Source organism: Longitalea arenae, assembly GCF_016924755.1.
Classification (GTDB): domain Bacteria; phylum Bacteroidota; class Bacteroidia; order Chitinophagales; family Chitinophagaceae; genus Niastella; species Niastella arenae.
Genome location: NZ_JAFFJX010000014.1, coordinates 1 through 57671, shown reverse-complemented (window position 1 = coordinate 57671; position 57671 = coordinate 1). Strand labels below are relative to the sequence as shown.

The following is a 57671-nucleotide window of genomic DNA, read 5'->3' as shown; positions in this document are numbered from 1 at the left end:
TATGCTGAACCTGCTGGAGCAAAAAGGGTTGAAACCGCAAACCTATGATACCATTTTGTCGAAACATTCTGAATATAATTTTGACGACTCGTCTAAGAAGCCCAAGGTGCCCACCTACATGGGCATGAGCCTGGAAATACGGGAAACGCCCTGGGGTAGATCGTTTGGCCATGGCGGCAATAATGGCGATTTTAAATGCCGCTTTGAAGTATATAAAGACCTGAAAATGGGCTATGCCATATTTACCAATTCAAATACCTCGGATCCGTTGTTGCAAAACCTGAATAAGTTTTTGGTAGAGGGGAAAGACTAAGAATAGCCGCTAAAGTCGTTTTCGATGAAACTGGGTACAGTAAGTAAAATACGGGCAGGATAATTACTTTTCACTCACTGATAACATTATTTTTCCTGTTCATAAATTAAATATCGGGTTCAATAAGCTCGTTTTGCCAGTTTTTAATGTACAAACGGCGCCAAAAACCGTTTTCATTCCGTTAAAAAGGGAAATGATCGCAGCAAAAAGCGGATTGATCATAACAAAAAGGATCTACGCAGGCTTTTTAAACTTGATATTGTAAAAATCAAGTTTAGTATTCTTAATTAATAGTCTACTATCGACAGTAATAAGTTTACTGTTGGCAATAAACGACTTACTATCAGTGATAAATAACCGGGTTTCGACAGTCAGCAGCAGGTCATCGATGGTCAACAGCCTACTATCGGCAATCTAAAGCTTACAATTCCGGTAAAAGGATCAGGAAACGAGAAAAAGTAATCATGTACTGAGCTGTTTAAAGCTGTCAGCAGGTGCGGCTAAGCTATTATTCGCAACTAAACGCCTTGTTTTAAGGATAAGTGAATTGGTTCTGGAAAAAAATTGATCATAACCGGAAAAAGTAAAACTTACTGCCGGGGAAAAAAGGTTTCGCACCAGGGAAAAACGATCATTGTGGGAAATAAGGGATCCTCCGAATGAAAGCGCATGATTATTTTCCGGCAAAACAATCTATTTCCCGCCAGATAAAAACAATCTCCGGCGAAAAAGGGATCATCGCCGAAAAACTTGCGCTAGATCCGGGAAAGAAAGAAATATCTCCACCGGTCAATGGTCAATGGTCAATGGTCAATAGTGAATTGCAATCGGCCAGCGCTTACCGGATGGAAGCAAACTCCTTCAGGGAGTATATCTTCCGGATCTAAGAAGCGCCGATCATCATAAAAGAATAAAAGTGCAGAAAGAGAAATAAAAGATCTTGATTAATATCATGCGGGCTGACCCGGTAGAACGGGTCAGCCCTTTTTTTGAATATAAGTGGCTGGAATTGTGATATCAATGGGCCCAATAATAAACGACATTCTTTAGCGCCTTCGGGCGCCTGTTTAAAATTTTTTTTGAAACCACTTAGTATTCCGGCGCCGGTCGATCGTATTAAGTAGGAGGCCGGTTACGGCGACTGTTCAAAATCAGTTTTGGACCCTTATATAACTGCTGTATGGAAAATTCATATTTATGGAAACAATGCAGGCTGGCGTATAGAACCGCGCAGCTCCACTTGAAGACCGGCGCCTGCCAAACCAATGATGAAGGGAAATGGATCGAGCGTGCATTTCGCATCGCCATGCATGCCTGGTTAAATATCGAAGAACTGGTAAAAAATTACCGCTTTGCCGATCAACAGGAAGAGGACCACTTTTATAAAAGCTTACAACCTCAGTTCCTCGGCCTGATCGATTACCTCACCTTACTGTACAAATCTGTTTTGTTCCAGCCCGATGAAGGAGTAGAAAGATGGGCGTACTGGGAACTTGAATACCAGCGTTGCAGCGAGTTTATGGCAAAGTGCAAAGAACAATGCCGTTATTATGAGCAGGCTGATGGCATTGCAACTGCCGGGATACCGCAAACCACGAACCAGCCGGCGGTGATTTTTGGCGCGAATATAACCTATAACACTATACGGGGTGCTTCTTATAGCCACCTGGCCGGCCGGATCATTGCATTAAAGAAATATATGCAGTACATAAAAGAGAGACGTGCATGACCCGTGACTAAGCCGTTGACATAATAATTTGATAACGATAACATTGATAAGACATGATCTTTTTATTATAACTGTAATCTCGAACGTTAGAAGACGTTACAGGCGCCCGAAACAGCTTGAAGTATATCTGCCGGTAACCAACACACTCCCTGTTTCTGGGCATTTTTTCACTGCATATTGAACAAGTCAAAAATTGTTATTACTTTGTCGTAAATATCATTAACCCCCATCCTCTATGAAAAATTTGTACACGTATCCGCACCATTTCCTGCCAGATCATGCTTTCGCCGAAAGTTATACCATAGCCGCATTGCAATAGTTTGAACAGGTCTTTTTCCATTTGCACTAACTAATCAGATACCCTAAACCTGTCACATGAACTTGCATAAACTGCTATGGCCGTTTATATCATTGTATGTATCGGCTGTAATGATCTGTTCCTGTAAAAGGGAACAGGTGATTCCTGCACATGCTGATTTCAGTTATGAGATCGTGAATAATAATTTTACCGTTCCGGTAAAGATCCGGCTGACCAATCTCTCATCCGGCGGAAATCAATACAAATGGACATTCGAGGGCGGAAGCCCTGCTACCTCCGATAAACGCGATCCGGGCGAAGTGGTCTTTAACCAGGCCGGTTCCTACCATATAAAACTGGAAACATGGAATGCTGACAGCCGCGAAGAAAAAACGGTTCTTCTGGCATGGGACAGTTCGGTAACCATTGATTTTATGCCCGAGGTCCTGGTGAACGAATTTGCGCCTGCCCAGGTGAAAATACATAATAAGACGGTGGGCGCCTCTTCCTGGCGCTGGACTTTCGCCGGCGGTTCACCTGCTACGGCCTCATCACAGGATCCGGGCACCATTAGCTTTGCAGCGGCCGGTGACCATGTGATAACACTCACGGTAAACAATGGCCGCAAAGAATTTACCCTTTCAAAGACCATTACACTGAAACCGGTATTGGCGCCGGCTTTCTCCATTGAGCCCTCTTTTGATGATGAAGATTACCAGGCGCCGCTGACAGCCACCCTGAAGAATACTTCCATCAGCGGCCTCAGCTGGAAATGGACAACAACCGGAGGAACGATCAGTAACCCCACCGACAGTACTCCGCAGATCCGTTTTGACGCACCGGGCACTTATACGGTAACACTTACAGCAGATAATAAAAAGGAAACAAGAACTGTTTCGCATACCATTACTGTATTGCCGAATACCAACCTGCGTACCTTTTCGGGGGTAAAACTAGGCATTAACACTGCCCATGGCAGTATGGGAAGTTTCTTTTCTACCAGCCTGAGAAAAAAGTTTAAAGCAGGCGATGATCTTTCGGCCGATGGTAAGGAAGTGGACATTGTGTTCTTTGGCCTGAACAAGAACTTTGTGTACAACAGATTTACCAGCCCCGATTCCGCCGCTACATATGTATTCGATCCCATTCCGGGTGCAGCCAATGTGACCATCATCAATTCGATTGAAAGCTCACCATACGCCTCCCTCATGACGCCCGCTGTTTTTGATGCAATGACAACCGATGCCGCCCTGAGGGCGATCCCTATAGAGAAAAGTGAAGCAGCATGGCAGCAATTCGATGCTGCCGTAGTGCCCAGGATCGTTTTGTTCAAAAAAAGCAATGGCATCAAAGGCGCGATCAGGATCAATGAATTTGTTGCCGGTGAAACGCAATCCTATATAATCGTGGATATAAAAGTGCAGAAAGAGCCTTAACAATAAATGGCTAACCCATTTGTTGAAAACCCCATCTTATGAAAACATTGTGCCTGATAACCTTATTCCTGTTTCTAGCTGCATTGGCAAATGCACAACAGGTAGATATCGATGGCCTGAAGGATGTATTTAAAGCAAAGCCTGTAAAGTTCAATGGCGGCATTTCGGCCGGTTCCATGTACTATAATGGCAGCGGCAATACAGGCCGCCAGCCATTTACGTGGTACCTGCAGGGCAATGCCAACGCCAATATCCTGGGCAAAGTGAATTTACCTTTCAGCTTCAACTTCACCAATGCGGGCGCTGGTTTTTCCTACCCGGTAATGCCTAACCGCTTAAGCCTGCACCCGACCTATAAATGGATCAGTGCGCATATCGGCGATGTGAACATGAGTTTCTCCCCCTACACATTAAATGGTCATCAGTTCAGGGGCGGCGGGGTAGACCTTTCCTTTAACGGACCGCTGAAACTGAGCGCCATGGCGGGCAGATTGCAAAAAGCCGTAGCATACGACAGCGCCAATAAAAATGCCCTGCCGGCTTACAAGCGCATGGGGTATGGGATCAAAACGGTGTATGAAAAAAAATGGTGGAAAGCAGGCATCAACGCATTTTATGCAAAAGATAATGCGAACAGCCTTGCTTACCAGCCCGACAGTTTGCAGATCTATCCGCAGCAGAACCTGGCCATTGCCTATGAGCTTGGCCTTAAGCCGGTAAAAGGCATGGAGCTCAGTGCCGAACTGGCCAGCTCGGCCATCACCCGCGATACGAGAACTAACAATATTAAAGAAGAAGTTGCCACCGGTGATGGACTCATGAAAAAGCTCATCAATGGTAATTCATCCACCACTGTTTACCAGGCATTCAAAGGCCAGTTAAATTATACGTTTTTAAAAAGTACCATCGGGGTGGGTTACGAACGGGTAAATCCCGGCTACACAACCCTGGGTGCTTATTATTTCAACAGCGACCTCGAAAATATAACCGTCAATCTGGCGCAAAGCCTGTTCAGCAATAAGGCGAATATCGCGGTGAACGTGGGTTCACAGCGCGATAACCTCAATGGCCAGAAAGAAAGCGCCACCAGGCGGCTGGTGGGTTCAGTGAATCTGAACTATATGCCCGTTGAAAGATTGCAGACCAGCGCCAGTTATTCCAGTTTTCAAACCTATATGAATATCAGACCGCAGTTTGATTATATCAATAATGTGTCACCTATTCAGAATTTTGACACGCTCAACTTCACGCAGCTTTCACAAAATGCTTCATTAAACGTCAATTACATTACCCGAAGAGATGAGGTGCAGAATCAATACCTCAATGTGAATGCCACCTTCCAGGATGCATCCGATGAACAGGGTGGGGTAGTAGGCAAGGGCAACAGTTCCCAGTTTTATAACCTCGCAACGGCCTATGGTTTCCTCTTCCTGCAAAAAGGCCTGAGTGTAACCCTCGCCTACAACGTAAGTTATAACACGATCGCCCGCAACGATTTCATTACGCAGGGACCTACGGTCTCTGCCAATGCGAAACTGTTTCAGAAGAAACTGACCACTGGTTTTTCTTCTTCTTACAATACCAGTGCGGCCCAGGGCAACAGGCAGAACAGTGTGCTCAGTGTGCGGTTCAATGCAGCCTACACCCTGCTGAAGAAACATAATATCAATTGCAGCCTTATCAACCAGTACCGAACAGTGGTAAACAAGGAGCATACAAAAGACCTTACCGGCACGCTGGGTTACAGCTTTGCTTTTTAAAACAATTAACGAAGCGCACATGAATCAAAGGATCATATATATCATACTCTTCCTCTTTACCGCATCATCCCTGCTGGCGAATGATACCCTGCATATAGCGCAAAGGCCTTTACTGCCCGATAGTGTGATGGCCGGTCATCTACCATATACGATCGCAGATTCCGTAAAGGTGAAGGAAGTGGCCAATGCCGCTGTGCAAAGAGTAGAAGAAATGGATCACTGGCTCGAATCTTTACAGCCCGATGACCTCAATGAACTTCCTGTTGGTCTGAAGAAGACCATCAGCAACGTCACCTATAAGCTGGCCATCAGCAGCGCCGTTTTTCATGAGACCTTTGCCGAGCTGACGGTATTTGCCAAAGTGGAGATCCCGCAAAACCCGGGTCAACTGTTCTTCGGCATCAGCGGACTAAAGTTATCGTATAAGGGCGGCATCATCGGAGATGCAAGGCTCAGTCTGCTCGGTGATGTACCCATTAATATCAATGGAGGCAATAGCCAGGTGATCCTCAAAGGCGGTTTTAACCTCGGCAACGGGCAGGCAACAGATGGGCTTACCTACCTGAGCATGGATTGTAACGGGTTCAAGGAACTCGGCCTGGCAGCCGATGTGGTCTTCCCCAGGTCACTGCTGATACCTTGCGATGATCATGGCGAAGTTTTGCCCGACGCTAACGCGAAAGTAAAAGGTAGTTTCAAGACCATTGTGGACGACTGGAACGACATGCTGGTGGGCATCACATTGCCGCGATTCCAGATCAGCGGGCTCGACGGTTTCGTATTCACCGTTACCAACGCCGTATTCGACTTCAGTGATATCCGCAACAGCTCCAGCATTATTTTTCCGCAGGGGTATGAGCTCAGGCATATGAATTATCCCAATCCTTCCATGTGGCGCGGCGTTTATGTGCAGCTGGTAGACGTAATGCTGCCGAAGACCTTTAAAAGAAATAACAGCAACGAAAGAATCTCATTTGGCGCCCACGACCTCATTGTTGACAATAACGGCGTGAGCGGACTCTTCTATGGCAAAAATATCTTACCCTACAATAGTGGTTCCGCATCAGGCTGGAAATTTTCGGTAGATGAATTTAATATTGGTATTGAAGCCAACAGGCTGGTGGCCGCCGGCTTTAAAGGCAATATCGGTTTGCCTGTTGCAGACAAGGACTCCCTGAAATATGAAGCGGTAATTACCCAGGATAATAAATACTGGCTCACAGTAAGCCCGAAAGGCCAGATGGATTTCAAACTCTGGCAGGCTACCTGTACCCTCGATTCCAACTCATATGTAAAATTATTGGTAGAAGACGGCAAATTCATGCCGGAGGCAAACCTGTATGGACGGCTTACCATCAATGCCTCCACCAATCCCGATGGTTCAAAAAGCATTGCTAAATTCAACGGTGTTACTTTCCGCGGTTTAAGGCTGCGCACGCGAAGCCCTTACTTTTCGGTTGACTATTTCGGCTATGAGGGCGAAGTGAAAGTGGGAAATTTCCCGGTATCCATTGATAAGATCGCGCTGACGGTGAACAACACCCATGCAGACCTCTCCTTTGGTTTGAAACTCACCTTGCAGGATAATGCTTTTAAAGCGACCACCCGGTTGAACATCGGCTGCGATTTTGAGAATGAAAATGGTTCACATAAATGGAAATTCGATAAGGTAAGGCTGGAAAGCATCCGCATAGATAATGCAAAACTGGGTGGACTTATACTGAACGGCGAAGCCCGGTTCATGCAGGACGATCCCATTTATGGCGATGGTTTTGCCGGCGGTATCAACGCCACATTCACTTCGCTCGACATAGAAGTGCAGGTACGCGCCATCTTTGGTAATACTAGTTTCCGCTACTGGTTTGTAGACGGGATGGTGCGCTGGTCGCCGGGTACACCGGTTGTAGGGCCCGTTATGCTGAATGGCTTTTGCGGTGGCGCTTATTACCGTATGAGCAAAATGAACCCTTTTGCCGGCATCAGCAAAAGCCTTATTCCGGAGTATAAACCTGATAAAGCATTAGGGCTGGGCATCAAAGCAGGTGTATTGTTCTGTGTTACCAGTCCCGAAGTGGTGAATGGCCGGGCAGAGTTTGAAGTTGCCTTTAATAATGGCGGCGGTATCCGCTATGTAGGTTTCTTCGGTAATGCTGATATTATGAAAGGCGTTACCGATCAGTTGGGCGATGAGCTGGAACAGGCCAAACAGATCTTTGCCAATGGCAGCGCCAAGGAAGCAAAAGAAATGGAAGGCATGACCGAAGAACAAAAAAGAAATGCCATTGCCGCCGAACAGGAGCAAAGGGCCAATGATCCGCAGGCAGCTGCCGCTGAGATCCCCTGTTCAATTGGCGGACCCAATTTCAAAGGTCTTTCTGCATTCGTGGGCATGTCTTATGATTTTCAGAACAAGGTCTTCCAGTCGAATTTCGAAATATACCTGAACATTGCAAATGTGCTTACCGGCGTGGGGCAGAACTATTGCGCCGGTTGGTCTGAAATGTATTTCTCGCCCGATGAATGGCATGTATATATGGGCACGCCCACCAATCCCGTAGGTATCAGGTTTGGCCTGGGCGGCTTTAGCCTGGAGACCAATTCCTATTTCATGATGGGTACCAAAATTCCGGGTTCGCCGCCACCGCCCCAGGAAGTGGCCGATATCCTTGGCATGGACATGCAGCAACTGGATTACATGCGTGATCTCAATGCCCTGGGCGATGGCCGCGGCTTTGCAACAGGCGCCCGCTTAAAAGTACAAACAGGTGATCTTACCTTCCTAATCCTCTACGCCAATTTTAAAGCAGGGCTGGGCTTCGACCTCATGCTGAAACAATATAAAGATGCACATTGCGAAGGAAGCAGTGAACCGATCGGTATCAACGGCTGGTATGGCAATGCCCAGGCCTATGTATACCTGCAGGGTGAACTGGGCGTAAAAGTGAATCTCAAATTCCTGAAATTCCGCTTTCCCATTATCCAGGGGGCTGCGGCAACCTTGTTACAGGCCAAACTGCCCAACCCTTCCTGGTTTGCCGGTTACCTGGGGGTGAAGTTCAATATCCTCGGCGGCCTGGTGAAAGGCAATATGCGCTTCAAGCTGCAGGTAGGTAAAGAGTGTAAGATCGTAAGCAGCGATGGGAAGGAAGCTGTAGTAGGAATGGCCGTTATCTCCGATCTAACGCCAAAGGATACAGCCAATGCCGATGTGTTCACCGCCCCACAGGTCGCATTCAATTTTGCCATGGATAAAGACATTCCGATCCAGGATGATGAAGGTGACAAAACATTCCGTACCCAACTCGACCAGTTTGACCTCGTGAGCAATGGTAAGACCATTCCCGGAGTAATAAGGTGGAATGTCAATAAGGATGTCGCTACCTTCTATAGCAATGAAATTCTTCCACCCAATGCTACCGTAAAAGCGATCGTGAAAGTAAGCTTTAAAGAACTGAAGAACGGAAGCTGGCAAACCGTTTATACAGACGGACAAAAAGCAGAAGAAAGCAAGGTGCTTAGTTTTACAACAGGTTCAGCGCCGGAAGCTATTCCTTTAAACAATATTGACTATGCATGGCCGGTAGTGGATCAGCGGAATTTTTACCGCGAAGAAACGCCGATTGGCTATGTGCAGCTGAAACGCGGGCAAACCTACTTGTTCCGGGTTCCGGGATACCGGCAGGAACTCTCCTTTGTTCCGCCTGACGGTGCAGCGCCCATTACAGTACCATTCCAGTATGACTCTCTAAACCGCAAGCTAAGCTTCAATGTGATCAAGCTGAAAGGTGGCGTTCAGTATAAATTCCTGCTCAGCAGTTATCCCATTGGTGCAAATACAAAGGCAGCCACACCGGCTCAAACGACCACGAGCGACGAGAACGGCCTCGAGCTGACCACCAAAAATGCCGCTGAAGTGGGTCGTACTGATCTTGGTAAAGTGATCCTGGACTATTCTTTCTTCAGCAGCCGATTTGGTAAATTCTCCGACAGGATCAACAGTTTTACGCCCACGGCCACGCGGGTACGAAGGCTTGGTTCTGACCTCATCAACTTCACGCAAGGGGTGAGCAATGGCGAGGCTTTTGATCTTCCCGAGCTGGCCGGTACCGAATATACGGCCGGTATGCCCCTGGTGCAGCCTTATGCCATGGTGAACGATGCCTATTTTATGCAGGACATCAACCCATTGTTCTATGCAGACCTGCCTTATGAAGATATTACGATCAGCGGGCGCGATACAGCTGAATTGGGCTTTATACCGCGCAAAGCGCTGCCCATTTCACTGGGATACCAGTCGCTGGTAGAAAATGGCAATTACAGCGATCAGCAGGTTACGCAATGGCTGCCTTATATCTATGATCTGCCATCCATTTACAAAGCCGACTTCCAGGACATCCAGAACCAGTTGGTGAACAGGTATCTTGGAACCCCCAGGCAAAAAGATTTTGAAAAGATCATTAACGGCTACTATCCGTTTATCAGGCAGGGTTTATACGAAGTGAACTACCAGTTCGTACTGCCCGGCGGAACCAAAGGAAGCGCCAGTGTGGTGCGTTATGAAAACGAGATCAGGTAATGACGAACCTATGAAAAACGAAACAGTAACAATGAAGACTTTATATACTTTCACAGGTCTGCTGCTGATGCCGCTGCTGCTGCTGGCCCAGCCTCCGGCTAAGAAAAAGGAGCCGGCGCTTCGTATGATCGGCAGGGCCGACAGCACAAAGAATGCTATTTATCTGCGATGGGCATCCGGAACGCCACTGTCCTGGAAGATCAACAACAAATATGGATTTATCCTGGAACGCTACACCGTGATCCGCAACAAACAAATGTTACCTGTTCCGGAGAAAGTGCTGTTGAGCGCATCGCCGCTAAAGCCCCGCCCCCTGGAAGAGTGGGAAACACTGGCGAAAAAAGATAACAATGCCGCCGTGATCGCACAGGCCCTGTATGGAACCGATTTCGATGTAAGCATCAACGAAAAAGGCGCAGCAAAGATCCTCGCGCAGAGCCAGGAGCAGGAGCAACGTTTTTCTTTCTCCCTGTATGCAGCAGATAATTCATTTGAAGGCGCCCTGATGGCCGGCTGGGCTTTTGTAGATAGAAATGTAAAGCCGGATGAAAAATATTTGTACAGGCTTAAAACAGCTGCCCCCGCCAAATTACTAATCCCCGATTCCATCAGCGTTTTTATCAGTCCCTCAGAATATGAGCCCCTGCCTGCCGTACAGGAAGTGATCGCCCGCTTTGGCAACAAGGGTGTGGTATTGGCCTGGGATGTTCAAATGCTTGCACACTATTTCGCTTCTTATTATGTAGAAAAGTCGGAAGACGGAGGCGCCAGTTTCAAAAAAGTAAATGGATTGCCGGTAAGTAATTTCGACAATGGCGCGGCTAAACAAACCCGGATGTTCTTCATGGATTCTTTAAAGGAGAATGGAAAAGAATACCAGTACCGGGTAGTTGGGTTGAACCCCTTCGGCCAGCCGGGACCACCATCAGCCATCGTAAAAGGCATGGGCAGGGAAATGCTCATGACCGTACCGAATATCCGCAATGCCTATGTAGATAAAAAAGGCGTTTTGCAGGTGAACTGGGTCTTTGATGAAAAAGCAAACAAAGCCATCAGCGGCTTCCAATTAAAGCGGGCCGATAATATCAAAGGGCCTTATGAGAATTTCAGCGATACCCTGTCGGTAGCAAGCAGAACCGCAGCCATCAAAAAAGAATTGGCGGCGTCGAACTACTTTACCATTACAGCACTGGCAAAAGAGGGCGAAAGCAGTACCTCTTTTCCCTTCCTTGTGCAACCCGAAGATTCCATTGCGCCGGCCATTCCATCGGGGCTCAAAGCCCTCATCGACACCAATGGCGTGGTTACCATTAGCTGGAATAAGAACAGCGAGAAAGACCTTATGGGTTATAAAGTCTTCAGGGCGCAGAAAATAGGCGAGGAACTGGTGCCCCTGGTAGACTCTGTATGGTATGGCACCAGCTTCAGGGATACGCTCAGCCTGAAAATGTTGAATAAGAAGTCATACTACGCTATAACAGCGCTGGATACACGTTTTAATCAGTCTGCAAAAAGCGCCCTGGTGGAAGTTAAGAAACCCGAAGTGATCCCGCCATCCCCGGCCGTTATCTCGAAATTCAAAGTAGAAGGAAGCAGCATCACCATTCAATGGATCTCCAGCTCAGATGCCGATGTGGTATCACATACCCTGTACAGAAAACTGGCCGGTGATAGCCTTTCGCCCATCGCCGTGAGAACTTTCCAGGGCCGTGACACTACCAGCTATACCGATAGGGAGCTTTCAGGCGGAAGCACCTATATCTATTATGTGGTGGCCAAAAGCGAAGGCGGCTTAACAACGCCTTCTGAGGAGTTGACCGTAGCCACTGTGCAACAGGCCAGTTCGGCCGATGCACAATTCACCAGGATGTATGCCTACACCCAGCCCGAAAAAAGGCGCATTGAAATAAGCTGGGACCATACCATGCAAGAGGTGGCGGAACTGCGCGTATACCGGGCGGAGCGTGGCAAACAACTGGTATTGTGGAAAGTGCTGCCGGCCGATGGAAAAGGTATCTACGATACAAATGTGCAAACCAATACCGCTTACCAGTACGGAGTGATGGCTGTATTTAAAACAGGGGCTTTCAGTAGTATGAAAACCGTAACAACAAATTATTAAGCCTGGCTAATTCTTTCAATAAGACCAACGTCATGAGAAAATACCTGATTATACTGTGTTTGCTGATCGCAGGGTATGCCGCAAAGGCACAGACCTATACTGTTGATCTCACCGGCCTGACCTTTCTGGTGAAGGAAGGGGTGAAAAACAGCACCAGTTCCCACCTTAATATCGACCTGATCCTGGAAGATGGTAACAGGCGCCGGCTCTATAGCAGGCATTTGGGCGAAGAAGGCGACAGAGAAGATGGCTGGCGCCTGGATGCGCCTATCACGGTGAACAGCCGGCCCGTACAAATGCACACGGAAGGTTTTGTGAACTTCCGGTCGGGTACCGATGCTGATTATGATATTTATACAGACATCGATTTCTGTTCCCGCAATTACCTTGATATTCCTTCCGGTTCACCCCGCATGACGTCCATTACCTATTACGTGCGGGTAACGCCCAATTTAACGATCAGCGCCAATTCAACGATCCTGCCCGACAACGATAAGATCACCCTGCGGGCAACGACCGGCTTTCCGGCCAGCGTATACAACTGGCAGTATTGGTCATCGGCCAATGGCTGGTTGCCTTTTCCGGCTGCGCTCAACAGCACCGGGCAGTCGACCGTGGATGTTTCACTCACAGATATTTTGCAGGGAAACGCCCTCAGCAGCATTACCCAGAATACCTTTTTCATGGTAAAGACCTGTCCCACGGTCTCCTCAAATATGATCACCCTCAGCAACAGGTTGTCTTCACCCAAGATCACCCGGCTGGATGTTGCACCCAACAAATGTTTTGGTGAATCGAATGGCCATGTAAAGATCACATTCGACAGGGCCATCATTAGAAATGAAACCTTGAACATCTTTTTGGAAGACACGAGCAACCCCAATGGATACAACAGTTCTGCCCTCAATCTTACCGCAGCCAGCCTGGCTGCTGATAACTCTTATACCTGGCCGGCAGAATTGCCGCCCGGCGCTTACAAGATCACCCTGTTGGGTAAATATCCTAACAGCAGCACATCTACTTATACGGATGGGCCGGGGCATGTGGGCCGTTTCGGTTTTGCGGGGCCATCAGCCGTGAGCTTTACAACCACTAAAAGAGATGTGTATTGCCATGGCGGATCTGATGCAACCATTACGATAAATGCTTCGGGTGGTGTTGGCAATTTCCGGGTAGGGTACCGGAAGCTGCAGGAAAGCAGCTATCACTGGGCTTCCTTCTCTTCAGCAGGAACGCATACCATTGCGGGCCTCGATACCGGTGCTTATGTTATCAGCGTACGTGACGGCAATGATTGTATGATGAAAGATGCCAATGGCAATGAAGTGATCCGCACCGTAACCATCAGCCAGCCCACCGAAGCGCTGCGTATCGACAATGCACAGCCTATCAACCCGCTGGCCTTTGGATATACAGATGGAAGTATCAGGGTCATTCTCTCCGGCGGTACCCCGGTGGGCGGCGACAGCTATACCCTGCAATGGACCACGGCGGCCAATACCGTGCTAACCCCCGAGCCGGCGACCACGAACCCCTTCACCAGTCTGCTGAAGAACATTGGCGATGGCAAATACATCTTCTTTGCTGCCGATGCCAACTATGCGCTCACAACAGGGGCCGACGCAGCGGGTTGTATGGTAAAAGACACTTTTACGCTAACCGAACCGCCACCGCTGGTAGTGACGGTTGAACAATACCGCTATGTTTCCTGCAAAAATGCGGCTGATGGAAAATTATATGCAAAAGCCCGGGGCGGTATTGAAATTCCCTTATTCCGCTATCAATACCAATGGTTCAGGAACGACAATGGCGTATGGACCGACATTCAACAATCAGACAGTATTGCCATAAACCTTAAAACCGGGGAGTACAAGATCATTATTACCGATCGAAACAATATTACCAAAGAATCGGCGCCATTCACCCTGGTAGAGCCAGACCTGCTCACTCTTACCTTGAGCAGCACACCGCTGAATTGCAATGGCAGCAACAATGGATCGGCCAGTGCGGTGATCAATGGTGGCACCGCACCTTATAAGCTGCAATGGACCACCGGTGAAACGACCACCACTATATCAGGACTTGCACAGGGTAACTATAAAGCTTTCGTGACCGATGCCCGGCGCTGCCAAACAGAACAGCAGATCAGGGTTACCGCCCCCGACCCCGTTGAGATCAGCAACGAAGTGGTGAAAGACCCAACCTGTTACGGGGGAAGTGATGGGGCCATCAGTTATACGGCTAGGGGCGGAACTTTGCCATATACCTATAAATGGAGTAATGGTTCCACCACTGCCACCCAAAGCAATTTATCTTCCGGTAACTATAAGTTGCGCCTGACCGATAGTAAGGGTTGTCCGCTGGAGCATACATTTACCGTGAATGAACCTGCGCCCGTTACGATCCATTTGCCCGCGGCCATTACATTATGTGTTGATCAGGTTTATGAAGCCGATGCCACGATCCCCAAAGGCTTCCGGTATGAGTGGACCGGCGCCAATGGCTTTGCGGCAGTTGCAGCCAAAGTAAAACTCACGAATGAAGGAAGCTACTATGTAACAGCTACGGATATAAACGGCTGTACAGGTAAAGACACGATTGCCATTGCTCGCAGCAATGCGGCGGTAGCTGCCGAAATGCTGGCCACCACCCAGGCATTTACCAATGAGGCGGTGACCCTGGTAAATATCAGCCGGCCCGCTCCTGAAAAAGTAGAGTGGTTATTGCCATCTTCCAATGTAGTGATAGTAAGTAAGAATGACCAGGAAGCCCAGGTGAAATTTACCGATACAGGTCTCTATATCATTGGCATGAGGACCATGGTGGGCGCCTGCGAAAAAACCGTTAAACAACCGATCACCATTGTGCAGGCACAGCAGTTTGATCAACCCGGCGCCACCACCGCACCATTCATCAGGGAATTTAGCGTTGCGCCGAATCCATCGAACGGACAATTTACCGTCAGGATCGGTCTGGAGGAAGCGGCAAGTATTAAACTCCGGTTGATCCAGTTAAATACGGGTGTAGTTGTACACCAGCAACAACAAAGCGGCAGTAAGGTATACCAGTTACCTTATAACGTACACCTTACCGGCGGCGTTTATTCCCTGGTGCTCGAAACAGCCAAAGAATACCGGATCATTAAGATAATGATCCAATAAATACCGATCAGTTATAAAAATCCAAGAAAAATGAAAAAGACAGTTTTTAGCCTGGTAGCATTAACGGCAGTGATTGTTGCAGGATGTTCAAAAGACAACGACAATGGGTCGCCGGAGAAAATGATCCAGGGCAAATGGACGCCGGTATCAACCACCGTAAAGGTGACCGATATACAGAATGGCGGTACCACTACCAGCAACAAACCCGTTTACCAGGGCGATTACCTCGATTTTCGCAGCGATGGTAAACTGTACCGCCGGACCACCGATCCTTCAGAAGGGCCTGGCTATGATCCGCATGATACATTGACGTACCAGTTTAGCAGGACCTACCTGATCATCGAGGATGATTCTATGTTGATCAGCAAACTGACCAACGACAGCCTGTCGTTCATCCTGCAGGAACAAGACGCTAACAAGCTTTGGGAAACGACCTATTCGCTGAAGAAATAACATGCATTCAGCCGAACAGTTCCTTTCCTGAACATTTTTATTGAAGAAGCACTCCAAATCTTTTCTGTGAAAACAAGTTTAATGATTCGCGCCCTTCGCTTAGTACAACTGACTATTTTGCTCTTGCTGATGCAGTTGCCGCTGCATGCGCAGGTGTACCCGGTACAGGTGGTCTCGCAATTGCTGCCACCCTATACACTTAATATTAGTGAATACTACCAGGGCAACCAGGAGAGACTGGTAGTGCTTCTTACCAATACCGACCTTACCAAGCCGGCTTTACAGGTGCGGCTTAAAATGAGCATCCAGGGACAAAACGCAAAGCTCAGAAGCCGTGACGGTGTTTATTACCCGCCGATCACCCTAGATGCCGGTGTGCCCCAACGCATCACCCTGGCCGATCTGGCGCCCTATTTCAATCTCAACAACCTGGAGCTGGAAGGTATTACGCGCAGCCAGTTCCAGCAAAGTCAAAAACTTCCCGAAGGTTTTTACCAGTTCTGCTTTGAGGCTTATGAATATAATACCAACCGGCTGGTAGGCCGCAGCCACTGCGCCATGGCCTGGATCTCGCTGTTGGATCCGCCATTGCTTAATCTCCCGAGAAAAACAGAAAGTATTGCCTTTAAAGATCCTTCCAATATTATTTTTCAATGGACGCCCCGTAATATGGGCAGTCCAACCGCTGCCTTTAACACCGAATATGAATTTACGTTAGTAGAGTTATGGGATAATGGGATTTCGCCGGAGGCAGCCTTCGGTACCATGCAGCCATTGTACCGTACCACCACGCAAGCTACTACGTTATTATATGGGCCTGCAGAGCCGCTGCTGATCCCGGGCAAACGCTATGGCTGGCGTATCAGGGCCCAGAATTCCAATGGCAGTCAGAACACAGACGCTTACCGCAACAATGGCTACAGTGAAATCTTCTGGTTCACTTACCAGCGCGATTGCCCCATGCCCTTTAACGTTCAAAGCGAAGTTAGCGGGGGCCGGGCCACCATTACCTGGAATGCCGCTTTACAACAAACCCGTTTCAGCGTAGACTACCGCGAGAAAGGACAGACCGCCAACCAATGGTACACCGTAAACAGCAGCACCAACCGGGTGATGTTATACGATCTTAAAAAAGATAAACAGTATGAATATCGCGTAGGTGCTTATTGCGATGTGAACCTGGGCGCCACATTCCCTGCCAATGGCGCGGTATACAGCGACATAAAAAGCTTTTATATCGATGGCAGCAGTGTAGACCTGGAAGCAGGTTGTAATATCCTGCAGCCGGAACTGAAGATCGCCAACCGCAATCCTATACAAACCCTGATGAGCGGCGACGTGATCACTGCCGGTGATTTCCCGGTCAGGCTTATAACCGTACAGGGACAAAGCAATTTTTCGGGAACCGGTTACATTACCATTCCCTTCTTAGGCAAAGTGGCGGTTAAAGTGCGTTTCAGCGGTATTACCGTCAATACCGATAAACAACTGATCGGCGGCGTTATTGAAACTACCTACGATAAAGAATCGAAACAGATCGTTGACGTCACTGATTTCACTGGCGATCCGAAAAGTGTGGCGATTCTTCGCGATATTAAGGATCATATACCCGATCCGGCTACCGCGCCGCTCGATGATCTCCTGCAATTTGCTGAAAAGCTGGCCGACGTTTCACCAAACACCATCGACAATGCCCTGGCCCTGACACCGGCAGAAAAAACCCAGCTGAAGCAAAATATTGCCGCCATGAACGAAGCCAGGGAAGTACTGGAAGATAAAAACGCTACCCCTGAGCAAAAGGCGGCCGCCGAGCAAAAACTGCGCGATGCCGTGAAGCAAGCCGCACCCATTGTTGAAAAACTGGGTGAAACGGTAGGTAAGGGGCTGCAATCCGTCGTCAGCAAATGGTTCAATAGTGTTCGCGAATTCCTGAAAGGATACCGGGGAACGGAGTCAGATAAACAGCAGGCCGCCCAATGGCATAAAACAACCGATAGCCTGGTAGCCGTATTGATGCAAAGCAAAAATGTGCCCAACAGCCTGCTCGATTCACTGAACAAAGCAAGCCAGGCAGCCGCACCCGCCTGGCTCGCCCTGGAGAACGCCACAACCTGTAACACGCCTGATATAAGCCAGGCGCCCAAAGGGCCTTATTGGTTCGACGATGTGCTGAACGATTACAGCTGCTATGTTGCCCTCGGCAATGCCCAGTACGATGTGATCGATAAGGTGTTTGAGACTTCAAAGAACAATCTTTTCGACAGTGACGATGACCTGGTGATCGATGAACTCGTTATCACCAATTCGCTCACCGATGCGGTCGTTTACACCCCGGATGCGAAAGAATACAAGATCAAAGGAACCATCGTTAATTACACCATCGACGTGAACGGCGCCCTGTCGGCCTTTACCCACAATGGCAATGCCTATGTGGCCGCTTACACGTACGACCGCAAAACGAATGTTCGTACCGGTTTTGCCGGCTATGTGATCCTGGAGAAGGCCAAAGCGATGGGCGACAAAGACGGCTTCTTCAGTTATGCTACCGCAAAAGCCAACGGCTATATGTTCGATATAGAGAAGAACTGGGAACTGCAGGAGCGGAATGCCGACAAAGTGAAAATGGTGCAGCATCTGTTCGACAAAGGAAAGATCCTGAAGAATAATACACCCGAATTAAGGAAGGAGATCCTGGAACTGGTGAAACAATTACCGGATGCCGTGTTCAGGATCGAAAAAGACCCGAACTATATTCAGTTCTTCGACCTTATACAACTCAGGGATCACCTGAAGCAACAACTCAACAGTATAGAAAGCGCTGTAAAGCGAATGCAGGCGCTGATCGACGCCTATAAAATAGCAAAAGGCGACCGCAAACCGGAGATATTGCAAATATTGTCAGCCGGCATTGTGCCGGAGTTGGACGATGCGCGTTGTAAGATCACCAAAGAACTGGAAAGCTGGAATGTGACGGCCGTGAAATACAATGCAGAAAGAGCCTCCCTGGGCATTTTTGAAAAGTTAGGCCAGCAGCTCAGGCTCGATCTGCTGCAGATGATGTACGAATCGCCCGACCTGAACACGACGGCCTGGAACCAAAGCGGCTACAACTGTTTCCTTACCAACTTCGGGGAGGAAACCGTCATTGCCCTGCTGAAATATGCGCCGAACCCCGACAAAGCCGCCATTATCGGTTACTTCAACAGGAACAAAGAAGTCTTGCCGCGTCTGTATAAACTGATCGACAATAAAGGCATTATTGATGATAAGAACTTCGACAATTTCATCAGGGAACTGATCATTGCCAATGCAGTATACCTGGCGGCCAAACAGGCAAAGCCGAATGACAATGCGCCTACTATTGTATGGAGCATAAGCAATGCGGTAGATATCATCAAAGGAGTAAGCTTTACCAGTGATGGTAAGATGGTGTTCAACCACGTGAACTATAAATTGAATGCCAAAAATATCATCATCCCCATGCTCTTACCGGCAGCAACCCTGCTGGGCGTTTCCCTCGATCAAAGCAAACCGGTTGATCCCCTGGATGTAGTGAACCTGGTGATACCGGAGCCAAGTGAGAAGTACTGGCCCGAGCTGAAAGATGCTACTAAATTCCCTTATACGATCCAGATACCGGCCATCTCCGCTGCCTGGATGATCAACAAAACCACCAATGACAAAATTCAGCTGGGAATAGATATCGCATTGATTGCGCTGAGCGCCGGTGAATATGCGGCCGCCAAGGGAGCCCTGCAGTATATCTGGATAAGCGCCAAGATCGCCGTTCCGCTCGCCAGTGAGCTCATGAAAACAGAAGCCGGCATCAGGACCGTCAACCGGTATTATGGTGTATACGATACCGGTATCCCCGATTCAGTAGTGGAGGCGCGGCGTAAAAAGGCGCAGAACTTCATTGATAACTATAACACCTTTACCACTTTTGTAAATCTCGGCGCCATGGGTGAAGGCATGTACAGCATTTACAAATCGGTAAGAGGGTCTGCCGCAGAAATGAGATCGCTTAGTGGTGCGGTTAATGATGAAGTAGGCCTCATGGGTAAAATAGAATCAGACCTCACTCATTTTGATGATGCGATGCCCGATAACCTGAAGCTGGGCAGGTTTGCCAATGTAACAACGGAAGCTGCCATGGCTGAAAAACTGGTGCAGAAAGGATTCGGTAAACTGGCCAATGAGTTCAAAGCCATGAAACAGGCTGAAAAGGCCCGCTTCATGGATGACTTCACCAATGCCAGTGATGATGTGCTGAAAGCCCTGAATAAAGAAAATTCTGAATTGATGCAAAGCTGGAAAGCTTTCCGCCAAAAATATCCAAATGAAATCCTATGCAACTAATTCATTGTATTATGCAAAAAAGGATCATTCGCTTGTTGGCTCTATTGTTCAGCTGCTGCCTGCTGCAGTATGCGCATGGGCAGTGTATTATCGACGATCTGGTAAAAGACCTGAACGATGCAAAAACGCCCCAGAGCTTTAAAGACTTTATCAAGGGCAATAGCGAAGGCATGATGGCCTATAAGAAGCTGTCTGTTTATCCCCAGATCAGGAAAGATGCAGAAGTGTTGAACGCTACTTCAAAGTTCCTGTCGAGGCATGCCGATTTTATGACCGCACACCCGGGCAAGTTCGAGAATATCATCAGTAATCTGCGGCGGGTGGGCGTAAGATGTAATACCTGCGTCAGTGGCGTAAATAAAGGCATCCCTGCATTGAACGTGATCATCGACGATATGGACTGGGCATTGACTGCGTTCAAGAACAAGAACGTTGATATTCAGAAAGTATTTACCGAGATGGCGACCCAGGGCGGCCTTAATTATACCAAGGCCGACGGCGGCGCTTATATGCTGAATGTGTTAAAGACCAACGCAGCGCAGGATGCCGATTACATAAGCTCCATTACCAAATTCGAATACCAGTACCTCGACGACGGAAGTTTTGAAGCGGATGTATTTCGTACCGTAGGCGACCAGACGCATTTGTCGGAGTTCAAAAGTTATACTTCTACCAGCTGGGAGGGGTTTAGTTATGCCGATAAGAACGTCCGTCAATTTGCCGCTTACATCAAGAGCAATCAGAAATTTGAATATTTTGCAAACGTCGCTAAATTGAGCGAGGTGCCTAATCCGGCCGAATTGGTCAAGAACCAGTTTTTAAAGATCTTTAAAGATAACGCCAAGGTTGTTTTCGATCCGGCCTCCCCATTATTTAAAAACATCACTTATAACGGAAAAACAATAAATATTACAACTTATAAACAGTTGGAAAACCTTGCCGGTAATGCGGATTTCATAAATTCGTCATTATTTAATTTCGTAAAGGTTTATTGATGATAAAAAGAAATAATGTGTTATCCTGGGAACTGACCGGTGACAGGCTGATCTACACAGACGAAATAAACAAGCAGTTTTGTATAGAAACATTGAGCACCGGCGCGATTGAAAAACATCCGGTAGATTTTTCTCCCACTTTCTTTTATCATATTCCTGGTAACCGGCTGGTGCTGGTTGATGATGTCTATGAGCCTTTGTCGATCTATACCGGTAGCAGCGTTGAACCCCTTGATATGCGTGCGATCGGTGGAATTCTGGTGCAGGAACAGGATCCCAGGTACTTTGTTTTTTTTGATAATAGTAATTTCGAAGCGCAAAAGTATAAAGTATTTGACTGGAGTGAGAACAAGGTCAAACTGGAATCCGAAAGACCTTTTTTCATTGTACAAGACAACGCGTTGACCATCCTGAACGGTGTGCTGCACTGTTATACCCTGAACGGTGAACTGCGCTGGCAATATAAACCTGCCGCAGCGGATCCCCAACTGGATCACGAAGACCCTACAAAGATCATCGGCATATATAATAATGAATTGTGGATGCAGCCAGATAAAAAAACGCTCACCGTGCTGGATGCCCGTACAGGCAAACCAATAATCGCTCACTTTAATATACAGGAGCAGCTGGCATTGCCCTATTTTTCAATAGGCGAAGCCTATTTGGATGAGCAGAAAGGCAGGATCAGGATCCTTGCTTATTCACGTTATGTTGAAATAGACCTGGCAAGCCATACGGCCACGATCAGGAAACAGCATGATGCCGGTTGGAGCATCGGTGTCGGGCGCTTCTATCACGGCGATGCAAGAGCGTATTTTACCGCAGATTATCCTTTGCATGGAAAGGTGATCGGTAATATTACCGCAGGAATTTTCAATACCGAAACCCTGGAGATTGAATGGTATCATTCATTGCCGGCTGACAATAAAAATCATTTCTTCACAGGCCAGCCCCAGGCCAGCGAAAAATACGTTGGGGTTAAAGACAGTAATGATACTCTTCACCTGTTTGAAAGGTGATCTGCAAAGTCCCCCGGGCGCTGTAAGGTTTGCGTTAGTCCCTCATTTCAATAAAATATTTGTATACAACAAGTGTTCCCTGTTCCAGGGCAACAGGAACACTTGTAAGATCTGTAAAAGGATCAATTGAACTGATGGATCTGACCTGCTTTATAATTCCCTACAGGAGTGCCAAACGCGATATTGAGGCGGTTAGCCGTATTGATAAAGCCCACAGCAAGGGTCAGGTCTATCAACTCCGTTTCATTAAAATGTTTAGCTACTTCTTCATAGAGCGCATCGGGCACATGGTTGCCATCCAGGATGGTCAGCGCTTCCGCCCACTCCAGCACCGCACGTTCCTTTGCTGAAAAGAAGGGTGTTTCCCGCCAGGCATCCAATACAAGCAATCGTTCAACCGATTCTCCCTTGGCCACCAGCTCCTTGCCATGCATCTCCAAACAAACGGCGCAACCGTTGATCTGTGACACCCTGAAGGACAGCAGTTCTATCAGTTGATTGTCAACAGAAGATTGATCCAGATGTTTTTTAATGACCATAATCGACTTCATCATATTGCCGCCTTTTTCAATAAGATTTACTCGTTGCTTCATTTTATTTTTTTTTAAGGTTTCAGGTAATAGGCAAACGAGTGTGATAAAAGGTGACAAAAAAATCAGTTTTTTTTAAAGGTGTTTCAGTTTTTCGCGGCCGGCAATAAAGTACATCTTGTTGATCTTTCCGGTATCTGTATCCACATCAAACACCTGGCAGCAAAGCAGTCTTTCGCCTTTGTAAAACAGCAGGGCAGGGGAATTGGTAAGGCTTGTACATTCGATGCGGAATTTTTTCAGGTGCAGGTCATAGGCGCTGGCAACCAACTGCGCAACAGCGTTGATGCCGCCAATTGATTTGATGAGCCCCAGGCCCTTGCCACCGCCGCCGCCTGTCCAAAGCGTGATCTGCTCGGCCAGCATTTCTTCCAGCATCTTAATGTCGCCGCTTTTGATCACATCGACATATTTTAACAGGAAATGGTCAGCGCTTGTTTTTTCTACTTTGAGATCAGCGCCTTTTTCCTGTAAGGTCTTCTTTGCCCGGCTCAACAGTTGCTTGGAATTTTCAATGGAAATGGAAAAAACCTCGGCAATTTCCTGGTGCGAATAGTCAAAAGCTTGTTTTAAGATAAAAACGGCCCGCTCCTTTGGGTTCAGGTATTCCAGCAGAACGAGCAGGGAGTAAGATATAATTTCCCGGCGGTTGATCCCTGCGTCGGCATTGTCGGCAGCTATGGGATCGGGCAGCCAACTGATGGCGCCGGCGATCTTTTGATTTCTTTTTTTTAAATTGATGGATTTATTAATAACACTTTTAATGAGATAGGCGGGTGTATTGTTTATATTGTCGCGCTTGCTTTCAAAATAGTCTACGATCACGTCCTGAACGATATCTTTGGCATCATCCACACTGCCAAGTATATTATACGCGTACGGGAATAATTTTCGCTGGTAATCGGCTGAAATGTCCATTACTTTCATTTTACTGAGCTGTCATCACGCTTCTCAGGATCCACTCCTGTTTTCAGTATGCAAATATAGCTGCTTATATGACGTCAAATATTTGCAGGGGCGAATAAGGGAGCTCATTTATCTTTGGGCCATGTATGAACTTTTAACAAATCATATAGCCCGGCATGTGTCGCTTCATGAATCGGACCTGCAAACTTTTTTCACAGCGCTGAAACTGGTAAAGCTGCGGCGGCATCAATACCTGTTGCAGGAAGGAATGATCTGCCGGCATGACAATTTCGTTATAAAGGGTGGCGTACGGCAATACGAAGTGGATAACAAGGGACGCGAAAAAGTCATTCATTTTGGTTTTCAGGATTGGTGGATCACCGATCGCTATAGCTGGTTAACCGGTTTGCCTTCCATCTATAATATCCAGGCACTGGAAGATACCGAACTGCTGCAAATTGATAAAGATACCCTTGATCAATTGTTTATGACCATCCCGCCGCTTGAAAGGTATTTTCATATCGTTTTGCAACATACGTTTGCTTACTGGCAGGAACGCATTCTGGTTTTACAAAAGCCTGCTCTGGAAAGGTATCTGCATTTTCGCAAGCTTTACGGCCACCTTGAACAAAGATTATCGCAACACCATATCGCCTCCTACCTGGGCATAACCCGTGAAAGCCTTAGCCGCTTAAGGGCCCAGGTGGCCCAACCCGGCAAATAAATTGTGATAATTGTCACAACAATTTATTACCAAATGTCACCACCTCATTGCTAAGGCTGTCTGCATCTTTGTGCTCTAAATTATAGACAATGTACAAAGAACTGATTCAATCCATCATTGCTACAGACAGTGGTTTTACTGCTTTTATTTTGCGGCTCACGCTGGGTGGTGTTTTGTTTCCGCATGTTGCTCAAAAATTATTCGGCTGGTTTAATGGCCCGGGGTTAACGGGTGAAATGAATTTTATGACAACGCAGGTGGGCCTGTCGGTGATTACTGCAGCACTTGCAATTCTTATAGAATGTGCAGGAACCTTTATGTTACTAACGGGTACGGGTGCCAGGCTGGCGGCCCTGGGCATTTTCGGGTTATTTATTGGTATGATAGCGACCTGGCATCACCCGCATGGTTTTTTCATGAACTGGTTTGGCAAACTGCCGTCAGGCAAGGAAGGCTTTGAATACCATCTATTGGTGCTTGGTTTATGTATTGCTATTTTCATCGAAGGCGGCGGCCGCTTTTCTGTTGACAAGTGGATAGCTGCAATGCTAAAATAAAACCATTCGGGAGCTTGCAGGTCTCCCGGCCGGCCATCAGCCGGCTACCACTTTGTGGTATTACCGTTTCAGGAAATCGTGCTAACTTCAGTGGTAACAAAATTTGCGACATGAAAAACGACCTTACCACCAACCGCCGGGCATTCCTTAAAACGACTGCCGCCCTTACTGCCGGCATAAGTTTCCCAACGCTCATGATGGCCAGTCCGACAGTCGATGAAGGGATCCATATTATAGGACCCAAAGAAGGTTTTTCTCCCCAGGTAGGCACCCTGGTATCAATGATGAACTGGATGCGCGATACCGTATTGCGTTCGGTAAAAGGATTGAAACAAGAAGAGCTGGATTACCTGCATGATCCCAGATCAAATACCATCGGCGCCATGTTATTACACCTCGCTGCTACGGAAGTGTTTTATCAGGGCAATACCTTTGAGGGTTTGCGGGATTTTAAAGACAAAGCCACCTGGTCAATTCCCATGGGCCTGGGTGAACAGGGGCGTAAGACCATTAAAGGACATGACCTCGCCTATTATGTGAACATCCTTACTGAAACCCGCGAGAAGACCTTGTCTGAACTACGCAAGCGGGATGATAAATGGCTGATGACCGTAGACCCGAAATTCTTTGGTGGCCAGCCCACAAACAATTATTGCAAGTGGTTTCATGTGGTGGAGCATGAATCGAATCATAACGGACAGATCAAGTATATCAAGGGCCGCTTACCGGGCGCAACAGGCGGAGCAGATTAAGCGTTGTTATTAATATTACTGTAGTTCCATGCGGGGCATCATCAATGGTGCCCCTTTTTTATAGTGCTCTCATGAGAGTTCAATAGTGTCTCGCTATATCGATTAATATTTTTTAAAATACCCTCTTTGTGGCATTGTCCCGTATGTAAAAAGGGTCTACTTTTAACATGTCTTCTTGTTACGACTAACATTCTGTTATACCCTATTTCCCGGACTCACAGCAGGCACATCTAACACAAAACCGAAGGGTTTTGGTATGACTCTTATTTAATTCATAAACGCATTCTTTATGAGCGATACCCCTTTGCATAAAAATGACCAGGGTGGGGCGCAACATGCCTGGCCATCACCTTCTACCTTACGTACAACGGATAATGCCGTTAAAGATAAGCAGGCGTCTTTTGCCCAGGCCCCATCCATAACATTGCCTAAAGGAGGCGGCGCCATTAAAGGCATTGATGAAAAGTTCCAGGTAAATGCCGTCAACGGAACGGCCGCCATTTCAATACCGGTGCCGGTTTCAGATGCCCGCGGACTGGCGCCTTCACTACAGCTCAATTACAATTCAGGAGCAGGTAATGGACCGTTTGGTTTAGGCTGGCAGCTGGGCATCGGTGCCGTGAAACGAAAAACAGAGAGCGAGCTGCCGCAATACATGGATGAGACCGGCTCCGATACTTTCCTTTTGTCAGATGCTGAAGACCTGGTGCCGGAATATCAAAAAGACAATGCCGGCCATTTTATTACAGATGGTAACGGTGACTATATTCCAAATGAATACAACCATACCCTGGCAGGCATCAACTACCGCGTTAAAAGCTACCGGCCGCGGATCGAAGGCGGATTCTCCCGGATAGAAAGATGGACAGATACAAACACTGGTCATACGCATTGGCGGGTCATCTCCGCCGGCAATCTTACTACCTTATATGGCAGATCAGCTGCCGCCCGCGTGGCCGATCCATTGAACGAGCTGCGCATCTTTGAATGGCTGCCCGAATTTACATACGATGATAAAGGTAAATGTATATTATATGAGTATAAGCAGGAAGATGCAGCAGGCCTCGATCCGCTTAAACTGCATAATGCAAACCGCACCAATGGCAATGCGGCTTTTGCCAATACTTATCTGAAGCGCGTATGGTATGGTAACGCCACTCCCTACGCTAACCAGGGCGATGTTTTTCCCGCCACCAGTGAATTCTTCTTTGAAACGGTGTTTGATTATGGTGAACATGATCCCGTAAACATTCCGTTCCATGAAACAGGGTCCTGGCAGTTCCGCGCAGATGCTTTCTCGCAATACCGTGCCGGCTTTGAAATACGTACCTGCCGTGTCTGCAAACGGGTCTTGTTGTATCATCATTTCAACGAATTGCCGGGTGGTTCAGCCGTGGTGAAGGCTTTGGCGCTGCAATACGATAATAATGGCCAGGACGGCTTTAGTTTTTTGAAGCAGGCTGTTATGACCGGGTATACGAAACACGATAACGGCGCATATACGCAACGGTCAACCCCGCCACAAAGCTTCGAGTACCAAACACACCAATGGAATACCCAGGTAGATACGATAACACCCGAAGCAGCAGCCGGTTTGCCCCTGGGTTTTGATGATTCGAAATACCTTTTTGTAGACCTCTACAACGAAGGGATGAGCGGCATCCTCACTGAACAGGCAGATGCCTGGTTCTATAAGAACAACCTGGGTGAAGGCAGGTTCTCCGCTGCCCGGCCCGTGCTATCGAAACCTTCTTTCAGCGGTTTACCCGGGCAGTTACAGGTGCTGGAACTGGAAGCCAATGGCGCCAAACAGGTAGTGAAGGGACAGGGCGATATAAAAGGTTTTTTTGAATTGCAGGATAATGAAGAATGGCAACCATTCACCGCTTTCGAGTCGATGCCCGATCTGGACCTCAATGGCGCCAATACCCGTTTGATCGATCTGAATGGCGATGGTTTGGCCGATGTACTGATAACGGAAGAGGAAGTGCTCACCTGGTATCCTTCCAAAGGAAAAAAAGGTTATGAAGCTTCAAAACGCGTGACGAAATCTTACGATGAGGAAAAAGGACCGGCCCTGGTCTTTGCAGATCCTGAACAAACCATTTTCCTGGCCGATATGAGCGGTGACGGCCTGCAGGATCTTGTTCGCATTCGCAATGGCAATGTTTGCTATTGGCCAAACCTCGGTTATGGCCGCTTTGGCGCAAAAGTGAATATGGACCATGCGCCTTTGTTTGATGTAAATGATCAGTTCAACGCTTCGCGCATTAAACTCGCCGATATCGATGGCTCCGGCACTACCGATATTATTTATCTAAGTGCCAACCGGTGCACCATCTGGCTGAACCAGCAGGGCAATGCTTTCCTGCAAACCCCTGTGATCATTGACGCTTTTCCCGACAATAATGCATTCACCAGGGTAAATGTGCTCGATCTGCTTGGCACCGGCCTCAGCTGCATCGTGTGGACCAGCCCGCTTCCTGCCAGCAGCGGGCTCCCATTGAAATACATCGACCTCATGAGCAGTAAGAAGCCCCATATACTTATTGGTTACAAAAACAATATGGGCAAAGAGATCGAACTGCAGTACCAGCCTTCTACAAAATATTATTTAGCAGATAAAGCGGCGGGTACACCCTGGATCACCAAATTACATTTTCCCGTTTATTGCATCGCAAAGGTGATCATGTATGACCGTATCATGAAGACCCGTTTTGCCAGTGAGTATACTTATCACCATGGTTATTACGATCATTATGAAAAGGAATTCCGTGGGTTCGCCCGGGTAGACCAGCTCGACTCGGAATCAATTGCGCATTTTATAATGCAGGGTGGCGCCAATGTAAGTCTTGAACAGGATCTTCACCAGCCTCCGGTACTTACAAAGACCTGGTTTCATACCGGCGCTTATCTCAATGGCCAAACCGTACTGAACCAGTTCTCGCACGAATACTATCAAAATACGATCGTACCTGAAAAACGATTGCCCGAACCGGAACTATCAGCGTCTTTCACTGCCGCCGAATCTGTTGAAGCCCTGCGGGCCTGCAAAGGGAGACTGCTGCGCAAAGAGATCTATGCCCTCGATGGCTCCGCTGATGCGGCTAAACCTTATACCGCCGAACAGCATAATTGCGCCATCCGTTTGTTGCAACCGGCCGGTAATCATAAGAATGCTGTTTTTCTAACCGAATCCAGCGAGCACCTTACGTATCAATATGAACGGAATCCGGCAGACCCGCGTACCACACATTCGCTGGTCTTTGAAACCGATGAGTTTGGCAATGTGCTGCAAAGCGCCAGTGTAGTGTATCCCAGAAGGACTAATCCACTTGCTTTGGCAGAGCAGGTGCAGCTGCACGTTACTTTTACCCAAAACAGATTTACCAACAAGGTGCAGCAAAGCCTGGAACAACGCCTGCCGGCGCCGTTTGAAACCAAAACTTATGAGCTCACCGGTTTGTCTGCCCCGCCCACCTATTTTGAGCTGGATGAGTTGCGCACGCATTGCAATAATGCGGGGGTAATTGACTACGAGGTAATACCCGATGGCAGTTTGCAAAAAAGGCTGATAGAATGGGTAAGAACACAATACCGGGCCAATGATGGGCTCGCCGTATTGCCTTTTGGTACCCTTGAGTCGAAAGCACTGATGCACCAGGTTTCAAAAGCGGCATTCAACAATGCGCTGCTCAGCAGTATTTTCAGTTCAAAGATAACATTGCCCGCACTTACCAGTCTGTTAACCGATGCCGCCAGGGGCGGCTACCTGTTTGCTGATAATTATTTCTGGATACCCAGCGGCACTGTTCATTACGATACTGCCCATTTTTATTTACCTGCTCAGTTCACCGATCCTTTCGGTAATACGGCCCATCTACAATACGATGCGTTTTTTCTGTTCCCGCAACAGCTTACGGATGCTCTGAATAATATAACGAGCGTAGAACAATACAATTACCGCGTGCTAAGCCCGGCTATGATAAAAGATGCGAACGACAATCTATCTGCGGTTCGTTTTGATGAACTGGGTATGGTGGTCAGCTCTTTCATTATCGGTAAACCAGGTGTTGATGCGGGCGATGAATTCGATACCACTAAAACCGAGCTCCAGGGCGCCAATGATTTTCCGGGTGTAATGATGCAGTACCATCTATCATCCTGGTACGATCAAACCCAATTGCCGGGCTTTGATCCTGGCAATTACAAGCCGCAGCCCAATTATGCCAGAACCCAAACCAGGGAAACACATTACCATGCCCATATCCTGCATCAAACAAAATGGCAGGAGTCATACGAGTATACCAACGGTTCCGGTCAGGTGGTGTTGCGCAAAACACAGGCTGAACCCGGGCCTGCCCTGCAGGTGAATGCCGATGGCACCGTTACCCCTGTTCCTGATACCTTTCCAAACCTGCGCTGGACCGGCAATGGCAGAACGATCCTGAACAATAAAGGAAATGCGGTAAAAGAATACGAGCCCTATTTCAGTATCGCGCCTTCCTTTGACGATGAAAAAGACATGGTGCAATTAGGCGTAACACCGGTTAAACATTACGATCCCCTAGGCAGGGTGGTAAGAACCGACCTGCCCAATAAGACTTTTACCAGTATTACATTCACGGCCTGGCAGCAAACTGATTTTGATCCTAATGATACCGTACGCAACAGTGTGTGGTATCTCAGCCTGGGCAGTCCCAACCCGCTCGATCCGGAACCAGCTAACCCGGCTGTGCGCGCTGCCTGGCTGGCTGCCAAACACCATAATACGCCTGCTGTTCAACACCTCGATAGCCTGGGCAGACCATTTTTAACCGTGAACACAGATGGCGCCGTAAATATTGAAAATAAGAACATACTCGACATAGAAGGGAATATCATCCGCGTAACAGACGGGCTCAACAGGTCCGTTATGCAGCACCGCTATGACATGCTCGGTAATAGCCTGGAACAAATAAGTATGGATACCGGCAGCCGCTGGAGCATTTCCGATGCAGCTGGCAAACAATTGCTGGGTTTTAATGACCGCGGCTGTACTTTCACTACCCACTATGATGCGCTGCAGCGGCCGGTCGCGCTGTATATGGAGGAAAGCGGCAGCACTGTGTTACTCCATAAAACAGATTATGGTGAAACGCTGCCCCTTGTAACTGCCAAAGCGAACAACCTCCGGCAAAAAACCGCTATACAATACGATCAATCAGGCATCACCAGCAACCTGCAATATGACTTCAAGGGAAACCTGCTGCGCAGCAGCCGGCAACTGGTCCGCGATTATGTGTATACGATCGATTGGACGGTGCCTGCCGATGTTTACCTGGAGACCGAGCTATATGAAAGCAGTAATGAATTTGATGCATTGAACCGGGTGACCCGCTCCGTGACCCCGCACCTGGCTGCTTCCCCGCAGACCGCCTATATACCCACCTATAACGAAGCCGGGTTATTGGAGAAAGTGGATCTTGCCATTCGCGGCGCTGCTGCCACCACGCCATTTGTCACTAACATAAACTATAATGCGAAAGGCCAGCGGGAAGAGATCTATTATGGCAACGGCACCAAAACGGCTTATACCTACGAAAAAGACACTTTCCGCCTGATCCGCTTGCTTACTACCCGCAATAACGGCGCTACCGTTCTGCAGGACCTCCATTATACATTCGACCCGGCCGGAAATATTACTGAGCAGCGCGATGCAGCCCAGCCGGATCTCAACTTCGACGGCGAACTGGTGAAGGCCCTGAACAAATATGAATACGATGCTTTTTATCGCTTGAAAAAGGCAAGCGGCAGAAAACATGCAGGGCAAAACGACATCAGCCATAGCGGTGCAGGCACTCCACCCAGTTACCGCGATTTTCCTTTCAGCCGGTCAGGCGCCATCAACCCCAACGATGCACAGGCATTCCGGAATTATGTAGAACAGTTCCAGTATGACCAGGCAAATAATATGTTGTTGCAACAACACACAGCTAAGAACAGCAGTTGGACCCGCAGCTTCGAATACGATAATGGCAATAACGGGAATAATCACCTGACGGCAACGACCCTTGGCGCAGATACATTCCATTACACCTACGACGCGCATGGGAATATGACTGGCCTGGAAACATTGCTCAGCGAATCGTGGAATTTTCTCGACCAGTTCAAAGAAGCCGATCTGGGTGGCGGTGGCACCGCTTATTATGTGTACAATGCGGCAGGCCAGCGGGTGCGCAAAGTGATCGAACGCCTGGATGGTACCAGGAAAGAGCGCCTCTACCTGGGATCTGTAGAAATTTACCGCGAGTACAATAACGCAGATACTATTGTACTTGAACGTGAAACGATACACGTAACAGATGATCAGAAAAGAATTGCAATGATCGATACGCCGGTGATAAAACCGGTTGACAGCACCGAAACCCAATTGATCCGCTATCAATACGACAATCACCTTGGTTCGGCTTGCATTGAACTCGATGACCTTGCACAATTGATCTCTTATGAAGAATATTTTCCTTTCGGCACTACTTCTTATACGGCCGTTGATGCCACCAGGGAAGTAGCGGCAAAAAGATATCGATATACGGGAAAAGAAAGGGATGAAGAGTCGGGCCTGAACTACCATGGCGCCCGGTATTATGCCATGTGGTTGTGCCGGTGGACAGCAGCTGACCCGGCGGGACTGGTTGACGGACCCAACTTATATCGCTATTGCCGGAACAATCCCATTAAGCTCAGCGATCCCAATGGCATGGACCCACCGCATGATCCGCCCGTAGAAGTAACGCCACTGATAACGGATGTAGGACCAACCGGGGTTAGCGGAAATTTTCAGTTCCATAATCTTTTTTCTGCTAACAGAAGCGTATCCGGAAGCGGGATCCTGGGCGTGCATGGGCGCTCTTCCTTTTTGCTCGACCTGCCGCCTTTAAACGTACATACTTCCGGATTGCTGGATGTAAATGCTACGGCGGCTGTAGACACTTCTTTAGGCCGGGCAGGTGTATCGGCAACAGCAGGACTGGTACTGGGTACACCAGGCGCCGGATTTAATCTGGTGGCCAGTGGAGAAGGGCGTTTCAGGTTCCCGGTTCCTTCCCAAATACCACTAAGCAATTTTTCAGGAACATTACTGGCCGGTTTACCACAGGCACAGGGTGATTTCAACCTGCATGGCGCCCTGCGCACAGGCAGTTTTACCTTAGGTGAATTCACGGGCAGCGGCTCTCTGGACGCGGGCCGGTTTAGCGGCCGCTTTGATGCAACTACCTTTTTAAACCTGGGCAGGCTGCACCTGGATGCTACGGGCTCTGTGGGTGCGAATGGTCAGCTTAGACTGGATTCGGCCAATGCAAACCTTCGGGCCGGCATTCCTGGCTTGGGCCTGGAAGCCCGCGCCAGCGGCACCGGTAACGCTGATGGAAGTGTATCGGTAACAGCCAGCGCCGATCTGCGCTTGCTTACCTACCATCCGCTGCGGATCCAGGGCGCAGGCTCACTCTCATCCTCAGGTGCCGAGTTTGCAGGTACTTTCTCCGGTCCCGGTCCTTTGTATACTTCCTATATCACCGGCGGCTTTAATTTAAGTACATCAAGGGGCATTTCCGCACAGGCAGGTGTCTTTGGACTGACCTATACGCCATCGGTTAGTTTAACCCCACCTGCGATACCCGGTATGCCGGCTGCACGCCCAACAGGTCCCGGCGGTGAAATTACCCCATGGAACCCGGGCGGCTTAACCATAGGCGCATCCTTTTTCCAGTACAATCGCGGCGCCTTCAATTATATCTCGGGAGGATTTATGCCCGATCTGGGTAGCAATCTTTTCACCAATCCACGCTTTGGAATTACCGGGCAGATCTCATTTTAAACAACATGAATTCATTCAAATAAAAAGAAAAATTATGAACACCCTGACAATCGCCGGTAAAGTCATTCGCCGGTCCAACTTACAACCGATTGCCAAATTATATGTCGAAGGTTGGGACAAGAACCCGGAACGTAAAGAACCGCTGGTAAGCACCGTTACCAGTTCCGATGGCTCATTCGTCCTGCTGTTCGACGAACAGTACACCGCTGAATTATACAAAGACCGCTATCCCGATATCTACTTCAAAGTATACGCCGGCACCACGCTGCTGGCCAATACCGATAACAGCCAGCTGGTGAACCTGCGCGGCAATAACAATGATATCGTCATTGCCATCGATTACAATGCACCCGCTGCGCCAAAAGATATTTCCTATAAAGTAAGTGGCCGCATCCTGCAAAAAGATTTTCGCCCGGCTGCCGGCTACGAAGTGGAGATCGCTGATAAGGGTATCCTGAAAGAGAATGTCATCACCCGCCTTCGTACCGATGAGAGCGGTCGTTTTGAAACCGAGTTCTCAAACGAGGTCATTAACAAAGCCGGCAAAGATTCGCCCGACCTCTTCCTGCGGATCTTCAATGGAAAAGGACTTGAATATACTTCAGAGGTCACCTACAATGCATCTGCACATACCGAATTCAATATAGTGATCGGTGGTGAGCGCTTTCCCCGGGAATCGGAATTTGAGATACACCAGAGAAAACTTGCCGGCTTATTGCGCGAAGTACCGGTGGCCGAGATCAGGCAGGAGGACAGGAATAATCCTTACCGGCTGCTGGCCGAAAAAACAGGAAGCCGCGAACAGCAGGTAAAATGGCTGATCAATGCACAGCAGGTAGCGCAGGTCACCAAAATGCCGCCGGCCTTTTGTTACGCCCTCATGCGCGCACAACTGATCCCTGAATATGTGACCGGTGCAGTCACCCTGGTAGGCAAGGATTCCCAGGACCTGATCGGGCTCCTGCAGGCGCTTCAAAAGAACGAGAATATCGGCGAGCCCTTTATCAAAATGTCGCAGGAACCCGAGGCCATGCTGAATGCCCTGGCCTTATTACCCGAAGATGCAGTGCCCAATGCATTCGACTATGCCATCAGGAACCAGGTCGTTCCTGCACAGATGGCAGCCGATCGCCAGGAACTGCTGAAGCAATGGAAAGAGATCGTTGATCAACGCCGCAGGAACAGCAAAGACGATTTCCGGCGTTTGCTGAACAGCACCAGTTTGAATGAAGAACGTAAAAAAGCAGCGGAAGCTTTGTTTGAAGTACATGGCCACGACATCCGTCGTTTGTCTTCCTCGCTCGATAAGGGATCATTCGGTGAAGGATCATCCAAAGAGTTACAGGCCCTGATCGCCATTCACCAGCTGGTGAATGATGCAAATACCACGGCTACCGTAAAAGAAAAACTGAATATCACCCGCCCGGAAGACCTGCCCCGCCTGGCCATGCTGTCGGAAAAAGACTGGAAATCCTTCAATGGCAATCCCGCCGGTAAGTTGACCACCGACCGGATCAAAGAGATCCGGGGATTACTGGAGAAACAATATCCCACAGCTGCTTTTGCCGGGAAACTGAAAGCAGATGATAAAGGCCCGGTGGGGGAGAAGGAACCGCTCCTGAATTTCTTTGATGCCTATCCGAACCTTGAATTGCATAAGACGAATATCGAGACCTTTTTCAAAGAGAACAAGGAGGCCATCAACAGCAAATTCAACAATAAGGCGGCGCTGAAAGCAGACCTGAAAAAGATCCAGCGCGTATTCAAACTGGCGCCTGATTATGAGACGTCAAAAGCGCTGCTGGAAGAAAATATCACCTCTTCCCAATCAGTATACAAACTCGGCAAGAAACAATTTACCGAAAAGGTAGCGGCAAAAATTCCGAAAGAAAAAGCCAGGGAGATCTATAAAAAAGCCGAACGCTCATATGCAGCCTCACTTGCCATCATCGGTGAATTGAAATCTTTGCAAACGGGTTCCGGCCTGGCCGTGCTTCCTAATGTTTACGAAGCCTATGAAGCCCTGGAGATGACAGAACTGCCCGACCTTAAAACCCTGTTCTTCTCAACCGATAATTTTGAATGCAAGGATTGTAAGAATATCTATAGCCCCGCGGCCTACCTTACTGATCTTATCAAATACCTGGATAAGCGCGGCTCTACAACGCCAATGCAATCTGCCAAAAAGGTATTGTTCAAACGCCGGCCCGATATTGGTGAAATAGACCTGAATTGCGAAAACAGCAATACTGCCATTCCCTATATCGACCTGGTATGCGAAGTACTTGAAGACACGCTGTCCTTCACGACGGTGATCCTGAACCCGGCGATAGAAGCACAACTCACCGAAGGGCTTATACACCCGGCCGTATTTACTGAGCTCAAGGCAAAGAACCAGGACATAGATGCAAAAGCGGCTGTAACCCTTGGCAATGCCACTAGCTGGTTTATTCGCGACAGCCTGCATACCTATAAAATTGAAAAGAAAGCCGGCCAGTTGGAGCTCAGCCTGGTTAAGCAAACGCATGGAACAGCGGCCGAACGCAATGCTATACCCGAATACATCAATTATACCGTATACGATACCATACTTAAAACACAAAAATATCCGCATACCCTGCCATTTGATCTGAGCTGGGAAGAAAGCAGGAGTTATCTCGACAAGCTGGGTATTAACAGGGCATCGTGGATGGAATCTTTTCAAAACAAAAGCGGGCCGGCGCCCACCAATATCCAGATCGCAGGTGAGTTCCTGGGTATCTCGCCTACGGAACGGCTTTTGATCACTACGGCTGATGCGGCCGGACAAGCCAGCTGCTGGGATGGATTGGCGAATATCGATGTGGTGGCGGTATTCCTGGCAAAATCGGGTCTTGAATATACCCAGCTGCTTACCTTACTGGAACAGCGTTTTATCAACCCTGCTTACGATTCCAAAGTGGTGCACAATGATGCTACCGCCGACCTGAATAATAAGAACATTTCAAACCTTGACAATAACAAGCTCGACCGCATCCATCGCTTCCTGCGTTTATGGCGTAAAACCGGTTGGCAGATGTGGGAACTGGACATGGTGTTGATGAATAGCAGGATCGGCAATACGGTATTGGATGAAGCCTTCCTCATAAAGCTGCAGCATTTCATGAAGCTGAAAACGGCCATGAACAAACCGGTACAGGACCTGGTAGCCTGGTATGGCGATCTGAGCATTAGCGGTGCAAAACCTTTGTACAATGCCTTGTTCCAGAATAAGGTTATCCTGAATCCATTGCCCGATGCATTTAAGGTAGCGCTGGTGACGGAAAATCCATTCCCCAATCCGGCGCCACCTGCAGCGGATGGCAGCCTCAGAACGATTACGGCACAATTAAAATCCCTGGCCGCCGTATTGAAGCTGAAAGAGGAGGAGGCCCTGCAAATACAAGCGAAATCTGCTGCTGCCGACCTTTTGTCTCTATCGAATATCAGCACCTTCTACCGGATCGCTTCGCTTACCCGCAAATTACGCATAAGCACCGCCGAGTATTATTTGCTCCTGCAGATCCTGAACACAGGCGCCGCCTTCGATGTATTTGCCGATCCGGCCGCTACCAGTCAATTCATTGAACTGGTTTCCATCATCCGTGCTTCCAGGTTCAGTATTTATGAGCTGGCTTATCTCTTGTTGCAGGTGAACGAAGGCCCGCGCGCTTTTATTCCAACAACAGAAATAATCACTGCCTTTATTACCAGGGGAAGGGATGTTTTACAGAAACTGAAAGACGATTTACACAGCCTTACCGGCCTGCCCGATGAAAAAGCAAAAGCCCTGATCGGGAAGATCGCTTCGGTCGATGAAACTGCCGCCAATGATACCATCCAGATCTTCAATGGCACATATACCGGTACGCAGGCAGCAAGGAATACATTCCTGGATACGGTATACGGATCCATGATCAATACAACAACCCTTAAAACGGCCCTGAATACGCGCGATGGGGCGCCGGCCTTGGACCGCGACCAGCGTACCCTGGAAGCTTATCAAACCTTTGTTGACCTGCTGCTGGCCTTCCTGGCCACCGACCTGTCGAAACAGGCCCTGTACCAGTTGCATGAAGACCAGTTCAAACTGGCGGCCGATATCAACCAACTGGTGCTTGATACAGTACACCTGCCCGGCCTCACCGATCCATTATTATCGTATTGGTTCGATAAAGACCTGTTGGCCAAAGACAATAACGGCCATTATATCAATACCATCGACGTCGCCAATTTTCCCGAACTGTTCCAGAGTTACCAGTTGCTGAAAAAGATCGCTTTGCTGCAGGCCAAACTGCCCTTCAAGGTGGAGGTGATCCAACTGCTCATCACCAATGCCGGCGATTTTGGGGTGCTGCGTTTTGATGAATTGCCTGTAGCGCCAGGTACACTCAACAGTCATTTCAATAAGTGGAAGAGTTATGTGCAGCTGAACCAGTTTGCAGCCAACTATCCGGATACAGAGTCGGGTACCCTGGTTGCTGCTTTACAAAAACTGCTGCCTGTAGTGGATACGGAAGCCAATTTCCTGCAGGCATTGGCAAACCTCACCCTGTGGGATCCCAATGAGCTTACTGAACTAAAAACGCGCATTGGCCTTACCTATCCGGCCGATTACCTGAAAACAGAAACATATCTGCGCCTGGATGGCTGTATGAACCTCCTGGTCACCGCCGGGATCCAGGCTGCGCAAATTCCGTTGGTTATCAATCCCGCGCCTATTGCTGCCGATGCCATCGGCGTAAAACAACTGGTGAAATCCAAATACGAGAATGAACAATGGCTGAATACATCTGCGAATATCCAGGCCGTGATCCGCGAAAGAAAACGCGATGCGCTCGTGACCTATTTTACGCATCATACCGTTAATGGCAATACGTTTGCCGATGCGGATGCTCTCTTCAGCTATTATTTACTCGATACCGAAATGGGCTCGAAAGAAGTGACCACCCGCATTCTGCAGGCCAATTTATCGATCCAGCTCTTTGTGCAACGATGCCTGATGAGCCTCGAAGCCGAGATCGTTGCCGATGCTGCGGAAGACGATGGCTGGGAACAATGGGATTGGATGAAATACTACCAGGTATGGGCGGCCAACCGCAAAGTGTTTATAACGCCGGAAAACTGGATAGAGCCTGAACTCAGGCTCGACAAATCTTCCTTCTTCCAGGAACTGGAAAATGACCTGATGCAGAACGAGGTGAATAAACAGAATGTGGAGAATGCCTATCTCTCTTACCTCGAAAAACTGGATAATGTAGCCAGGCTGGATGTAAGCGGCTTTTATTATGAAGAAGACACCTACACCCTGCACGTGTTTGCCCGCACCTACGACGATCCGCATATTTATTACTACCGCAAATGGGTAGAAGACCGCTATTGGACGCCCTGGGAAAAAGTGGATCTCGAGATCAATGCAACACATGTAATACCGGTGGTGATCAACCGTCGCCTCTATCTATACTGGCCTGAATTCAGGGAACAGACCATTGAAGTGGCCAATACGACCATGCCCGCTCTTCCTGGCAATTCCGCCTCATCGGTGCCGCTCGATCTGCCGCGTAAATACTGGGACATTCACCTCTCGGTGTCGGAATTGAGGAATAATAAATGGACGCCCAAGAAGATCTCGAAAACAGCGATTGCCAGTCCGGGCAAAACCTGGGGATCGCAATACCTGTACAGGGATTATGCAAAGGAAGACTTCACCTTTGTTCCGCTCGATCTCATCGATCTGGCCGGAAGGTACCTGATCGGTTGTTGCCGCAATACTTCCCCGGATGATGCCAGTTACTATTACACGGAAGCCGTTGATTATTTCGATCTCGGAAGCTGTCATGGCACCCCCGAAGTGCTGGATGATCCGGCAGTAAGGCTGCTCATCAGTAATCCCATCATTCCGCAATTCGAAAGAAGTGAGCTCAAATTCCTGGAAAGCCATGAGGCGAATGTCAAAACAAATGATGTGCTGGCCTTCCAGCAGGGCAACCTCTTCATCAATCACCTGCCCATCCTGCAAAAAACACCGGGCAGGTTCAGAACACCGCAGTCATCGCAGCTTTCTTTCTTCGATAAGTTGATCCTGAAGATCTTTTCCCTGTACATCAATGCGGCCAATAGCGCCAATGGCCATTATATTTCCGATTTCAGGTGGCCATTCCCGGTTGGCACTTTCCTGCCATTCTTTTATGAAGACAAAGGACGCACCTTCTTTGTACCGCAGGAGATCATATTGACCAAACGCAAGCCCGATAGCAACGAGGAACCATTAAAGGCAGAATTGTTCTATTCCGATCTCCTGAAGATCCTGCAGGAGATCCTGCGCACCGGCAAATTGCCCGATATCTTAAAGCCTTTCTTTGAAGATGGTAAATGGCCTGCCATCGAGTACAAGTTGAAGTTCAATAATTTCTATCATCCCTATGTTTGTTTTATGATCAAACAGTTGTACATGAAAGGGATCGATGGTATGTTAAAACGCGAAGTGCAGTTGCTCGATAAAACGAAATATCCCGAATTGCCTTCCTTTGACTTTGCAACAACCTATACACCTACTGCATTGGTAAATTCGGAAGATACCAGGGTAGTGCCTAACCCGCTCGATCCCGATACGCTTACCAGTCCCGGTTATCCCAAAGAGACCATGGATTTCAATGCCTGGGGCAGTTATGGCCAATACAACTGGGAACTGTTTTATCATGCACCCATGATGATCGCGCAAAAGCTCAGCAATAACCAACAGTTCGAAGAGGCCATGCGCTGGTATCATTATATCTTCAACCCGACGGACGCTTCTTCCCATAGCTCACCCCAACGGTTCTGGAATACCAAACCCTTCTTTGTGCGCTCGAACCAGGACTATATCAACCAGCGCATCGACCAGATCCTGAATATGATCAATGGCGGCGATGCCGACCTCATCAAGGATGTGGACGACTGGCGGCGAAATCCCTTCCAGCCCCACCGTATTGCCCAGTTCAGAACTGTGGCTTACCAGAAATCCACGGTGATGAAATACCTGGAAAACCTGATTGCCTGGGGCGACAATTTGTTCAGAACAGATACGCGGGAGAATATCACGGCAGCTTCCCAGTTATACATCCTGGCTGCCGTAATACTGGGGCCCAAACCGAAAACCATCCCCAATTTCTTCGAAGTGCCGGTGATGAATTACAACCAGTTGGAGACGAAGCTGGATACCTTCTCGAATGCATTGATTGAAGTGGAGAATTTTATCCCTTATTTCACCGACGATGTGCAGGAATTCAATAATGGCGGCAGCGGCAATTTGCCCGATATTGACGTCTTTTATTTCTGTTTGCCTTCGAATGAAAAACTGCTCGGTTATCGCAGTACCATCGCCGATCGCCTGTTCAAGATCAGGCACTCGATGAATATCGATGGTATAGAAAGATCCCTGGCCTTGTTCGACCCGCCGATCGATCCGGGTCTGCTGGTAAAAGCCGTGGCATCGGGGGTGAACCTGGGAGCAGCTATCTCCGGATTGAATGCGCCATTGCCATACTACCGCTTCAGTACCTGTTTGCAAAAAGCCAACGAGTTCTGCAGTGAGGTGAAATCACTGGGTGGTGCATTGCTGAGCGCTCTGGAAAAACGGGATGCCGAAGAAATGGCCTTATTGCGCTCCGCCCAGGAGATCCGCATGCACGAAGCCGTAAAAGCCGTTCGCCAGACGCAGGTAACTGAAGCCATCGCCAATATAGAACAGCTGAATAAAACGAAGGCGGTGGTACAGGAGAAACTGGATTATTATTCTTCACTCGATTATATGAACCCGGCCGAGATCGTCGCATTCTCCCTGTCCACTGCCAGCACGGTGCTCGATGCGGCTATTGCAGCCGGTTATATCCTGGCAGGTGGGTTAAAAGCGATCCCGCAATTTGTGGCCGGCGCCTCGGGTTTTGGCGGTTCCCCCCACGTGACCGTCGATATCGGTGGCGTGCAGTTCGGCGATGCAGCCGAGATCGCAACCAAGACCATGTCGGCCATTGCGGCGGCCCTCGACAAAGGCGCAGGCCTGGCCTCCACGCAGGGGTCTTATCAAAGACGCCAGGAAGACTGGGATTTCCAGGTGCGCTCCGCCAACAAGGAGATCGCACAAATAGACCAGCAGATCGTGGTGGCAGAGATCCGGCGCGATATCGCCCAGAAAGAACTGGATAACCAGCAATTGCAGATCGAGCAGTCGAAGGAAACGCACCAGTACATGCGCAGAAAGTTCACCAACCAGCAATTGTACGAATGGATGATCACCCAGGTATCGGGCATTTATTTCCAAAGTTATCAGCTGGCATTCGATATGTCGAAACGGGCAGAAAGATGTTACCGCTACGAACTGGGTATTCCCGATTCCACCTTCATACAATCTACCTATTGGGACAGTTTGAAGAAAGGCTTGGTGGCCGGCGAAAAACTGGCGCTGGATCTCAAACGGCTCGACGCTTCTTACTATGATAAGAACAAACGCGAGTTTGAATTATCAAAGCATATTTCATTGAACCAGATCGATCCGGTGGCATTATTGAAGCTGAAACAAAACGGGGTTTGTTTTATAGCCCTGCCTGAAGAGATCTTCGATATCGATTACCCGGGTCATTATTTCCGCCGCATTAAATCGGTAGCGATCAGCATACCTTGTATTGTTGGTCCATACAGCAACGTGAACTGTACGCTTACCTTGCTGAAGAGCCGCACCCGGGTAACGGCCGATGCTTCCGGTAATTATATGCCGGCCGGTCCCGTGGAAGATGACAGCCGCTTTACCTTCAATTATTCTTCTATTCAGCAAATAGTCACCAGCTCGGGCCAGAATGATAGTGGTCTGTTTGATGTAAACCTGCGCGACGAACGCTATTTACCTTTCGAAGGACATGGCGCTGTGAGCGAATGGAAACTGGAACTGAACAAGGATTTCAAAAATTTCGATTTCAATAGCATCGGCGATGTGATCCTGCATGTACGTTATACTGCGCGGCAGGGTGGGGCGGTATTAGGCACTAAAGTGAAATCGGAACTGAACAGTCATTTCGACGATATCATTAAAACGCAGGAGAACGGAACCGGCTTCTTTAAACTGATCAGTATGAAGGCCGATTTCTCTACTGAGTTCCATAAATTATTACATGCCGATACGCAGCAGGTCAACTTCAAGATCACCAGCAACCATCTGCCTTACTGGCTTAGCGCCAAGAACCTCGATATTGACGAATTGGTTCCGGTGACCGTTTTGCTGAAGTTGAAAACCGGTCAAACGGTAGACCTCAGTTCGCTGAATCTGCAGCTCAACGGTGAAGCCGTTGATTTTGAACCAGTGGCAGTATTGGGCGAACTGAAGCAGGGATCCTCTGCACAAAGCGGAATTTTCGTGCGCACCTGGACGATGGCGTCTACCAGCAATTCCCTCGATGCAACCAAGATCGACGACATTTTGCTGGTGGTGAAATACAAAGTGGTGTAACAGCATTGTTATAACGTTTCAAGACCGCTTCAACAGCCTGGTGTGACGACCGGGTTGTTGAGGCGGTTTCGCATAGCGGCAACGGTAACAGCTGGTTCATAATCAAAGCCGTTCATCTTAGTTCTTTTTTTATGTCAGATTTCCGGTAAAATGAAAATACAACACTGTTGCATTTAATAGAAATTCCCCTATCTTTGTTTTGATGTATCGCAGGCTTGCATATACCAGACAACTGATCGCCTTACTGCTTGTCGCAGTAATGACCCTGGTGCATCTTGCCAAAGCGTTCCACTCCCATGCTTCTTACAATACATCCCATTCCTGCAAACAGGAAAATATATTCATCAAGGGAGCTTTATCACACGCCGAATGTTCCATATGTGAATTCCAGCTTGCCAAAGACACTCCCTTCACCGGCGAATTAATATTGGTGATAGCACCTGTATACACCGGGCCAACCTACAGCCGGCTGATCACGGCCATCAATCCCGATCGCTTATTTGTTTCAGATAGTCGCGGACCCCCACAAGCATAAATACTTTTCAGAACACATCTATTGCCCTGTTGCATGACAGGCGGGTATTGGCTGCATAGCTGTTTCACGCATGCAGACAATGACTGTACTTTATTTACATCTTCTATTAACAAGATAGACCAACCCATGGTATACCGAATTGCCTGGCGGCACGTGGTACCCGGCGGCCGGGCATAGAGGCACCTGCCGAACACCTCTTTTAAAAAAGTAGGCATTAACTATTAAACACTTTAATTATGGAAATCATCAACAAGGATGTATTGATCGCATCGCTGCTGGAACAAAGAGAAAACGCATGGACCGGATCTAGCACGCATTGCTGTGGCGGCAGCCATTGCTGCGTTACACCCGATTAGTTTGAATGAAGAAGAACAGCGGGGGATCGCCCCGCTGTTCCTATACTTAAAACCAATTGCCATGCAAAGCACTACCCTGGCAGCCCTGCTGCAATATCAGAACGAAGATGTGATTGCCCGATTCACCGATCTGTTTGATGTATCCGAAACCGAAGCGGAAGCCATATTTACCGAAACGAAGAAGTTCCTTTATATAAGCCGGCAACCCGGCGTATTCATACCCGATGAACTGCTTATCATAGACGAAATGTGGCACAACTTCATTTTGTTCACGGCTACCTATCAGGAGTTCTGTGACCGGTATTTTGGCGCTTACCTGCATCACCTGCCCGCCAGCAAAATGGAGAAGAGGCAACAACAGCAGCAGCTGGCCCTTGATGCCGCTGCCGCAAGAAAAGCATTTAAAGAAAAGCTGGCCACCTTCATGAGCATTACCTATGACCAACTGGGGCAGGAAACGGTGATCAGGTGGTTCCAGGAATACCCAAAGCGATATAGTAAACAAGCCATCAGGAACCTTCGCAAACATTGATATGAGCATTTTTCCAAAACGGGCCATTCGTGGCAGCGCGATAACCATTCACTGGAACATTACCTTGCCGGCCGGTATGGAAGCAGCCGTATGCCCCCTGGTGCGGATAGGTATAAACAGTCCTGACGGGCACACGCATATGCTTTTTGAAGAGCATGTATTGCTGCTGCCTTCCACTGCGGTCTCAGCGCCTGAGCCGTTGAAACCGAATGATACTGGTCAATACCTCCAAAAATATACGCCCCTGCTGGTGCTTGCATCTTATTTAACGGGGCCGCAACAGCGGGAGAAACTGGTGGAGCTCCTGACCAATATGCAAAACGGCCGCCATTACTATTTTACCTGGGCCGTACCCCGTGATGCGGTTCCTGGCAAATACACGCTCTTGTCTGAGATCTATCTCGATGGTTCGGTCAAATATTCAGGCACTGCCACCGAAGATTTTTTTTATATAGAACAGTTGAACATCTCCCAGGAAGAGGGTGAGCACTTGTTGATCCATAATCCCGGTCCGGAACCCGTACCGGCAAAACTCATTACGTACGCGGCTGAGCGTCACGAGCGCCCGGAAAAGCTGGAACTAATACACATGGCGCCGGGCGGGTCTCTTACTGTAAACACGGCCGGCAAAAGCATCTTCCTGCTGTACAACGAAGAGCGGATCACCATTCCCCTGCATTGTTATCAGCAGCCCCGTAGCCTGCGCAATCAACAACACCTGTTCCTGCAAAAAACAAAAGATGGCGTAGAACAGCGGTATGTACTGCCGCGCGAAGGGCAGGCTGCCTGGCGCCTTTCAGGCCTGCAAGGGGAAATATGGCAGGCGGCTGATGGCATCCTAAGCACGGCCAGTTTGCGGGAAAAATACCGCGCAGCCTATGATGAAATGATCGCAGAAGGATTAATTACAGAAATACCATGAAGCAATTGACCGGCATATTATTCCTTGCAAAGCTGCTGATGATCTATAACGTGCAGGCGCAATTGCCTGCTTCCTCAGGCGCCAGCCTTTCGCAAGGGCCCGATACGCTGAAAAAAAAGACCGCGGAACTGAAAGCAGTTGAAGTGCGCACCAGCTCTGCCGGCAGCCTGCAACAAAGCACGCGTGCCGTTACGGTCATCGACGCAAGGAAATATTATAACAGGCCTGTCACCACGCTGGCCCTTCTCAACCAGTCGCCCGGCGTTCGTATACGCCAGGAAGGTGGATTGGGCAGTAAGGCCGATCTTTCGATCAATGGCATCAGCGGCCGCCAGGTGAAATATTTCATCAATGGGATCCCCGCCGATTTTCTGGGCGCCGGTAATCGCCTCAACATCTTTCCCGTGAATGCCATCGACCGCATAGAAGTGTATAAAGGCGTTGTGCCCATCGAACTGGGCAGCGATGCACTCGGCGGCGCCATCAACATTGTCACCCGCCAGCAATTGAATAATTATACCGATGCCGCTTACAGTATTGGTTCTTTCAATACCCATAAAGCCGTTGTGAATACCTACCGGAATTTTAATGACCGCTTCTTTCTGCAGGCAGGGGCTTTTATTAACTACAGCGATAACAATTATCCCATCACCGCCCAGGTGCCCGACCGGCTGGGCAACCCGGTGACGCAAAAAATAAAACGCTTCCACGACCGCTACCGCGACCATCAATTGAATGTAGAGGCCGGCATCCGGCAAAGGAAATGGGCCGATCTGTTCAGTGTCAATGCTTCCTATTATGGCATGGATAAAGAGGTACAGCACAACCTGGTGATGACGGAACCCTATGGCGCCGTTACACGCAATGAACGAACCTTTAATGCCGGCATACGGTACGTGAAACAGGAATTGCTGCCAGGGCTTGGGATCACTTTTTATGGCAACGCAGGCGCCATCAAAGAACATTTTCTCGATACCTCCTACAATGCCTATACCTGGGATGGAAAAGTATATGAAAGAAGAATAGCCTATGGCGAGATCGCCAGCGCCCGCACCGATCTGCTGTTTACCACGCAGAACCTGGTGGGCCGGCTGCAATTGAATTATACGGCAGACAGCACTAATACATTCAGCTTTTCAGTTACCAGCACTTACTTTACCCGTAAAGGCAAAGACACGATCGCAGAGAACTATTACGGCCAGGATGTTTATGGCCACCGGGTGCGGATGCAAAAACATACGGCGGGCCTTGCCTGGCAGCGCCGCTTTTCTCCACGTATGACCAGCACGACGGCTGTCAAATACTACTGGTACCATGCAAGCGGTTTCACTATCGACAATATGGTCTTCCATCCGGCCAGTCAGACAAAACAACAATTGGGACTAAGCGAAGCTTTTAAATTTGACCTTGACCGTCACTGGCTGATCAAAGCATCATATGAATACGCTACCCGTTTGCCCGAGGATCCGGAAGTATTCGGCGATTTCAGCCTGGTAAGAGCGAACCCTTCCATTCTCCCGGAGAAGAGTCACAATGTTAATCTCATGGCGCGGTACAGCCGCACTGTTTTCACGGCAGCAGTTAACAGCTTTTTCCGGCTTACTGATAATATTATTTTCCTGCAGGCCGCACCCCGGAGCTCACAATACCGCAACCTCTTAAAGGCCCGGAGCGCTGGTGTAGAAGCCGAAGCCAGCTGCCAGCTCTTACCGTCTTTGTCGCTTTGGGCAAACGGTACTTTTCAGCATATCATCAACAGATCGAAGAAAGAGAATACCGGCAATATCGATGACCGCTATTATAACCAGCGATTGCCCAATAAACCATTCCTTTTTGCCAATAGCGAACTGCAATGGACCCGGCGAAACCTCTTTCGCCGCCAGCATACCCTGCAGTGTTGGTATGGGATCAACTATGTGAATTGGTTTTACCTCTACTGGTCGAACGACGGCCGGCGCGATACCAAGGCGGTGATCCCTACGCAATGGGTGCAGCAGGCAGGGCTCAGTTATGCATTGCGCGATAACCGCGCAGCACTGAGTGTTGAAGTGCACAACCTTGGCAATGCACGGGTGTACGACAATTACAATGTCCAGTTGCCCGGCCGCGCCTTTACCCTGAAAGCAAGGATCTTTTTAGAACAATAAAAGCAACTCCAAAATGAAAAGCAAGAACACACTGTTAAGAATCCCCGGATATGCTGCCCTGATCGCTTTTGCGGGTTTAAGCGGTTGCGACAAAAACGACCATGGCGGCGGCCCGCAGCAAAAAGACGCGAATGTATATGCCATTGCGCTGGTAGCGGGCACGGGAAGTGCGCAAACGACCTATATCCAGGGACTGGCCGGTTTCGACACCGCTTCCCTAGGTAATGGCAATGCTACAGAGCTGGCCGGTAATGGCCGTTTGATCACCTATAACGGCGCAGCCTACGTGAGCGTGTATAATTCCCCCGCCACCATGACCAAATATACATTTGACCAAAGCGGCAAAGCCGTAAAAACAGGCGAGCTGGTGGTGCCCGGCGCCAAGACCTACTCTACAGTAGCGTTTGTTAGTCCCACCGAAGCCTATGCTTCCGTGGCGGGCGGACTGGCCAAACTGATCAAATTCAACCCCACCACCATGGAGCGCAGCGGCGAGATCGACCTGGCTGCGATCCTGCGCCCCGAGGCGCCGGTGATGTACTACCTGGGCATGAAAGCCCGGGATGGTAAATTATTCATGGGTGTCTTTTATGAAGGAGCCGGTTTTGTGGAGAAATACAATGATACCGCTTATGTAGCCGTGATAGACCTGGCCACTGCCAGACTGGAGAAACTGATAAAGGATCACCGTACAGGGAGTGTGTTCGATGCGTATAATGCATTCAGCATGGACAAAAACGGCGATATCTATGTGGCTGGCCTTGGGTATACCAACCGGCCGAGCGGTATCCTTCGCATTAAAAAAGGAGCAACGGATTTTGATCCCACCTGGTTTCTCGATCTGGATGCTGCCACCGGTTATAAATGCCGTGGTTTATCGCTATTCGATAATGGACTCGCTTTTACGCTGGCGCTGGTGAATCCCGCCGATGCCTATGAGCTCAACGGGCCCGCCCATCAATTTTTCAGGATCGACCTGGCGCAAAAAACAAGTGCTGGCAAGCTGCCTGTTTTACCCGATGTATACGGATCCAATGGCGCCGTGATCCGCAGCTATGATAATGATCAGTTGCTTTTTGCCGTATCCGGCAGATCGGAAAACAGCATCTACAGTTACCAGCTGGCCAATGGCGCTGTTAATAAAAAACTAAGCCTTACCGGAGGCCGCTGCAGCGGTTTCGATAAACTTCCATAGACATGCGCAAGCAGCTTTTACAGTTAGCCATGAAAGAACTGACCACCGTGTACCGCAGCAAGCTGATCCTGCTTACGGCAGCTATCATCTTGCTGCTCTTACTGGTGGCGGCGGGAGGCGCTTACCGCAATTACCAAACGGCAAAACAGATCCGCGACGAGGCAAAGCGGGAAAAGCGGGAGCAATGGCTGCACCAGGATCCCAAACACCCGCATATAGCGGCCCATTTCGGCACCTTCGCTTACAAGCCAAAGACCTGGTTCAGTATGTTCGATGATGGCCTCGACAATTATGCGGGCGCTTATGCCTACCTGGAACCTCACCGGCAAAATGATTTCCTGTTCAAACCGGCAGAGGGTCATGGCGCCGGCATCCGCTTTGGTCAATTATCAGTAGCGCTGGTCCTGCAATTATTAGTGCCGCTGCTCATCATCTTTATGGGCTTTTCTACTGTTACCCGGGAAAGGGAGCAGGGTACGCTCAAACTGCTGTTCAGCAGCGGGATCTCACTGCCCGCTATAGCCGCCGGTAAAGTAATGGGTCAGTATGGCGCGATTTTGCTTTTGTTATTGCCAGCCCTGGGTTTAACCGGTGTGTTCTTTGCCACCATGGCGCAAGGCAGCAGCGGCCAGGGCTTGCGCGTTCTGATGCTGCTGGCCGTTTATGCCGGCTATTTTTTATTGTTCACCCTGCTTACGGTCTTTGTCTCTGCCATTGCAAAGAGCAGCGGCCATGCCTTGCTGCTTTTGCTTACAGGGTGGATACTCACTTGTATTATCATTCCAAAAGCAGTTGCCAATATGAGCAGCGACCGCTACCCGCTGCCGGCCCAATATAATTTTCGCGAAGCCATTCAGCGCGATATCAGGCAGGGCATCGACGGGCACAATACCCAGGACGAGCGTGCACAGCAACTGCAGGCCAAACTCCTGCAACAATACCAGGTTAAAACGGTGGCCGAGCTGCCATTTAATATTGAAGGATATATTATGCAGGCGGGCGAAGCGTACAGCAGTATGGTCTACGATAAACACTTTCACCAGCTGCAAAATACCTTGTTGCAGCAGGACCGCTTCTGCCGCCTGGCTGGGGTCGTTGATCCTTATCTCGCCGTACAGGGTCTTTCCATGGCACTTGCAGCTACGGATCTGTATACGCATATCGACTTTCAGCAGAAAACTGAAAATTACCGGCGGCATTTTGTGCAAAAGATGAATGAAGACATGATGTATCATTCGCGGCAGGGCGACTGGACTTATAAAGCCTCCCGCTCGCTGTATGCTTCGGTGCCCGACTTTCAGTACCACCAATTGCCTTTACGGCAGGTGCTGGCCTTGTACCGGATGGAATTGATTTCACTGGCAGCGCTGCTGGTACTGTCCTGCGTACTATTTTATGTCATTCTCAAAAGAATACCCATTATCAATCGCCTATGAAAACGCTGTTGCTGATAGGTGGGCGCGAATGGAAACTTTTTACCAGGAACTACCTGCAGGTAAGTATCATTGTGCTGTTTGCAGTCGCGGCCCTCTATGCGGTTCATTATGGCAATGCTGTAATAAACCGGCAGGAAAAGACCATACAATACATTAGGCAGCAAAATGCACAGGAGCAAGCGCAATTGATAAAGGGGCTGCATGCCGATACGACTACGGCCGCAGGGCGCGCGGCCTGGGAAAAAGCGGCTTTCCCGTCAAAGGTGCGTTTCTTTTTGACCTGTTATGCCATCGATGAGCCGGCGCCATTGGCGATTTTGTCTATTGGCCAGCGCGATGTAAATGTATATTACCTGCCGCTCAATGCGCAGAATTTATACCTGCAGCTTTTCAGGTCGGAGATCGCCAATCCGCGTAAGCTGCTGGCAGGTAACTTCGATCTTTCCTTTGTGATCATTTACCTGTTGCCCTTACTCATCATTGCTTGTACTTACAACCTCTTATCCGATGAGCAGGAGCGGGGCACCCTGCCTTTGCTGCGGATCCAACCAGTGCCCTTGCACCGCATCATTATATGCAAACTGCTGTTTTGGCTGGGCATCATCATGGCGCTTTTATGCCTGATCTCCTGCATCGCTTTTATCTGGGCGGATATTTCGCTCGTAGACGCCGGTTACTTCTTGTGGTGGTTATTGATCAGCGGATCTTATGCATTGTGTTGGTTTGCCTTATTGCTGCTCATCAATTCATTTCAGCAGAGCAGCGCCATCAATGCATTGGCAAGCCTGGGCGCCTGGCTGCTGTTCCTGGTAGTGATCCCGGCCTTGCTGAACCTGGCCTTTAGCGATGAAAGCCAGGCAGACCCTACCAAATTGACCGACTACATTCGCCGGCAGCAGGGCCTCGGTGAATCGAAGCAGGAGAAAGAGGAAGTACTGGAACGCTTTTACCGGATCTATCCGCAATACAGGCATCGCGACACGGCCGCCACGAACCCTTTCCTGGAGTTTCAGGCCTATTCGGCATATGTAACATTGGCGGATGCCGAGGCAAAACCCTCGGTGGACGCCTACTTTCAACGCATCAGGCGCCGGCATACGCAAATGGCGGCCTTTCATGGGATCAATCCGGCGGTGAATGCCCAGGAGCTAATGAATACCCTGGCTAGTAGCGGATTGGAGAATGCCTTTGCCTTCCGCGCATCCATAGCCGCTTTTCATCGCCGCCTATCTCATTTTTGTTTTGAACCCTTATTTGCCGGCCGCTTTATGACGAAAGCCGATTTCAGGCAGCTGCCGGTGTTTGAACCAGCGCCGCCCACAGTAAATACCGGCAAATTGTTGCGCGGACTGGGATGGCTTTGGCTGCTCACTGTTTTCTCTGCTTTTATAGGCAGGAATCGCTTGCGTACCATTGCCTGAGCCGGAATATACACGCTTACCCCTTTAAAAATGCTTTATAAATATATGTACGAATCAAAGGCATCACGATCCATCATCCTGTTTATTCTGATTACCCTGTTAACGACAGCCTTACCGGTGGCGGTATTGGCGCAACAGCGGCCTGCTGATACTGCCCTCCATAAAAAAGCGCAGGCTGCAGTCGATACCCTGGTATTTCCGCGCACCGATTCCTTACGGCAGGTTACCGTGACCGCTTCCAGGAATAACCTGCAGGTGGAGAATGGCCGCGTTACTATGAATGTAAGCAACAGTACGCTTGCTACGGGTTCTTCTGTGTTCGACCTTTTGAAAACAATGCCCGGCATCAGCATTAGCCAGGACGAGAATATCAGTTTGCGCGGAACAGAAGGGGTGAATGTATTGATAGACGGCAAGATGAATTATCTCACGGGTAAGCAGCTGTCTGATTTTTTAAAAGGCCTCAGCAGTGATAATGTGGCAAAGATAGAGCTGGTCACCGCACCTACCGCCGAGTTCGATGCTGCAGGCAATGCAGGCTTTATCAATATTGTTACCCGCCGGCGTACCATTCGCGGCTTTGGCATCGATCTGCGCTCGACGCTAACCCGCGGCAGCACCTGGATGTATAATGAGAATCTCAGCGCCAGCATCAATACCCGCTCATTGAGTATCTACGGTTCCTTTGATTATAATACGCCGAACCGGAAAGTAAAAGCCAGCAGCGGCAACACGGTGGTGGAGGATGATACAAGCTACCGGCTGCAAAGAAGTAGCATCAGTAACTACCATATCAATTTTTACACCTGGCGTTTGGGGGCAGACTGGCATTTGGCAGAGCGGCACCAGCTCAGTGCGCATTATCATGGCTATTTCGATGATTTTACCGCACCGAAAGAAGCACTTGTGAACCGTTATACGGGGGCAGACCGGCTTCACTCCGCGGTGAGCACCACCAACAATATCGTGGAGCCTTATCATTACAATGCTGCTAACCTGGCCTGGACATGGCAAATAGATAGCAGCGCAAAAAAACTCACTACGGAAACGCATTATATCAGCTACCGTAATTTATCAGACGCCCTGATGACCAGTATTACCACCGATGGCGCTACCGGCGCGCAGACCGCCGTCAATGCGCTGCGCTCGCATCAGCCCGGTTATATCACGATCCGTTCGGCCAAAACCGACCTGGAATGGCCGCATCAAAGCATGGTGTGGAAGGCCGGACTGAAATATGCCTGGGTATCGAATGACAATAACTATCGCTTCGATTCGCTGGTTGATAACGTATATAAAGAAGCAGCAAGTATGTCGAACCACTTCCTGTACGATGAACGGATCTCCGCGGCTTATCTCTCTGCCAGCAGGACATTCAAACGCACTACTGTACAGGCCGGATTGCGAATAGAGCATACCGATGCAAAAGGCTATACGGTGAAAGGCGGTTTCAGCAACCGGTGGAACTATACGCGTATATTCCCCAGCCTTTCGCTTGACCATCAGATGAAAGAGCATAAGGTTAACCTGTCGGTCAGCCGGCGCATCAACAGGCCTACTTATTCAGATCTCAATCCGGTGCGCTGGTATACGGATCAGTATTTTTATTATTCCGGGAATCCCGGGCTTGTACCTGAGATGGCCTGGTTATTATCGGCTGCTTTCACCTTTCAGCAGAAATACATACTAACGGCTACCTATGGATTAAGGGATAATTACATGACCAAAAGATTGAGCATTGACGAAGCGGCCAATGCCGTTAAGAGTCAGACCGCGAATTTCCGCAATATGCAGCGCTTCGATGTATTATTGTCGGCTCCCTTTCATGCAGGTCCCTGGAGTATGCAGTTCTCCGGCGGATTAAATTATGCAAGCTATCCCATTGCGCAAACAACTGAAGATCTTACTGCTTCCCGTTGGGCGGCGAATGCGCAGGTGCAGCAGCAGTTGAAATTACCCGGCGGCTTGCGGTTCGAGCTGGCCACATTTATTTATTCCCGTGAATTGTTAGGTGTATATCTGAAAGACGAATTGTTCTATATGGATGCCGGGTTGCGCAAATCATTTTTAAAAGATAATCTGGTGGTGCAGTGTACGTTTACAGATTTCCTGCGAACCTACCGGTTGCGCGCCGCGTCGCTCTCAAACGCGACTGATTATTGGTACAATGACCGGCCCGAAGCGCACCGCATCAGTTTATCGGTACGTTATCATATTGGCGGCAAATTATCTTCCCGGAAAGCCAGTAGTATCGAGGAGCAGGAGCGGTTGTAGTTTGATTAAATCAATTTTAGTCCATACCAGCCGATCAGGGTGAATACGATACAACGCGTGATAACCCCGATGCAGCACCAGGTGACCAGTTTTTTGATATTGGCGTTTAGTCCGATGCCAACAGCCAGGCTGATGGGTGCGCCGACGGACATGGTGCCTAAAAATCCCAGGCCGATAATGCCATACTTATTCCAGAGCCGGAGCATCATGGGATGCTTTTTTTCAGCAGCATCTTTGGCAGGTTTCTTTTTATGAAAGAAAGCCCTGATCTTATCGCCCAGGAAAGCGGCGACAAAAGTGCCAATTAAACCACCCGTAACACTGGCGAAAAAAATGGTCCAGGGCGATAAACCGAAGGCAAACCCGGCAGGGATAGCAGCATAGATCTCAAAAGTGGCGAGGCCGGCTACGGTCAGCGTTTTCAAAAACATATCTTTATAAGGCCTGATTTTTTCAAGGTGCGCAAATTTAGCCGATAAATGTGTATTGCCGGGGTTTAAGCCGCAAATAAACATTAATTAAAATGTAAAATTGTCATTTGCAGGCTGTTTAGCAGGCTTTTGATTGCGTTTTTTTGTCAGCACCTGCGTCGCTCTTAAATTCCATAATTGGCCTTAACTTCGGAATCGCTCTTTTAATTGGACAAAACCTCGTTTATATGACACGTGAAGCAAGATCCTATAGGTGGACGAAGTTAAAAAATGGAATTGGCTATGTAGCCGTTGTGAATATTGATGTGATTCCAAACCTGGATGGGAGAAACGAGATCAAAGAACATTATGGCGGAAAAGGCTTTACCAGCCAGGGCCAGCTGGAAGAAGTGCCTGAAGAAGGCTATGACTTGTGGAAGGCAGGAGCCAGGGCAGGATTGGAATACGGATTCTCTTTAGATCACAATTATTGGACGGTGCACATAAAAAGCATAGCTGGTTTGTCAACCGACACCAACCCTACGATCGTGGGCTATACGATGTTAAGAGCCTTCCTCGACAGGATAAATCTTGAGTTGGATAGTAATCGAATCGAGGAGCTGGAAGAGTTTGTGCTGCTAAGTTGGTTAAAGCCGAACGAGACGCTTATTCCGGATTTTTTCAGGCTTCGTTTTGTGAGCACAGACAACAGACGCTGAGCCCCGGAACTTATAATTGTCCAGCCAGAAAATCATTTTGCTATTCAGTCGGTGAGACTAAGCAGTTGCCGGCTGCCCAATAGCCTTTTGTTTTAAGAATTACATGGAAATGCGTGAATCGTATTTCGCTTTTACCGCTTCGAGGTATTTGCGTACATTTTTTTCCAATCCTGCAGGGTACGTATAGTCTAATCTTTGCGCAAGTTCAACACCTAATTCAGCAGCTATATCGGCATATACAAACAGCGCATTCCAGTTTTCTTCCATATTACTACCTGAGAATGTTCTTTCAATTCTTTTCCATAGATCTAAGGGTACATATTTTTTAAAAAGCCTTCCATGTTTGTTTGTTGTTATATTCCATTGATGTGCGCTGGCAATATACCATTCTATGAGGGGTACCAGATAATCGGTTCTCATCATGTTCTCCGACATAAACTTGGCGTAGAACAGCTCGTCCCTCGCCAGGCATTTCGCAACATAAGTCATATCCCACCAAAAGTCATTTAGCAGCTGCTGATATCTTTTCTCAGTGGGTTTTTTGATCAGAACCGATTGATAGGTTGGCAGTTTAATGCCCTTCGTAATACCGTCTTTATCGAGCAGAATGGTATAACCTACGTCCCAATCTTCAGGTAATTCAGGTTCTTTAACATCGTTTATGAACGCTGATTTTTTATAGAGTTTAAAATCCACTTTAACATTGTCGTTATAAAGCACCATTTTCATGGCATGCTTTCCCTCGAAAAAGGTTTCATCTTCCTCAACCATTGCTATCGGGGAGCCAAAATGCGAAAGCCATGTGTTATTAAACTGATACGGATCGATGTTCTCAAAAACGAAATCTATATCAATGTCACTGAAGTCGTCCACAGGCGCCAGTGGATTTACCAGAGAACTGGTTAGTAATGCAGCGCGGATATCATTGTTGTTTTTGGCCCAATCGATAATTTGTTGCAGCTTTTCGTCCCTTGCTTTCATCTGTTATTTTCCGTTATATTCTGTAAAAAGAAGACCAGCATATTTACCAGGCCGCAATAATACTGCATTTATCTTGGATCCACGAGGTGTCTTGTAGTTTGGCAGTCAATAACTGCCAGGGTTCGTGCAAACATAAGCCTGATAAAATTGACGTATGTTACGAAGATTCGATGGTATTGTGAGTATTTAAAACAATTTCAACATCGATCCGTGATAACCCCATCCCATCTCTTTTTATCCAGATGCTGTTATGTATTACCCACTTTCGTCAGTGAATGCAGGATCAAAAAGCCATTCATGACCAGTTTTCCTACTTACCGCTGGATGCGAACCATAATTTATCGGTGCAAAAAATGATCGGTTGCTATATATGAAGCCGATGGGAGGGAGGTACATAAATGCAATATTTTGTCTCTATTGACAGCGTTTATTTGTAGTAGCGTTTAAAGAGCGATTCTGTGCAGATAATTTGGAACCTCTTTGACCCGATGTTTGGCTGCCGTAAAATGCTTTAATGCTCGAGTAAGATCTTGCCCAAACGGTCAATGTTTTTTGAGGAGCGGATGTATGGGGGCAAAATAAACAATCCATAAATGCCGGACAGGGTCCCAGGAAGTAAGGCTGTTGCCATGCTGCCATTCAGCTTGGATAGATCTGATTGCCGCCATAGTTTCCGCCGGACAGTTTACCCTGAAAAAGGCATCCTCTTTTTCGCAATTTTTGTAAAAAAAATTGAAAACTTTTTTTGGAGATATCTGAAAACCACTATCTTTGCCATCCCAAAAACGACACACCCTCAGCGGAAAACGTTTAAAGGACAAGTTCTTAGGCGAATGGATCGGTAGTTCAGTTGGTTAGAATGCCGCCCTGTCACGGCGGAGGTCGCGGGTTCGAGTCCCGTCCGGTCCGCAAAAGAGGTTCATCAGCAATGGTGGACCTTTTTTATGTGCGCCAAGCATGATTATAAGCTATAGGGTGTAAGGGATCAGGTTGAAAAATTGGGGGATTTAGGGATCAGGACTGACAAGAAACATTGGAAAGGGACCAGGAAAAAGAATTGTTAGGCTATTTTTTACCAGCAGGGACACTTGAATATTTTGATATAACTCATTTTGTAAAAGATAAAGTAGGGTTGGTTTTATTTTTAGAAGAAAAGAGCCTACCTCCGGCCGAATACGCAGGCCAAACGCTTCACTCCAAAGGGTTTTATCCGGAAGTTCGTGTACAGGACTTTCCGATTCGCGAGAACAAAGTAGAATTAAGCATAAAACGTCGCCGTTGGGAAGTTCTGTCTACCGGCGAAATTGTATCTCGTAACTGGGATCTGGTTATGAAAGGAGCACGACTCACCAAAGAGTTCGCGCTTTTTTTAAAAGATACACTTGGACGAGCATCCGATTAGCTGTCATCAACTGGCCCGAATGTACCAGATGGACGGCAGGCAACTTCAGCAACAATATAAGCATCACATTAGCGATTATAAAGATTGGGATCAACGGGAGCATGCCACAGAATGGATGCTTTTTGAGAAGAATATGGGCACTCATTTAAGTATTGATGAGACTGCATTGTCCAATGATGAACTCTACACCGTGGTCACCAATAAAGAAGCCAAAGGTCGTAAAGGCGCCATTGTTGC

The 57671-nt window shown here is 48.4% G+C and carries 31 protein-coding genes, 1 tRNA gene and 1 pseudogene (1 of these 33 running past the window's edge); 29 read left to right on the top strand and 4 right to left on the bottom strand.

The genetic code is table 11. The annotated features are described in order from the left end of the window. The 12 genes from JT717_RS22305 to JT717_RS22250 all read left to right on the top strand — a co-directional run. On the top strand, positions 1–313 hold the 3' portion of the coding sequence (locus JT717_RS22305) for a serine hydrolase (RefSeq protein ID WP_205513257.1). Its footprint begins 1697 nt before the window's first position; 313 of the gene's 2010 nt are visible here — the last part of the coding sequence; its start codon lies beyond the left edge, outside the window; it ends in the stop codon at positions 311–313. A gap of 659 nt (positions 314–972) precedes the next feature. After that, positions 973–1200, top strand: coding sequence for a hypothetical protein (locus JT717_RS22300; protein WP_205513256.1), 228 nt, complete (start codon positions 973–975; stop codon positions 1198–1200). Between the two features lie 293 nt (positions 1201–1493). Further along, complete coding sequence (locus JT717_RS22295; RefSeq protein ID WP_205513255.1) at positions 1494–2042, top strand: hypothetical protein; 549 nt, start codon at positions 1494–1496, stop codon at positions 2040–2042. 375 nt (positions 2043–2417) lie between these two features. Further along, positions 2418–3776: a PKD domain-containing protein gene (locus JT717_RS22290; protein WP_205513254.1), complete on the top strand. Its 1359-nt coding sequence runs from the start codon at positions 2418–2420 to the stop codon at positions 3774–3776. A 38-nt stretch (positions 3777–3814) separates the two neighbouring features. Beyond that, positions 3815–5536 (top strand): TonB-dependent receptor, encoded by a 1722-nt coding sequence (locus JT717_RS22285; protein WP_205513253.1) that lies wholly within the window; start codon positions 3815–3817, stop codon positions 5534–5536. Between the two features lie 19 nt (positions 5537–5555). Further along, the gene (locus JT717_RS22280; RefSeq protein WP_205513252.1) at positions 5556–10112 is read left to right on the top strand and encodes a hypothetical protein; all 4557 of its coding nucleotides are present in this window, start codon (positions 5556–5558) and stop codon (positions 10110–10112) included. Between the two features lie 10 nt (positions 10113–10122). Further along, positions 10123–12234, top strand: coding sequence for a fibronectin type III domain-containing protein (locus JT717_RS22275; protein WP_205513251.1), 2112 nt, complete (start codon positions 10123–10125; stop codon positions 12232–12234). Positions 12235–12266: 32 nt separating this feature from the next. Next, positions 12267–15395 carry a T9SS type A sorting domain-containing protein gene (locus JT717_RS22270; protein ID WP_205513250.1) on the top strand — a complete coding sequence of 1043 codons (3129 nt, stop codon included), beginning with the start codon at positions 12267–12269 and terminating at the stop codon, positions 15393–15395. Between the two features lie 30 nt (positions 15396–15425). Then, positions 15426–15848 carry a hypothetical protein gene (locus JT717_RS22265; protein WP_205513249.1) on the top strand — a complete coding sequence of 141 codons (423 nt, stop codon included), beginning with the start codon at positions 15426–15428 and terminating at the stop codon, positions 15846–15848. Positions 15849–15929: 81 nt separating this feature from the next. Then, a complete protein-coding gene (locus JT717_RS22260; protein ID WP_205513248.1) occupies positions 15930–20207 on the top strand; it encodes a fibronectin type III domain-containing protein in 4278 nt (1425 codons plus the stop codon). An 11-nt stretch (positions 20208–20218) separates the two neighbouring features. After that, positions 20219–21202 (top strand): hypothetical protein, encoded by a 984-nt coding sequence (locus JT717_RS22255; RefSeq protein WP_205513247.1) that lies wholly within the window; start codon positions 20219–20221, stop codon positions 21200–21202. Further along, positions 21202–22221 carry a hypothetical protein gene (locus JT717_RS22250; protein ID WP_205513246.1) on the top strand — a complete coding sequence of 340 codons (1020 nt, stop codon included), beginning with the start codon at positions 21202–21204 and terminating at the stop codon, positions 22219–22221. Before JT717_RS22255 ends, JT717_RS22250 begins: the two co-directional genes overlap by 1 nt. A gap of 122 nt (positions 22222–22343) precedes the next feature. Here JT717_RS22250 and JT717_RS22245 read toward each other — a convergent pair whose 3' ends face one another. Together JT717_RS22245 and JT717_RS22240 are read right to left on the bottom strand one after the other, a co-directional pair. Then, positions 22344–22814 carry a carboxymuconolactone decarboxylase family protein gene (locus JT717_RS22245; protein ID WP_205513245.1) on the bottom strand — a complete coding sequence of 157 codons (471 nt, stop codon included), beginning with the start codon at positions 22812–22814 and terminating at the stop codon, positions 22344–22346. 72 nt (positions 22815–22886) lie between these two features. Then, entirely contained in the window at positions 22887–23729 is an 843-nt protein-coding gene (locus tag JT717_RS22240) for a sigma-70 family RNA polymerase sigma factor (protein ID WP_205513244.1), read from the bottom strand. A 130-nt stretch (positions 23730–23859) separates the two neighbouring features. Between JT717_RS22240 and JT717_RS22235 the strand changes: the two genes are divergently transcribed. The 13 genes from JT717_RS22235 (at position 23860) to JT717_RS22175 (ending at position 53922) form a co-directional block, all read left to right on the top strand. Continuing rightward, positions 23860–24441 (top strand): Crp/Fnr family transcriptional regulator, encoded by a 582-nt coding sequence (locus JT717_RS22235; protein WP_205513243.1) that lies wholly within the window; start codon positions 23860–23862, stop codon positions 24439–24441. Between the two features lie 89 nt (positions 24442–24530). After that, complete coding sequence (locus JT717_RS22230) at positions 24531–24998, top strand: DoxX family protein (protein WP_205513242.1); 468 nt, start codon at positions 24531–24533, stop codon at positions 24996–24998. A gap of 110 nt (positions 24999–25108) precedes the next feature. Then, on the top strand, positions 25109–25750 hold the full coding sequence (locus JT717_RS22225) for a DinB family protein (RefSeq protein WP_205513241.1): 642 nt from the start codon (positions 25109–25111) through the stop codon (positions 25748–25750). A gap of 289 nt (positions 25751–26039) precedes the next feature. Next, entirely contained in the window at positions 26040–33608 is a 7569-nt protein-coding gene (locus JT717_RS22220) for a SpvB/TcaC N-terminal domain-containing protein (protein WP_205513240.1), read from the top strand. Positions 33609–33642: 34 nt separating this feature from the next. Next, a complete protein-coding gene (locus tag JT717_RS22215) occupies positions 33643–43104 on the top strand; it encodes a Tc toxin subunit A-related protein (RefSeq protein WP_205513239.1) in 9462 nt (3153 codons plus the stop codon). A gap of 202 nt (positions 43105–43306) precedes the next feature. Further along, positions 43307–43639 (top strand): hypothetical protein, encoded by a 333-nt coding sequence (locus JT717_RS22210; protein WP_205513238.1) that lies wholly within the window; start codon positions 43307–43309, stop codon positions 43637–43639. A gap of 417 nt (positions 43640–44056) precedes the next feature. After that, a complete protein-coding gene (locus JT717_RS22205) occupies positions 44057–44527 on the top strand; it encodes a UCP032817 domain-containing protein (protein WP_205513237.1) in 471 nt (156 codons plus the stop codon). A gap of 1 nt (position 44528) precedes the next feature. Continuing rightward, positions 44529–45449, top strand: a complete 921-nt coding sequence (locus tag JT717_RS22200; protein ID WP_205513236.1) for a hypothetical protein — start codon at positions 44529–44531, stop codon at positions 45447–45449. Then, positions 45446–47596: a TonB-dependent receptor plug domain-containing protein gene (locus tag JT717_RS22195; protein ID WP_205513235.1), complete on the top strand. Its 2151-nt coding sequence runs from the start codon at positions 45446–45448 to the stop codon at positions 47594–47596. Before JT717_RS22200 ends, JT717_RS22195 begins: the two co-directional genes overlap by 4 nt. A 13-nt stretch (positions 47597–47609) precedes the next feature. Beyond that, positions 47610–48791, top strand: a complete 1182-nt coding sequence (locus JT717_RS22190; protein WP_205513234.1) for a DUF4374 domain-containing protein — start codon at positions 47610–47612, stop codon at positions 48789–48791. A 2-nt stretch (positions 48792–48793) separates the two neighbouring features. Next, entirely contained in the window at positions 48794–50227 is a 1434-nt protein-coding gene (locus JT717_RS22185; protein WP_205513233.1) for a DUF3526 domain-containing protein, read from the top strand. Continuing rightward, on the top strand, positions 50224–51648 hold the full coding sequence (locus JT717_RS22180) for a DUF3526 domain-containing protein (RefSeq protein ID WP_205513232.1): 1425 nt from the start codon (positions 50224–50226) through the stop codon (positions 51646–51648). The genes JT717_RS22185 and JT717_RS22180 overlap by 4 nt, the downstream gene beginning before the upstream one ends. Positions 51649–51693: 45 nt before the next feature. After that, positions 51694–53922, top strand: a complete 2229-nt coding sequence (locus JT717_RS22175; protein WP_205513231.1) for an outer membrane beta-barrel protein — start codon at positions 51694–51696, stop codon at positions 53920–53922. A 5-nt stretch (positions 53923–53927) separates the two neighbouring features. Here the strand turns inward: JT717_RS22175 and JT717_RS22170 are convergent, their stop codons facing one another. Continuing rightward, positions 53928–54347: a small multi-drug export protein gene (locus JT717_RS22170; protein ID WP_205513230.1), complete on the bottom strand. Its 420-nt coding sequence runs from the start codon at positions 54345–54347 to the stop codon at positions 53928–53930. Between the two features lie 233 nt (positions 54348–54580). Between JT717_RS22170 and JT717_RS22165 the strand changes: the two genes are divergently transcribed. Beyond that, entirely contained in the window at positions 54581–55051 is a 471-nt protein-coding gene (locus JT717_RS22165) for a hypothetical protein (RefSeq protein ID WP_205513229.1), read from the top strand. A 99-nt stretch (positions 55052–55150) separates the two neighbouring features. Here the strand turns inward: JT717_RS22165 and JT717_RS22160 are convergent, their stop codons facing one another. Then, on the bottom strand, positions 55151–56032 hold the full coding sequence (locus JT717_RS22160; RefSeq protein ID WP_205513228.1) for an AadS family aminoglycoside 6-adenylyltransferase: 882 nt from the start codon (positions 56030–56032) through the stop codon (positions 55151–55153). 835 nt (positions 56033–56867) lie between these two features. On the opposite strand from JT717_RS22160, the gene JT717_RS22155 reads away from it, so the two are divergent. From JT717_RS22155 to JT717_RS22145, 3 genes and pseudogenes are all read left to right on the top strand, one after another. Next, positions 56868–56941, top strand: a tRNA-Asp gene (locus tag JT717_RS22155). A 124-nt stretch (positions 56942–57065) separates the two neighbouring features. Further along, positions 57066–57434 carry an ISAon1 family transposase N-terminal region protein gene (locus JT717_RS22150; RefSeq protein WP_205513227.1) on the top strand — a complete coding sequence of 123 codons (369 nt, stop codon included), beginning with the start codon at positions 57066–57068 and terminating at the stop codon, positions 57432–57434. A 19-nt stretch (positions 57435–57453) separates the two neighbouring features. After that, positions 57454–57671: pseudogene (locus JT717_RS22145) on the top strand (ISAon1 family transposase); the annotation flags it as partial.

Bases quoted from the DNA above. Each gene is read 5' to 3' on its own strand.
- JT717_RS22300 (WP_205513256.1), top strand. From the start codon at position 973: ATGAAAGCGCATGATTATTTTCCGGCAAAACAATCTATTTCCCGCCAG.
- JT717_RS22295 (WP_205513255.1), top strand. From the start codon at position 1,494: ATGGAAAATTCATATTTATGGAAACAATGCAGGCTGGCGTATAGAACC.
- JT717_RS22290 (WP_205513254.1), top strand. From the start codon at position 2,418: ATGAACTTGCATAAACTGCTATGGCCGTTTATATCATTGTATGTATCG.
- JT717_RS22285 (WP_205513253.1), top strand. From the start codon at position 3,815: ATGAAAACATTGTGCCTGATAACCTTATTCCTGTTTCTAGCTGCATTG.
- JT717_RS22280 (WP_205513252.1), top strand. From the start codon at position 5,556: ATGAATCAAAGGATCATATATATCATACTCTTCCTCTTTACCGCATCA.
- JT717_RS22275 (WP_205513251.1), top strand. From the start codon at position 10,123: ATGAAAAACGAAACAGTAACAATGAAGACTTTATATACTTTCACAGGT.
- JT717_RS22270 (WP_205513250.1), top strand. From the start codon at position 12,267: ATGAGAAAATACCTGATTATACTGTGTTTGCTGATCGCAGGGTATGCC.
- JT717_RS22265 (WP_205513249.1), top strand. From the start codon at position 15,426: ATGAAAAAGACAGTTTTTAGCCTGGTAGCATTAACGGCAGTGATTGTT.
- JT717_RS22260 (WP_205513248.1), top strand. From the start codon at position 15,930: ATGATTCGCGCCCTTCGCTTAGTACAACTGACTATTTTGCTCTTGCTG.
- JT717_RS22255 (WP_205513247.1), top strand. From the start codon at position 20,219: ATGCAAAAAAGGATCATTCGCTTGTTGGCTCTATTGTTCAGCTGCTGC.
- JT717_RS22250 (WP_205513246.1), top strand. From the start codon at position 21,202: ATGATAAAAAGAAATAATGTGTTATCCTGGGAACTGACCGGTGACAGG.
- JT717_RS22245 (WP_205513245.1), bottom strand. From the start codon at position 22,814: ATGAAGCAACGAGTAAATCTTATTGAAAAAGGCGGCAATATGATGAAG.
- JT717_RS22240 (WP_205513244.1), bottom strand. From the start codon at position 23,729: ATGGACATTTCAGCCGATTACCAGCGAAAATTATTCCCGTACGCGTAT.
- JT717_RS22235 (WP_205513243.1), top strand. From the start codon at position 23,860: ATGTATGAACTTTTAACAAATCATATAGCCCGGCATGTGTCGCTTCAT.
- JT717_RS22230 (WP_205513242.1), top strand. From the start codon at position 24,531: ATGTACAAAGAACTGATTCAATCCATCATTGCTACAGACAGTGGTTTT.
- JT717_RS22225 (WP_205513241.1), top strand. From the start codon at position 25,109: ATGAAAAACGACCTTACCACCAACCGCCGGGCATTCCTTAAAACGACT.
- JT717_RS22220 (WP_205513240.1), top strand. From the start codon at position 26,040: ATGAGCGATACCCCTTTGCATAAAAATGACCAGGGTGGGGCGCAACAT.
- JT717_RS22215 (WP_205513239.1), top strand. From the start codon at position 33,643: ATGAACACCCTGACAATCGCCGGTAAAGTCATTCGCCGGTCCAACTTA.
- JT717_RS22210 (WP_205513238.1), top strand. From the start codon at position 43,307: ATGTATCGCAGGCTTGCATATACCAGACAACTGATCGCCTTACTGCTT.
- JT717_RS22205 (WP_205513237.1), top strand. From the start codon at position 44,057: ATGCAAAGCACTACCCTGGCAGCCCTGCTGCAATATCAGAACGAAGAT.
- JT717_RS22200 (WP_205513236.1), top strand. From the start codon at position 44,529: ATGAGCATTTTTCCAAAACGGGCCATTCGTGGCAGCGCGATAACCATT.
- JT717_RS22195 (WP_205513235.1), top strand. From the start codon at position 45,446: ATGAAGCAATTGACCGGCATATTATTCCTTGCAAAGCTGCTGATGATC.
- JT717_RS22190 (WP_205513234.1), top strand. From the start codon at position 47,610: ATGAAAAGCAAGAACACACTGTTAAGAATCCCCGGATATGCTGCCCTG.
- JT717_RS22185 (WP_205513233.1), top strand. From the start codon at position 48,794: ATGCGCAAGCAGCTTTTACAGTTAGCCATGAAAGAACTGACCACCGTG.
- JT717_RS22180 (WP_205513232.1), top strand. From the start codon at position 50,224: ATGAAAACGCTGTTGCTGATAGGTGGGCGCGAATGGAAACTTTTTACC.
- JT717_RS22175 (WP_205513231.1), top strand. From the start codon at position 51,694: ATGTACGAATCAAAGGCATCACGATCCATCATCCTGTTTATTCTGATT.
- JT717_RS22165 (WP_205513229.1), top strand. From the start codon at position 54,581: ATGACACGTGAAGCAAGATCCTATAGGTGGACGAAGTTAAAAAATGGA.
- JT717_RS22160 (WP_205513228.1), bottom strand. From the start codon at position 56,032: ATGAAAGCAAGGGACGAAAAGCTGCAACAAATTATCGATTGGGCCAAA.